Genomic DNA, 56,643 nt, shown 5'->3' with positions numbered 1-56,643 from the left:
TCCGCTCGTGGCTTGCGATCGCTTGTCGAGACCGTGCAGCGGCTCAACGGTCGGCTCCTGGCGGGCCGTCGAGCACCGTGGGGACGTACTCGAGGAGCTGGAGCCGACCGTCGAACGTCCGGCTCTCGACCAGGTCGAGAGCGACGTCGGGGTACCCGTCGAAGATGCGCTCCCTCCCGGTGGCGCCCGTGATGACGGGAAAGACGACGACCCGGAAGCGGTCCACCAGTCCTGCGCGCAGCAGCGACCGGCACAGCGTGAGACTGCCGATGGTGCGCAAGGGGCGCGGAGAGCTCTGCTTGAGGTCGCGTACCGCCTCGACGGCGTCCCCGTCGACGAGCTCGGTGTTGGCCCAGGAGAGCGGCGCCTCCAGCGTCGAGGAGAACACCACCTTGGGCAGCGCGTTCAGCTCGGCGAAGCCAGGATCGTCAGGGCTCCGGGCCGCGAACCCGGACATCAGCCGGTACGTCGTGGCGCCCATGAGGGCGGTGTGCTCGTACTCGGGTCCGGAGCTGACCCAGCCCAGGTACTCGGGGCCCTCCATGCCCCAGAAGCCAGGCCAGCCCTCCGCGGCCGCATAGCCGTCGAGCGAGATGATGAAGTCCACCATGAGGTCCGGCACAGGCCTCTCCTTTGCTGTCGCAGGTGCGTCGTCCCAGGAGTGACCGGTCGCGCGGCGAGAACTCATCGGAACCCGGACGATGCGGGTCCGCCCGGAGGGCTCGCGTGCCCCCGGGAGCTGGGCCCGCTGAACTACTGGGTCGTGTAGTGCTCGATGCTCATCACCAGGATGACGCGGTCTGGGCTGTCTGCCGGCGGCTGCTGGTCCGGGAGGCCGTACCGCTTGCCCAGGTGGACGTAGTACGCCCCGGTCGGGTCGGGGATCGCCTCCACCAGCCTGCCGCGCACCTCGAGGTAGTTGAACGGGTTCTCGTCGTTGAGGATCGCGAGGCTCATCGAGGGGTTGTGCTGCAGGTTGCGGAACTTGGCGCGCTTCGAGGAGTGGGTGAAGCGCAGCGTCTCGCCGTCGAAGTCGAACCACATCGGATTGACCTGGACGGTGTCGTCCGGCCGGATCGTGCCGAGGAACGCGTAGTTCGGCGCCTCGAGGAGCGGGATGAGGTGGGCGGGGATGACATCGGTCGCACTCATGCCGTTGAACATAACGCTGGTGCGGCCCCGAGGACGCGTCGCAGGTGGCGCGGCCATTTCGATTGGACCGGCACACCGTTTGTGAACTACTCTTCCGGAGTTCCACCATGGGAGCCCGAAAGGGTTCGAGCTGGTGGCAACGCGGATGTAGCTCAGTGGTAGAGCATCACCTTGCCAAGGTGAGGGTCGCGGGTTCAAGTCCCGTCATCCGCTCGAACCCGCTTTTTTGGTGGGGAGCACGGTGGGTTGGCCGAGAGGCGAGGCAGCGGCCTGCAAAGCCGTACACACGGGTTCGAATCCCGTACCCACCTCGGGCGATTGGCGCAGCGGTAGCGCGCTTCCCTGACACGGAAGAGGTCACTGGTTCGATCCCAGTATCGCCCACCAGCATGGCAAGACCCCCGGACCAGCGAACAGGCTGGTCCGGGGGTCTTTTCGCGTCTCCTCCGTCTGCGGGGAAGGGAGCGTTCTACCCCAAAATGGGCGTCTGTACCCCCGTGGCCCCCGTGGTCCCACCGCCACCGCCACCGCCACCGCCACCGACGGCCGGCGGAGGCGCATTCGGAGACACGGCGAACAACGAGAAGACGGGGATGCCCCGTCGTGCCTTCGGCGAGATCGAGGTCCGCGCGTCGGGCCGATCGCGAGCCCGATACGTCGGGCTGACACCGCGCCGGTGGGCCACCATGATGGACTGAGATGACGCTCTGAACGAGTGGTCGACGTCTGGAAGGGGAGTGACGGCCGTGGCCGAGCCCCGAGGTGCCGTCGCGGCCGATCCGGCCGCCCGCCCGTACGTGGTCGTGCACGTTGCGGTGTCGGTCGACGGCGCCACCACCGGATTCGCCCCGGACATCGTGCGGTTCTACGAGTTGGCCCGGACCTGGGACGAGGACGTCACCCTGACCGGGGCGGACACGATCCTCGCGCAGGAGGAGGCGCTGGCGGCAGAGCCGGGTCCCGGCCCGGCAGAGGACGGGCCCGTGCTCGCCGTCGTCGACGGCCGCCGCCGCGTGCGGGCCTGGCAGGCGCTGCGGGATGCCGGGTACTGGTCCGCGGTGGTGGCCCTCCGGTCGAGGACGGGTAGCGCCGACGGCGGAGCCCCGCGCGACGCTGCAGCACCCGACGGGCTCGCCCCTGACGATCCTGAGGCCGTCGAAGAGCTGGTCGTCGGCGACGGCCGCGTCGACCTCGCAGCCATCCTCGACGTTCTGGGGGAGCGCGGCGCGGCGATGGTCCGCGTCGACAGCGGCGGGGCCCTGACCGGGGCCATGCTGCGGGCAGGGCTCGTCGACGAGATCAGCCTGCTCGTCCATCCGTGCCTCGCCGGGGCGGGTGCGGACCGTGCGGGGGGTCCGGACGGCGGGGCGGGTACGGACCGGGCAGACGGCACCGTGCACGCCTGGTTCGGCACGAACCCGCCGCCGGCGTCGGCCCTGCGCCTGGTGAGTGCCAAGACCTTCGACGACGCGGTGGTCTGGCTGCGCTACCACCGCTGACGGGCCCTGGCGCATCCGGCAGGCGTCGACCGGTAGTGGTGTGCATGAGCTCCCAGGTGGCATTCCTGGCGCGGTAGAGACGTCAGGCCGTCGGCTCGTCGGCCCGTGTGAGCCGGTACCGCCAGCCGTCCTGGACCGTCTCGTGTCCGTCGACGAGCACGATCGGGCGGAGGAGGCCCATGCCGAACGGGCTGTGTGCAGTCCGGAACGGAAAAGCGATCAATAGCGAACAACATCTTGGCGCTTTGGGTCGCTGCCGATACCGTAACGCTCAGTAGTTGATCTGAAACGATCAGAAACAAACATCGACGTCGATGGTTACCGAGTGCAGCTCAAGGGAGACCTGCACCACACCCGCCGAGAGTCCTCGAACGGCTCGAAGAGTGGCACTCGACTGACTGTGTGGCGTCGACGAGTACTTCAACGAGGAAGGGAAGCATCATGAGACGCAGACGCGTGTCATCAGCGGCCATCGCGGGAATGCTTGTGTGTGGCGTCATCGGGTCGTCGCTCGTCGCAGGAGGGGTGACGGCGTCCGCAGCGGGGACGCCCCGTGCCACCACCGCGATCGTCGACGCAGCGGCCGTGACGGACATCACCGTCGACGGTGACGACGTCGCGGCGGACAACGTCAACGGCCTGACGTTCAAGGGCTTCGGCGTGCTCAGCGCCAACAGCACCAGCGCCGTCCTGATGGACTACAAGTCGGAGCAGCCCGAGAAGTACGCGGAGCTGCTGCAGGTCCTGTTCGGCGGCGAGCACCCGATCATGCACCACGTCAAGATCGAGATGGGCGACGACCGCAACAACTCGACCGGCTCCGACGTGGCGACGATGCGCACGCAGGACGAGCCCGCGAACGTGCGCAGGCACCCGGGCTTCCAGCTCGCCGCGGACGCCAAGAAGGTCAACCCCGACCTCAAGGTGTCGATCCTGCGCTGGAACGCCGCGCCCTGGGCGAACACGAACGACAAGATCTACGACTGGTACAAGAACACGATCCTCGCCGCGTACCGCGACTACGGGTACATGGTCGACTACGTCAACCCCGGCGTGAACGAGCACACCGCCGATCTGGCGTGGACCAGGGAGTACGCCGAGCGCGTCCGCACCGACGACACGGGGTACGTGAGCGACGACCCCCGGCTCGCGGGCTTCCGCAGGGGCGAGGCCGAGCTGTTCCACCAGATCCAGGTGGTCATCTCCGACGAGGTGGGCACCGGCACCTTCGGTGACGAGATGGTCGCCGACGCTTCCCTGCGCGACGTCGTCGGCGCCTCCGGGTTCCACTACAACACCAACGACGACGCGGCCGGGAACTTCAAGCGCCTGGCCGACGAGCTCGACGAGCAGATCTGGAACAGCGAGGCGCAGGCCACGTTCAGCAACTCGTCGTTCCGGCCGAACAACAACACCGCCGACCCGAGCGTCGAGGGCACCGGCCTCGGCGGGACCGGAAGCTCCCTGGAGATGGCGAACACCATCGTCAAGGGCTTCGCGAACTCCCGCCGCACGCACTTCATCTACCAGCCGGCGATCGGCTCGTTCTACGAGGGCGGGCAGTACTCGTACAAGGAGCTCGTGGGCGCACGCGACCCATGGTCGGGCTGGATCCACTACGACGCAGGGCTCGTCGCGCTGCAGCACTTCTCGAACTTCGCGGTGACCGGCTGGGAGGACTCCCGCAACCGGGCAGGCATCTGGCGCGCTGTGCCAGAGGCCTCCGGCACCACAGCTACCGGCACCAACCCGGTGAACGGGCGCAACGGCGGCCCGAACTACCTGACCCTCGCGGCACCGGACCGCTCGGACTTCTCGACGGTCCTCGTCAACGACTCCGAGACCCCACGGACCTACCGGATCACCCCGGAGAACCTGGACCTCGGCAACAAGCCCTCCCTGGCGGTGTGGGAGACCCGCGCCGCGGAGGACGGCGAGGCGTTCGACGCGCGGTACAAGCAGCACGTCGGTGACCTGTCCGCCGATGCGGAGGGCGCCTACAGCGTCACCGTGCAGCCCTACTCCATCACCACCGTGACCTCGCTCGACGTCAGCCGGGACAAGGCATGGACGACGCCGCTGCCCGTCGAGGGCGATCGCACCGTGCTCGACGCCGGTGCCTCGGGCGACGCCGCGAAGAACGTGCTCTGGTCGGACGACTTCGACTACTCGGACAAGACGGTGCCGGTCGTCCGCAAGGGCGGTGGGCTGCTCGGCCGGACCGAGGACTTCGTCGACTCCCGCGGCGGGGACACCGGCGCGATCCCGCTGTACACGTGGGACCGCAACGGCTCGTTCGAGGCCTACCGGGCCGACGACGGCGAGCGGGTCCTGCGCCAGCAGGTCGACCGCGAGGGCACCGGCGTCGGCGGCGCGTGGAACAACGGCGAGCCGATCACGGCCGTCGGCGACCGGCGCTGGAGCAACTACCGCGCCACCGTCGACGTCCGCTTCGAGCGCGGCCAAGAAGCCGACAACTACGCCGCCCTCGGGGCCCGCTCCAGCGGCGGGGGCAACTCCCACGACCTGCGGGGGACGCCGTACGCGCTCAAGCTGGTCTCCGACGGGCGCTGGCAGCTCAACCGCCTCGGCACTGTCGTCGAGAGCGGCTCCGTCGCCACCGACGGCTGGGACGCCGGCGCGTGGCACGAGCTGTCCGTACAGGTGGCGGGCCACCGGATCACCGGGTGGGTCGACGGCGAGCAGGTGTTCGCCTGGACCGACGACGCACCGATCCTGTCCGGCTGGGTCGACCTCGCCAGCGGCTTCCACTGGACGCAGTTCGACAACCTCACGGTCGAGCGCGTCGGCTCAGAGGTGCCGTACTACGGCGAGTACCTCGACGGCCACGAGATGACCGACCTCGCCGACCCGGCAGCGACCAAGCTCGTCTACGACGGCGAGTGGGAGCACGCCAACGGCAAGGGCATGTTCGAGTACGGCCGCACGTCGTCCATCAGCCAGGGGGACGACGCCTCGGTGAGCTACACGTTCACCGGCTCGGGGCTGGACGTCCTCGGGCCGAACGACGGGTCCGCACGGCTGGACGTGACGGTCGACGGCGAGCCGATCGCGCTCAACGACCGTACCCGTGCGTCCGGCCAGTACCAGCAGGCCTTCGAGCTGCGCGGCCTCGCGTGGGGCGAGCACACGGTGACCCTCACGGTCGCGTCCGGCACGCTCAACATCGACGCCGTGGGTGTCGTCTCGGCCCCGGCGTCCCTGGCGGCCGACGACAGGTTGCTCCGGGACGCCCTGGAAGCGGCAGAGGACGTCGAGCGGACCGACGACTTCACCGACCTGGACTGGGCGGTCCTGCAGAACGGGATCGCCGCCGCCCGAACGGCTCTCGCGGACCCGACGGCCTACCGGCTCGACGGCCAGGGCGCAGGCCAGCTGGTGTCCCGGCTCGAGACGGCGTCCGCGCCGGTCGTGAACCGGATCGTCAGCCTCGAGGAGCCGCGGGTGGCGACCTACGTCGGTGAGGAGCCGGCCCTGCCGGACACGCTCACGGCCGAGCTCACCGACGGCAGCACGCGCGAGGTGCCGGTCGAGTGGGCCGTCGGCGAGGCCGCGTTCGACGAGGCCTGGGCGACGGCCGGGGTCCGGGGCTCGTACGGCCCGGTCTCCGCGACGGCGCGCGTCGAGGTGGTGCCGCGGGGCACCGTCGCCTTCGGTGACGTCAACGCGACCAGCGGCAGCGCGCTGGGTTACGACTCGCCTGCCCATGGCGCGATCAGCGACCTGGTCGCCGGCGGGCTCGTGAACGACGCTCCCGACCGGGTGCGCACGGACGGCTCTGCCTGGGGGCACTGGGCACAGGGCGCCTCGGGCGACCGGGCCATCAGCTACAAGGGTGCCGAGGCCGGCGAGTACGACAAGATGACGACCACCGGCATGTACACCGCGAACCAGGTGGGCGCCGAGGTGTCGTACACCTTCACGCTCCCGGCGGGCTCGTACACGCTCGTGGCCGGATCCCACTCCTGGTGGCCGGGCAACGGCAGGAACGCGGACGTCCTGGTCGACCATGACGGCGAGAGCCACGCGGCCGGCTCGGTCACGCTGAACTCCGCCAACCCGAGCGAGGTGCTGAGCCACGACGTCGACCTCGCGGAGCCCGGACCAGTGACGATCCGGCTCAGGGCGACGAACAACCAGTCGCCCATGCTGTCGTGGGCGGCGGCCGTCGCCCGGTAACCCCTTCCGTCGAGTGCTGGGTATCTGTGCCGCGAGACTGATTCAGGAGCACAGATAGCCAGCACTCGACGGAGAAGACGTGGGTCAGCCGACCAGCCGGGCGCGCAGCGCGCGCACGTGCCCAGGGGTCAGACCGCTGCGGGCGAGGTAGGCCTCGACCGATCCGTGCTGCGTGCGCAGGTGCTCCAGCGCGTCGATGATGACCTGCCGGGTCGGCGGGATCTCGCGTCCGGCGGGGATCTCGCGGTCCTCCGCGAGCTCTGCGTACCGCGGCGCGAGCCGTTCGTTGGTGAGCTCGTAGTCGTCGGCGAGGGCGTCGACGTCGGCCCCGACGAGGCTCAGCGCGAGCGCCACCACGAGGCCGGTGCGGTCCTTGCCCGCGACGCAGTGCACGAGCACCGGACCCTCCGGCGCGTCGGCGAGAGCCGCAACGGCGCGGGCGAACAGGTCGGGTCGCCGGTCGAGCAGCCCCGTGTACAGGTGGACCCATGGACCCTCCTCCGGGTCGTCGGGCTCCTGGACGGGCAGGCTCAGATAGCCGGGGTGGTCCGCCAGCAGGCTCGGCCACTCCTCGTTCTCCTGCAGACGGCGCAGATCGATGATCCGCGCCAGCCGGTAGGCCGTGGCGGCGGCGACACCGTCGTCGGTCAGGAAGCTGGGGGAGTCCGAGCGGACCAGGGCACGTTCGCGGACCGTGCCGCCGCCCGTGAGGGGGAGCCCGCCCAGGTCACGCACGTTGAGACAGCCGGGCCAGTCGAGGTGGAGCGGTGTGTAATCCGTCACGCCGGGAGGTTAGCGCTCCGGTGCGTCGTCGTGCAGGGGAATCTTGCCCTTGCGCATCTCGACGGCTATCTGCTCGGCGTCCAGCAGGTCCAGCGCGATCCCGAGCTGGGCGGAGTCGTAGGTGCCGGTCGAGCGCGCGGCGAGCAGCTCCTCACGCTGCGCCGCGATGGCCGCCAGGCGCAGCTCGCGGTACTGGATGAAGCGCTCCTTGGTGAGGACGGCGTCCTCGTCCTGCGACTCCTGCTCCCGGTACATGTCCTTGCGCACCCGGATCACGACGCTCTCGTCGTAGGGCGTGCCGTCGGGGCGGCGGGGGTCGGCGAGGAAGGCGCGGGCGGCCTGGTCGATCTCGCGGCGCACGGCAGGCAGGTCGTCGGCGGTGTCCTGCCCCACCAGGCCGAGCCGCCGGGTCACCCACGGCAGGGTGCTGCCCTGGAGCAGGAGGGTGCCGAACGCGACCCCGAACGCCACCAGGATCAGGAAGGACCGGTCGGGCGTGCTCGCCGGCAGGGTCTGGGCGGCGGCGAGCGTCACCACGCCGCGCATGCCCGCCCACACCAGCAGGGTGCCCTCCCGCCAGCCGAGAGGCCGGGAGAGGTCGTAGTCGATGTCGGCGGTGCGCCGCCGCAGCAGGCCTCGGATCCGCTCCTGGCGGGCGGCGGGCGAGCGTCGCCCGGTGTCCTCGGCGGACTCGCCGGCCCGGGCAGGCGCGGCGGCGGCCCGCTGGTCCAGGCGGTCCTGGATGCCGGTGAGGGTCTCGCGCACGGCCTCGCCGCGTCGCGCCCTGCGGGCCTGGATCCCGATGAGCGGGGTGACGAACGCCGCGCGCACCACCAGCACGGCGGCGCCTGCGACGGCGGCCACCGCGGCGGCCCGCCAGAGCGAGATGCTGCCGCGCTCCGCTTCTTCGATCAGGTCGAACAGCTGGATCCCCATCGCGAGGAAGACCGCACCCTCGAGCAGCAGCTCGACGGTGTGCCAGTTCGACCGTTCGGCGATGCGGTCCTGTGGCCGCAGGTGCCTGGCCGATCCGTTGCCGGTCACCAGGCCCGCCGCCACGACGGCGACCAGGCCTGACGCGCCCAGCTCCTCGGCGGGCAGGTAGGCGGCGAACGGGACGACGAACGACATGGCGGTGCTCAGGGCGGCGTGCTGCAGGCGCCTGCGGATCCGCAGGCCCACCCAGCCGACGGGCACGCCGATCGCGACGGCGAGGCCCGCCGCGAACGCGAAGTTGCCGACCACCTCCCACAGGCTGACCGACGCCGCCGTGGCCGCGATCGCCGCGCGGAGCAGCACCAGCGCGGACGCGTCGTTGAGCAGGGACTCGCCCTCGAGCATCGTGACGCTCCGCGGGGACGCCCCGAGCCGCTTCACGATCGTGGTCGCCACGGCGTCGGTCGGGCTCACGATCGCGCCGAGGGCGATGGCCGTGGCGAGGTCGATCCCTGGGATCAGCAGGCGGAACAGCAGCCCCAGCAGCACGGAGCTGATCACGACGAGCGTGACGGACAGGCCGCCGATGGCCGTGAAGTCGCGCCGGAAGTCCATGGACGGCAGACCGACCGCCGCCGAGTACAGGAGTGGTGGCAGCACGCCGCCGAGGATCAGCTCCGGTGGTACCTCGATCGCCGGTACCCACGGCAGCAGGCTCACGCCTGCGCCGAGCACCACGAGCACCAGGGGAGAGGCGACCCCTGCCCGCGGCGCGAGCGCTGTGACCGCGATGATGAGAGCCGATGCTGCGACGGCGATGGTCAGGTACTCGACGGACTCCACGGCCTGACGGTACGAGACGTCGGGGGCGTTCGCCGAGCATCGTGCTCTGGATCACGCGGCCGATCCGGTGCGCTCGTCGTGCGGACCGCGGAGGCCTCTTCCACATGCGGTACCCGCCGCCCGTGGGTAGTTTCGGCCCCGCGCAGCCAGTCGGCGCCACCGTGCGCTGCACTTCGGGTGCGCGTAGGTTCGAATCGGCGGCGGGACCCCGCCGTCCGCAGGGGGTGCACCATTTGTGTGCCTGTGTCGAGAGGATTTCAACATGGGGCTTTTTGACAAGGCCAAGGAGTTCGCGTCCGACCCGGACAACGTCGCGAAGGCGAAGGAGCAGATGACCGACGAGAACGTCGGCGCAGCTACCGACAAGCTCAAGGAGTTCGCGCCCGACCAGGCAGACGGCGCCATCGACTCGATGGGCGACCGTGCCCGCGAGTGGGGCGGCGGCGCGGAGTCGGCACAGGAGCCGGCGCAGCAGCGCGAGGCCCAGCCGCAGGCAGCGGAGCGCCAGGCCAGCCCGCAGCAGGAGCGCGAGGGCGGCCGCGGCGAGGGCCGCGAGGGCCGCGAAGGCCGCGAGGGTGGCCGCGGCGAGGGCCGCGAGGGCCGCGAAGGCCGCGAGGGTGGCGGCGGCGAGGGCCGCCACGCCGGTCGTGACAACGACGGTCCGGGCCGCCACGGTGGCGGCGGCCGCGACTGACGGTCGGTACGATCGAGGGGCACTGTCGGCGACGACGGTGCCCCTCGATCAGTTTCCATGACCTTCCCATAGGAGCACCGTCGTGTCCGACGTCGCATCGCCGCCCAGCCCCACCGCACTCCCTTCGGCTGACACCACCACGGAGGCGACGAAGACAACGGCCACGACCACCGGCGTCGAGCTGTACGCCGAGCGCCGCGACGTCGTCGTGGTGCGGGTGGACGGAGAGCTGTGGGACCTCGACCGGGAGATCCCGGCCGGCCACGTGGTCGAGCCCGTGACGATCAGCGAGCCGGACGGCCTCGCGGTGCTGCGGCACAGCGCGGCGCACGTGCTGGCGCAGGCGGTGCAGCAGGTCAACCCGGACGCCAAGCTGGGCATCGGCCCGCCCGTGACCGACGGTTTCTACTACGACTTCGACGTCGAGACGCCGTTCACGCCGGAGGACCTCAAGGCGCTCGACAAGATCATGGGCCGCATCATCAAGGAGGGCCAGACGTTCCGCCGCCGGGTCGTCACGGAGGATGAGGCCCGCGCGGAGCTGGCCGGCGAGCCGTACAAGCTCGAGCTGATCGGCCTCAAGGGCTCGTCCGCCGATGCCGCCGAGGGCGCCTCCGTCGAGGTGGGCGCCGGCGAGCTCACGATCTACGAGAACGTCCGGGGCGCCGGCCGCGAGACCGAGACGGTGGTCTGGAAGGACCTGTGCCGCGGCCCGCACCTGCCGAGCACCCGCCTCATCGGCAACGGGGTACAGCTCCAGCGCTCGGCCGCCGCCTACTGGCGCGGCAGCGAGAAGAACCCGATGCTGCAGCGCGTGTACGGCACGGCGTGGCCCTCCAAGGACGAGCTCAAGGCCTACCTGGAGCGCCTCGCCGAGGCAGAGCGCCGTGACCACCGCCGGCTGGGTTCCGAGATGGACCTCTTCAGCTTCCCGGACGAGATCGGCTCGGGCCTCGCGGTGTTCCACCCCAAGGGTGGCGTGATCCGCAACGCCATGGAGGAGTACTCCCGGCAGAAGCACATCGAGGGCGGCTACGAGTTCGTCTACAGCCCGCACATCACCAAGGAAAAGCTGTACCAGGTCTCGGGGCACCTCGACTGGTACGCGGACGGCATGTACCCGCCGATGCACCTGGACGAGGAGCTCGACGACGACGGCACCGTCCGCAAGCCGGGGCAGAACTACTACCTCAAGCCGATGAACTGCCCGATGCACAACCTGATCTTCGACTCGCGGGGCCGCTCCTACCGTGAGCTGCCGCTGCGCCTGTTCGAGTTCGGCACCGTGTACCGGTACGAGAAGTCCGGTGTCGTGCACGGCATGACGCGTGCCCGCGGCTTCACCCAGGACGACGCGCACATCTACTGCACGCGCGAGCAGATGAAGGACGAGCTCACCGCCACCCTGACCTTCGTCCTGAACCTGCTCAAGGACTACGGCCTGGAGGACTTCTACCTCGAGCTGTCCACCCGCGACCCGGAGAAGTCCGTCGGCTCCGAGGAGGCCTGGGAGGAGGCGACGCGGACGCTCGAGGAGGTGGCGACGGCGTCGGGCCTCGACCTGGTGCCGGACCCGGAGGGCGCTGCCTTCTACGGTCCCAAGATCTCGGTGCAGGCGAAGGACGCGATCGGCCGCACCTGGCAGATGTCCACGATCCAGCTGGACTTCAACCTGCCCGAGAAGTTCGACCTGCAGTACACGGCGGCCGACGGTTCGCGGCAGCGCCCCGTCATGATCCACCGTGCGCTGTTCGGCTCGATCGAGCGGTTCTTCGCCGTGCTGCTGGAGCACTACGCGGGCGCGTTCCCGGCCTGGCTGGCCCCGGTCCAGGTCAAGGCGGTCCCGGTCGCCGACGCCTTCGACGACTACCTGGCCGACGTCGTCACGCAGCTCAAGGCCCGAGGCATCCGGGCAGAGGTGGACTACAGCGACGACCGGTTCGGCAAGAAGATCCGCAACGCCGCCAAGGAGAAGGTGCCGTTCACCCTCATCGCAGGTGGCGAGGACGTCGAGGCCGGCGCCGTGTCGTTCCGGTTCCGCGACGGGAGCCAGGAGAACGGCGTCCCGGTGGCCGACGCCGTCGAGCGCATCGTGAGTGCGGTCCGCGACCGCGTTCAGGTCTGACGGGTGACTGATGGTCGTCGTCGGATGAACACGGAGCCCGCACCGGAGTCGTCGGCGACGTTCGGCCCGCCGGGGGACGGGCTGCAGCGTCTCTGGACGCCGCACCGGCTGGTCTACATCGGCGGGCAGGACCGGCCCACCGACTCGACCGTCGAGACCTGCCCGTTCTGCCGCATCCCGGAGGGCGACGACGAACTGGGCCTCGTCGTCGCCCGCGGGCAGCGGTGCTATGTGGTGCTGAACCTCTACCCGTACAACTCGGGGCACCTCATGGTGCTCCCGTACCGGCACGTCTCGGACTACACGGACCTGGACGCGGCCGAGACGGTCGAGCTGGCACAGATGACTCAGCAGGCCATGCGCGTGTCGCGCACCGTGTACGCGCCGGCAGGCTTCAATCTTGGTATCAACCAGGGGGAGGTGGCGGGCGCGGGCATCGCGGCGCACCTGCACCAGCACGTGGTGCCCCGCTGGCTGGGAGACGCGAACTTCTTGCCCGTGGTGGGCCAGACCAAGGCGTTGCCCGAGCTGTTGGGGGACACCCGCCGCCGGCTCGCGGAGGCGTGGGTGACAGCGGGGGGCGGAGAGGAGAACTGATGTTCCGGGGCCTGCGCTCCTTCATGACCACGGTGTTCACGCCCCTGGCCCGGCTGCTGCTCGCGCTGCGGATCTCGCCCGACGCCGTGACCGTCGCCGGCACGGTGGTCGTCACCGCCGTGGCCCTCGCGCTCTTCCCCACGGGGCAGACCCTCGTGGGCGGGCTCCTCGTCGGCTTCTTCGTCCTCTTCGACTCGCTCGACGGGGTGATGGCGCGCATGTCCGGGCGCTCCGGGCCCTGGGGTGCGTTCCTCGACTCGACGCTCGACCGGGTGTCCGACGGCGCGGTGTTCGGAGGGATCCTCCTCTGGTTCGTGCTGCACCCCGACGAGCACAACGGCCTGTGGGGCATCTCCGTCGCGCTGGCCTGCCTGGTGCTCGGCAGCGTGGTCCCGTACGCCCGCGCCCGCGGCGAGAGCGTCGGAGCGACCGTGCAGGTCGGCATCGCCGAGCGCGCCGACCGGCTCGTGCTCGCACTGGTCCCGTTCACGTTCCTGCAGGTGGGGCTCCCGGTCGTCGTGCTGGAAGTGGTGCTGACGCTGCTGGCGCTCGCGAGCCTCGTGACGGTGGTCCAGCGCATGGCCACCGTGCGGGCCCAGCTCACGCGGCAGGACGTCCAACCACCGGCCGAGCCGCGCGACGACCCGCGCGACGGCCCGCTGGCCGGGCAGGGAGCCTGATGGACGTCGCGGCGGTGCACACGTTCGCGTGGCGGAACGCCACGAAGATCCCCGAGCCACTGCTCCGAGGCCTGTTCACGGCGGTTGCCGACGTCACGTGGCTGCGGCACGGCAAGAGCGTGCGCCGCATGGAGGACAACTACGCGCGCGTCCGCCCGGACCTCGACGCCGCCGCCGTCCGACGGCTGTCCCGGGCCGGCATGCGCAGCTACATGCGGTACTTCCGCGAGGCGTTCACCCTGCAGGGCGTCACCCCGGAAGGACTGCGGGCGCGCGTCCGGGTCGAGGGCTACGACGAGCACGTGCGGCCCGTCGTCGACGGCGGGGGTGCTGCCTCGCTCGCGCTGGGCCACCTCGGCAACTGGGACCTGGCCGGCGCCTACGGCTCCCAGTACCTCGCGAGCGTGCTCACCGTCGCCGAACGGCTCAAGCCCGACGCGCTGTTCGAGGAGTTCGTGCGGTTCCGCGGCTCGCTCGGCATCGAGGTGCTGGCCCTGGGCAACGGCGACGTGCTCGGCTCCCTGATCCGCAGCGCCAAGGAGGGCAGCAGGCTCATCCCGCTGCTCTGCGACCGTGACCTCACCTCGACCGGCATCGAGGTGGACCTCGTGGGGCACCGGGCACGAGTAGCCGCCGGACCAGCGCTGCTCGGCCTGGAGGCCGACATCCCCGTGCACGCGGTCGGCATCAACTACGAACGGCTGCACGGCGCCCGCCGACGGGCCGCCGGGACGCCGTGGGGGATCGTGATCACGTTCTACCCACCCCTGCCCGTGCCCGACGCCGGACTGCCGCGCGACGAACGGGTCCGTCTCCTCACCCAGGGCTGGGTGGACCAGCTCAGCCGGACCATCGTCGAGCACACCCACGACTGGCACATGCTGCAGCGCGTGTTCGTCGCCGATCTCGGACCCGCCCGGCCGCGCACCACCCGGGGGCGGGAGACCGGATGAGGGTCGTGCGGCGTCGGAGCCACCGCGCGCTGCGCGTCGGCCTCGTCTGCCCCTACTCCTTCGACGCCCCCGGCGGCGTCCAGTTCCACGTGCGCGACCTCGCCGAGGCGCTCCAGGCCGCCGGGCACGAGGTGTCCGTGCTCGCCCCCTCCAGCGACGACACCGAGCTCCCCGGCGTCGTCACCGCCGCAGGCCGAGCCGTGCCCGTGCCGTACAACGGGTCGGTGGCGCGCCTCACCTTCGGCCCGCTCACCGCCACCCGCGTCCGGCGCTGGCTGGAGGTCGGCATCGACGGTCACCCGTTCGACATCGTCCACCTGCACGAACCGATGGTGCCTTCGCTGTCGATGCTCGCGCTGTGGCAGGCCACCGAACCGGTGGTCGCCACCTTCCACACCTCGCAGGTGCGCTCGCGGGCCCTCCAGGTCGCCTACCCGCTGGTCCGGCAGTCCCTGGAGAAGATCGCCGCCCGCATCGCCGTGTCCGAGGACGCGCGCCGCACCCTGGTGGACCACCTCGGCGGCGACGCCGTGGTGATCCCGAACGGCGTGTACTCCCAGGTCTTCGCGAGCAGCCCGCGGCGTCCCGAGTGGACCGGCACCCCCGACGCCCCCACCATCGCGTTCCTCGGCCGGCTCGACGAGCCGCGCAAGGGCCTCACCGTCCTGCTGCGGGCCGTCCCCACGATCCTCCGCGGCATGCCCGGTGCGCGGTTCCTCGTGGCCGGGCGCGGAGGCGGCGTCGCCGCCGAGACCCGCGAGCTCCTCGGGGAGCACGCCTCGTCCGTCGAGTTCCTCGGCGGTGTCACCGACGCAGAGAAGGCCGAGCTCCTGGCCTCCACCGACCTGTACGTAGCACCCCAGACCGGCGGGGAGAGCTTCGGCATCGTGCTCGTCGAGGCCATGAGCGCAGGATCCGTGGTGGTGGCCAGCGACCTGGGTGCGTTCCAGCGCGTCCTGGACGACGGCGCAGCAGGCGCCCTGTTCCGCAACGGCGACCCCGACCACCTCGCCACCACGGTGCTGGCCCTGCTGGCCGACCCCGCACGCCGGGACGCCTACCGCGCCCACGCCGCCGAGTGGGTCATGCGGTTCGACTGGTCCGGCGTCACGGAACAGGTGCTCGCCGTGTACGACATGACGCTCGCGGCCGACCACGCGATCGGCGGCGACGTCGTCGGGCGCGTCATGGGGCTGTTCCCACGCCGGGTCGGAGGCGACGGATGACCTGGTCGGAGATGGCACTCGTCGTGCTGGGGGCGCTCGCGGTCGGCCTGCTGCTCGCCTGGCGGGGGGCATACCGCCTGGACCGGCTGCACCGCAAGGTCGCCGCATCCCGGATAGCGCTCGACGCGCAGCTCGTGCGGCGCGCGTCGACGGCGGTCGAGCTCGCGGCGTCGGGCGTTCTCGACCCGGCGAGCGCCGTCCTGGTGGCCGACGCGGCGTACGCGGCGTCGGACGTCGGGCCGGTGACCTCGCCTGCCGCCGCACTGAAGATGGACGGGCTGGGGCCGGCGCGGGAGCGGGCCGAGTCGGGGCTCACGGCGACGCTGCGGGAGGCGATGGGCGCCCCGGAGGCGATCAGGGTCCTGCGGGCCGGGCCCGCCGGTGAGGTCGTGGCGGCGCTCGCCGCCGCCTGGTACCGGGCGACGCTGGCCCGCCGCTTCCACAACGAGGCGGTCGCGCAGGCCCGGCGGGTGCGCAGGCTCTGGTACGTGCGGCTGTTCCGGCTGGCCGGTCGGGCCCCCATGCCGCGGACGGTGGAGCTGGACGACGCTCTGCCGCACGCCCTGGAGCCCAACGGCGGGTGACCGGTCCGCGAGCAGCGGGCGGGGCCTGCCGGAGCCGGACGATAGGATCGAGGTAGGGCGCCGACCGCGCCCGGAACGACCGGCGTCGATCCCACCGGCGAGAACTATGCGAGGTAACCGTGACTGAATCCGTGACCGGCGAGAACACCGTGGGCACGGTTGGCACCGCGCGCGTGAAGCGCGGTATGGCCGAGATGCTCAAGGGCGGCGTCATCATGGACGTCGTCACGCCCGACCAGGCGAAGATCGCCGAGGACGCGGGTGCGGTGGCCGTCATGGCGCTGGAGCGAGTGCCTGCCGACATCCGTGCGCAGGGCGGGGTGTCGCGCATGAGCGACCCCGACATGGTCGACGGCATCATCGAGGCCGTCTCCATCCCGGTGATGGCGAAGGCGCGCATCGGGCACTTCGTCGAGGCGCAGGTGCTGCAGTCGCTCGGCGTCGACTACATCGACGAGTCCGAGGTGCTGACCCCCGCGGACTACACGAACCACATCGAGAAGTGGAACTTCACCGTCCCGTTCGTGTGCGGCGCGACGAACCTGGGTGAGGCGCTGCGACGCATCACAGAGGGCGCGGCCATGATCCGCTCGAAGGGTGAGGCCGGCACGGGCGACGTGTCGAACGCGACCACGCACATGCGTCAGATCCGCCAGCAGATCCGCCGCCTCACGTCGCTGCCGGAGGACGAGCTGTTCGTCGCCGCCAAGGAGCTGCAGGCGCCGTACGAGCTGGTCAAGGAGATCGCGACCACCGGAAAGCTGCCGGTCGTGCTGTTCACCGCCGGCGGTATCGCCACTCCGGCGGACGCCGCGATGATGATGCAGCTCGGCGCCGAGGGCGTCTTCGTCGGCTCTGGCATCTTCAAGTCGGGCAACCCCGCACAGCGTGCGAAGGCGATCGTGCAGGCCACGACGTTCTTCGACGACGCGGACGTGATCGCCAAGGTCTCGCGCGGGCTCGGCGAGGCGATGGTCGGTATCAACGTGCCGGTGTCCAAGATTGGTGCCGAGGACGACCTCCTGACAGGCACGGAGTTCCAGCGGTTCCAGGACCGCTGACCTGCCCTGCAGCAGACGGGCGAGGCTCCGCAGACGTCGTGTCTGCGGAGCCTCTCCGCCGTGCAGGTGTGGTGTCCGCACAGTTAGTTGGGTGCAGGTGAGTCGGCAGCGGCCGCGGTTCCGGTTCTGGTCTCGTATGTAGTCGCGCAGCTCTGGCGCGGATACGTTGGAGCGCATGCTGCACCTGCTTGTTGACACATCGACATGGCTTGACCTGTCCAAACGGCGCGACGGGCAGCGGTGGATCGTCGCTCTCCGTGTCCTAATCCATCAGGGCAAGGTCGAGTTGCTCGTGCCTTCCGTCGTGGTCGACGAGTTCGAGCGGAACCGGGAACGGATCGAGAAGTCCATGACCTCGAGCGTCGCTCAGCGGTTCAAGCTCATCAGGCAAGACCTCGACGACTATGGCGGGACGGATAACGAGCACGCACTGAAGGTGGTCGAAGATCTTGCCCGTCACGTGCCGCTGATCGGGGCGATGACGACGCGCAACTTCGAAGAGACCCTCGATCTGCTGCGATCTGCACGAGTCGTCGAACCGACCGGCGCGAACCACCAGGCAGTGGTCGAACGAGGTCTTGCGAAGCGAGCGCCGTTCCATCGGTCTCGCAATAGCGTCGCGGACGCACTGCTGATCGAGTTGTATGCAACCGTCATCAATGATGGCGACCTCGCGCGCGAGCCGCACGCGTTCATCACGTCGAACAGCGAGGACTTCTCTGCGCAGGGAGCAGACAAGCGGCAGCCTCATCCAGACATTGCGCCTGCCTTCGCGCCCGACCAGTCCTCGTACGCCCTCGGCGTCGATGGACTCAACGATCTCCTCCTGCTGTACTTCGGGCAGGAGATCGAGGAGCTGTTCGCCGATACAGACTTCGTCGAAGAGCCACGACGCTTGGACGAGATCCTGAATGCGGAGAAGGTGTTCTTCGACCGCGTCTGGTACCACCGTTCCCTTCAGCACGAGTACCGGTTGCAGGACGCTGGCGACCAGGCCGCGCTCGAACGCCTATTGGCGATTGCGGGCTCCCCTCGGAGAGATGTCGAGGAGACGTATACCCAACCGGGCGACCTTGGACCCTACACCGACTTCGAGCTCGGGATGCTCAATGGCAAGCTCTCTGCGCTGCGCTGGGTGCTCGGCAGCGAATGGGACTTCCTCGACACCTAGCCAACTGACTGGCAACTCGAGGCTCTTCTGCCACACAGTCCACGGCTGAGCGGAACACAACGGTTTACCTGGGATGAGACTTGTGCGTGTGCGATATCGCTGATCGCGGCGCATCGTGCAGCGGGCTCCGTAGACGCCATGTCCACTGGGCCCGTCGCGTCTGGTCTCAGTCGAAACTATGACGCAGCAGCTTCTCGCCTTCGCTCTGCAGCTCGATCGATGCACCTCTGCTGCGCCTCAGGCGGCATCGATACCCAGATTGCCGCGAGCTTCTCCCAGAAGTTCTTCCAGCACTCGGCCTCCGTCGGTCGTTCAGGCTCGACCGAGTCGCCCGCGCGAGCCTCGAGCTCGCCTTGGTGCTGTCTGGACATGGAACCCACCTGATGGCGTATCGACTGATGGTTGCTGCGATTCCAGTAGTCTATCGCATAGATCTATCAATGGCAGCAACGATAGGCGGTGGATGATCTATTGATCCCTCTATCGGTTGGCCGATCTGTCCAGGAGGGGCTCTAGGGTCTGGTTCTTCAGGTGCTACGACGTGTGGCTTCGGGCGCCAGGGAGGCTTGAGGAGCCGACTTTCGCGCCGACTGTGCTCGGTGTCGATCGTCAAACGGATCGGCCATGCGCCGCACGTTCGGAGCGAGTTGGAAAGAACAAGGGCTTCGGGGCTGTCGGCGCCGCTCGACTCGAGAGCACGGCCGCCATCGCGCGCTGCGTGGTGTGAACTGGCGATAGTCCTCGAGGCGGACGTTGATCTCCTAGGCCATCCGGGCCCTCGAAGCGTCCAAAGCCCACGTCTCGACGAGCGAACAGGTACCCGCCGGCGTCCTGTCATCGCTGTGCTGAATCCGCAACTGGACACGCTTCCAGTGCGGTATCCGCAACTCCTTCGAGGGAGATCTTCGTGCTCCTCTACGATCCCCTCATGCTGCCGTTCGCCCCCACCTCTCTCGCCGTCTCCGACGCCATCACCCACTACCGCCAACTGCGCGAGCTCACCCGCGACGAGCTGGCCTACGTGCTTGAGATGTCCGGCCACGCAATCTCTGCTGGCCGCATCGCCGAGATGGAGGACCGAGAACGTCCCGTCGCCGTCGACGACCTCGTAGCGATCTCGTACGCACTTGGGACGACACCGGCGGTCCTGCTGACGCACATCCCCATCGACATGCCCGATCCAGAGGGACCGCTGGCTACGGGACTGCCTGGTGACGTCCGGCAAGCGGAGGCCCGCGCGTGGATCGAGGGAAGGACCATGCTCGATCGCGAGTCACGGATGCGGTGGTGGCGGAACCAAGTCGGACGCCTCCGGGTGCTGTCAGCGCACCACGAGGAGCAACTGCAAGGCGCATACGCCGAGATCCGCGACCTCGGGGAACTGGCGATCCAGGAAGAGGACGCCCCGCAGGTCCAGGTGCTCCACGTGCTCATTCGTGACGGTGAGCACGCACTCAACCAGTCAGAGATCGCGCTGGCCTTGGCGGAGATGCAGCTCGACACGCTGTGGGTATACTCGGTCTGAACTCTCGTGGGTAGAGGTATGCCGCTAGGGCTGGGCCACCTTGCCGAATTTCCCGCCGTGATCGGATCGATGTGGGTGTCGACGGCGGCCTTCTGTGTCACTTGAGTGTCTCCGGAGAGCCATTGACGGGCTCTGCAGGAGTTTCGTGCGGCACGCCTCACGGGCCCAAACCTATGGCGAGTCACCGATGTGGCCTGCTCGGTCCTCTCTGGGACACCTGCGGGCCACGAAGAAGCGCCCTTTCGCGATTGCTATCACGATGCCAGATCCCCGCTGCCGCTCTACTGGCGACCGCAGGCCTGACCGAGAGTGGCGCCGCTGCTGGCCGGTGCCGCCGATTCGTCCGTGGGTGTGGCTCCTGCCGGAGGATGCTCCTGGTCTGCCGGACTGGCCGCGTTCTGTCGGGTGTTGTGTTCGCGCTGGGCGGTTCGGTCTCGTCGAGTTTTTGTGCGTGTGTGGCGAGTCGCCTTGTTGAGGGCCGTGGTGGCGTCCTCGATGCGGGCGGTGAAGTAGGCGAGCCCCTTGAACGGGCCCGTACTGATCAGTCCGAGGGCGATCAGTAGATACAGCAGGATGAACGACCCGCTGCCCAGTAGTACGCCCCAGGGGTTGACCAGGTGGAAGTTCTTGTCGTAGGCGATATCGAAGACAGTCGACGCCCACCACATCCCGAAGAAGATGCCGACGCCGACGACGAGCGCTCCGGTAGGCCGGTCTCCGTTGTGCAAGTAAAGGGATGCCAGGGCTGCCAGGATCGCAGTGCAGACCGCGCACACCAACGTCAGCGCGAGTCCCGTGCCGACGGCTGCAAGCCCGGCTGGGAACGTCGCCGCCAGGAAGCACATGACGTGAAAGCTCAGGATGATCGCCAGCACGATGACACCTCGTGTCCAATCGAGGCTCCTGGCGTACTTGCGACGGCCGCTCACGCCAAGGGCGAAGTCGGCCGTGACTTTCAGGTGGCTCTTGCTGGCGAAGTTCGAGAAGGCGCCGAGCTTGACGATCTCGACAGTCAGCATGGCGGAAAGGATCAGGCAGAACAGGACCTGTTGTGCCCCGCCCGGTTCACCGTCGATCATCGCATCGATCGCAAGGATGAGCGTCAGGACCGTGGTGAGCATCGCAATACCCCTGATCATCGCCAGCGCGTTGTCCAAGTACAGGAGCCGCACGTGGTCGTCCAGGTTGGGCACGGACGCCTGCTCGACCCGGTTGGCGACCGTCTCGCCCTGGGAGGCGATCAGGACCAGCGAGACCGGCAGCGCGATCGCGACCGCGGTGGCGATCCCGAGGGAAACCCAGTGATCGGTCGCCATGGTGAGGATGCCCCACCCGTACGCGACAGCTTCTGGCAGTGTCCTTGAGGGCAGCACGACGTCGGATCTCACCGCCGCGATCGTGTCGTAGGCGATGCCGGCATAGAGGGCAAGGAAGGGGACCGCGACCAGGAACACGCTCGCCAGGCTGAGGTACTGCCGCCACGGAAGGCGACGGCGCAGCTGGGCGCTTTGGTGGGTCGCGCACAGGTACACGTTCTCCCGCAGGTCTGTCCGGACGAGATCACCTGGATCAGTGCAGAGCTCGCAGATCCCTTGGCGGGCCGCCGGCGCGTCGTCGAGTGCATGCGGATCGGTCGGCGTGGGCACGGGTGACTCCTGGATCAATGGGTGTCATGGGACGAGGTGGCTTGGATGATTCCACCCTCACCGGTCGAGTGATTTCGCGACGGACCGTTGCCCGCGTCGCCCGACTGAGCTATGGGCTGGGCAGCGTATGTGCATCCCTGAATTCCCCTGGTCGGGCAATGAGGGATGGGTTCCCGGGCCCGACCACGTGGGAAGCCTCAGCGTCTCCGGCGCAAGAGCCGATCCAGGAGTGTGCCCAGACCCTGTCGCTCGGTACGGATGCCCTGCGCTGTCCTGGCCGCCGTCGCGGGTTCCGTACCCCGTCCGTCGTCCGGGGCGGGCGCTGGAGTTGCCTCCTGGGGCTGTACCGGCTCCTCGACCTGCCGAGACTCCGCCAACGCGGGCGGCTCTTCCTGCGCGGGTGGCGGTGGAGGCGGGGGTGGCGGTGGGGGAGCGGTCTCCTGGACGGGCGTGGAAGCCGGGGCCTGTACGGCGGTCGTCCGGGTGCGGCCATCAGGCGCGCGATGGGGGCGGCGCTTGCCCTTGCCATCCATGCTCACCGGCGCGGTAGTCGGGGTGTGGTCGTCTCCGATCACGAGGATCAGCCCGGCCTCGCCCAAGACGCGCAGGTACTTCTCGAACGCGGTCCAGTGGGACTTGCTCAGACGGCGGGATGTGCCGTCGTCGCCGGTGGCTTCTAAGGCTCCCAGTGCCTTCCCCCAGGAGACCCATTCGCCCTGCCTGGCCGTCGCGATGCGCTGGTAGACGCGAGTCTTCCAGTGCACGCACGACTGGCCCAGCGCGTCAGCGATCGCTTCCTCCTGCGGGCTGGTCGCCGTCAGCACGGTCAGGGCCTTGTTGCGGTGTTCGCCGATGAGCCACGCGTCGAGCCACACCTTCTCGGCGGATGCATCCCAGGTGCTGGTGCGTTCGCGGTGCTGCCTCTCGGCTGCTGCGCGCTGGGCGGCTTCGCGACGTGCTGCGATCTCGGCGCGCCGGCGTTCCTCCTCACGGCGGGCTTGTTGGGCCAGTTCCAGCTGTCGACGCGCGGCCAGGCGGCGGTCCTCGGCGATCTGTATGCGCTCGCCTGCTGGTGTGAGGATGCCGGTGCGGTCGTCGATGTGGCACAGGTCCAGCGGCGCGATCGACCACAGGCCGGTCTCCTTGTCCTGGCCGCGAAGCGGGTGAGGGTCCTTTTCTGATCCGGACCAGGCAGTGAGGATCGTGCCGTCCTGCGGGTTGATCCACAGCAAGGTGTTCCCATCGGCGGCGATCTTCCGGGCGAGCTCGTTCAGCTTGATGCGGCCCTTATCGACGGTGAATTGCTCTCCAGAGTGACCCAGGAGCCACACGCGTACCGCGTACTGTCGGGCGTGGTCTTGGTCGCGGGCGAGGTAGTGGGCGATTGTCATGCTGGCGTACTGCACCTCGACGGCGATCTTCTTGCCGGTGGGGGTGTTGATCGTGACGTCGGGCCGCCGGGTCCGGTCGCGTGAGGTCGCCTCGACCTGCACCGTCGCACCTGCCTGCTCACCAGCCCAGCGGGCCACCAGCCGCTTGCCCATCTGATGCAGGTGTGACTCGTTGCCGTGCGGGTTGGCGGTACCAGAATCATGCTGAAATCCAGGGCGCCGGGTCGTCCGAAAGTGAGCCTGCAGCGGGGCGTGACAATCCTCGATCACACACACCAAGTGATCCTGGGTGTACTGCCGGAATGCCTTCTTGGCTACCTCGTCCGTCAGCCCGACGGGAAACTTCACCGGCCTGAAGCCGTGATGCTTGTCGGCTGCGAGCACCATCTGCTCGGTGCTCTGCTGGAACCGTCTGAGTACCGCCGCGTCCGCCTCGTCCATGACGGCGAGTATCGCGGCAGCCACTGACATCCACCGGCGCTGATATCCATTGCCCGACCAGCCGGGCACGGCACGCCCGCACCCAGTACAAGCACGCCGTACCACCACGACCTCTCACCTCGCGCCATGACGAGCGCCGCCGATGGTTCTCGGCCAGGCTAGGCGCCGTGAACACGACCAGCCAGACGACTCCCACCTCCATCCCGGCCGAGATCCCGGACCATCTCGCCCTCGAAGCAGGCCGCGCCGTTCTCGCCTATGTGAGCGACGCCGTCGATCACTACCGCCAGCAGGACCGGCTCCACATGGAGCGGATAGCGGCGGTGGAAGCCGAGGGGTACACCGTCGTCGACCACGACGGTGGCGGGCACGGCGACTGCCCCGGGAAGGACGCTTGTCCGGTGATGAACACCATCACGGACCACCGCACAGGCGAGGTCCTGGCGCGGCACCACGACGACTTCGAAGGCTTCGCCGAGCTGCTCGCGGCCAACAACTGGGTCTCTTACGACAACGCCATCGACTCCGATGAGGACAGCCCGATTCCCGATGATCTGCCCAGTGCCGAGGCGCTCCGCGCCCTGCCCTTCATCCAGGACATCGGCGAGTTCGTCATCATGACCGACACCGACGAGCAGATGTCCGCCACCGAGGAGTGGTTCCGCCGGGCTTGACGGCACGGGGCGGCCATAGAACTGCTGGGCCCCGCCAACCGTCGCCAAGCACCCGCCGGTCGCTTTCGCTCGGTCTGCGCAACGCTGGCGGCAGACCCGACGGGAGTCTGGCGGTGGCAACCCGTAATCGAGGTTGGGAGTGATGGCGCCGCAGTTATGAGATTCTCGTCAGCCCCACCTGTGTCATGCAATACTGCATGACAGTGATGGGCGAGGTGCCCACTGAAGGAGGGAAGTGATGGCCGAGGCGTCGAGGGCGACCGTGATCGCTCGCAGGGTCGCGAGGTCGGCGGGCGCGGACTGCTACCGGAACGACAACGACGGTGTGCTGGTCATCACCCGTGCCGACGGAGAGCAGATGGGCGTCATCGACGAGGATGACGGGGAGGGCTGGACTGCGACGGAGCGCAAAGACAGGTCCTGGGAGGCGCTCGACGGCGACGACCGGACTGCGGCGGACCTGGTGGAGCGGTGCGTGCGCGAGTGGGTGGCACGGGCAGACGTGGCCGGTCGTGCCCTGACCGCAACTGTGTCCGGCCGCGACGCGTGGGGCAAGGAGCGCCAGGTCACCGTGGCGTGGATCCCCGAGGACGTCACCGCCGGGGTCAACGACGTGACTGGATGGCCCCGGGTCGTGGTAGGCACCGACCCCGAGCAGCCGCCGATCGGTATCGGACGCTCGCGCGCCACCGGGGAGACGAACATCGTGTCCCACCCCCAGCAGCTCGCCGGGCAGCGTGCCTACGTGCACGAGTGGTCGCACGCCCAGGACGAGGCCGACCGGGGCCCGGGAACGTACTGGATCATCGCCGACAGCGACGCCCTCGATCCCGACGGCGATGCGGAGCACCACGCCGATGTCTGAGCGGGCGGCTGGTCGGCGATGACTGAGAGCGCGCCCGCGCACGGTGAGGAGCCGGCCGGCCGGCCGGCAGGGCCTGGTGTGGCCGGGCAGATCGTGCAGGACCTGGACGCGTATGTCCTGTGGCCGCTGGTACCCCTGCTCGGGATCGACGCGCACGACCTGATGCTGGACCGGGCCGAGGCCCGCTCCAGGCTCCTGGCCGCCGAGCTCACCGGTGCCGACACCCGCGTGCGAGCCCAGGCCGTCATCGACCTCATGAACGCACTGTGGGGACGGGGTGACCCGCCTGACCCATGGTGGACCACATCCCTGGGCCGAGCGTGCGCTGCAGCCCTGGCCCCGCAGGTCGACGGAGCCGTCACCCACCAGCAAGCTGCCGACATGCTGGGCATCACGCGGGGCTCCATCGCTCAGATGGTCGCCCGCGGAACGTTGCTCCGCCACCAGGATGGTGGTGTGGACAAGGCGGCCGTCTTACGGCGCCTGGCCCGCCCCACAGAACCGGTTGCCACCGCCAGCACTCGCCGGCCCGGCTGATCGACAACGAGCAGGCGGCGACGGTGCGCCTGGCCGAGATCACCCGCACGGTCACCGCTGACCACCTGCTCGTCGGGAACCACGGTCGCCGACCGGATCGGCGAGCTCGCTCGTGGGCTGTCTGTGTACAGCGGGAGCGAGGCTGTCGACGGCTTCCTGCACGCGGCTCGTGAGCATCTGCCCGCGCCTGCGCAGCCGATAGAGTCGTGAGGATGACGTGGGTCGAACCGCACCAGTGGTACGCGCAACTCGCCGCGTTCCATGCCGCGGCCGCGCTGTTCATCACCGACGACGCGGGCCGGGTACTGCTGGTCAAGCCGAACTACCGCGACCACTGGTCCCTGCCCGGCGGGTATGTCGATCTGCACGAAGCTCCTCACCAGGCAGCCGAGCGCGAGCTGCGCGAAGAGCTCCACCTGGACGTGACCGCGGGCGTCCTGCTGGTCGTCGACTGGGCTTCACCGGCCGGGCCGCGGCCTCGGTCGTTGGTCAACTTCCTCTTCGACGGCGGCGACCTTGCCTCGCCATACCGGCTGCAGGCCGACCCGGAGGAGCTCGACGCGGCCGAGTTCCACACTCCGGCCCAGTGCGCGCGCCTGCTCCCGCCACGGGTCGCGCCGCGGGTGGAGGCCGCGCTCGACGCCCGCGCCCGCAAGACCACGAACTACCTGTTCGACGGTGTACGGCCCGGGACGGGTCACCCAGTCCCCGGCGCCGGGACCACGGCCCTCGGCCCTCGCTGATGCACCCCCGCGCGCTCGTCGAGTAGAGCGTGGGCGAGGTCCGTACCAGGGAGCTCGTAGGACGAGAGTCGTCGTGATCGGGGCCGATTACGACGGGCCTTCTCGCGGTCCGGCTTTGCGGGCGGTCGGTGGTCAGCCTCGCGGTGGCTGGTCTGCCGCCCGGCGTTTCCAGGACAGCTCACGGATGTGGATGAACGCGCGGATGCATTCCACGCAACCGTCCATGTGGGCTTCGAACCGACGCTGCCGGCGGGGTTGGAGGCGGCGATTGAGGTAGTCGTGCATCGCGGCGCGGGTGGAGCGGCATTCGGAGGCGTCGACGTCGTGAGCGCCGGTGGCGCCCGACGCAACGGTGGCCGGTGTCAGGGCGGACCGGGAGTCGAGTGCCTTGCCGGCGCTGGTGGAGCTCTCGGTGCTCACTCGGCGGCAACGTCGTCGGACCGCAGCTCACTCGTGGTCGACACGCGAAACCTGCCTCCTGTGGCTGGTGGTGGTGCGTTCCCGGTTGGCCCGATGTGTGTACTGCGCCCGCGGCGCTGCGATAGGTGGCGCAGTTGCGCGGAGCGGCGCGCGAGGTCGGGTGTCGCGTACCGGGTATTCCCGGTGATCGCGATGATCACCGTCAGCTCCTCAGATCGGGCGCGATGACGAACACCGGGCACTAGTCGGCGATGCCCGCAGGCCTGTGGCGGCCCGCGTGACCGGGGCGGTAAGCACGCGTAGGCGCGCGTGGATCTGTTCCCCCAGGTGGCCACCGCTCTCGGGGAACGGCGTCTGCCCGGATGCCTCGGCCGAGATGAGGCCAACGGCCTCCCACACCAGCCGGTGGATCTCCCCGGGCCGTGCGGGCAAGGTGGCGCGCAGCGGCTCGAGCACGTCGACCAGCACGCCGGGCACTGTGCGGCGCCCGGGGCGGGCCGCGTGGCATACCGCCGCGCTGAGCAGGAGCCCCGCGGCGAGCGTCCAGGGCCGGTCGTGCGACTCGGAGGTCCGCAGGAGCTCCACGCTCACCACCGTTAGGACGACCACGCCAGCGGTCAGCAGACGTTCACGGGTGAGGTTGCGCCGACGGGCTCGTTCGTCAGGTCCGGGATCGAGGACGATCGTGGTGCCTGTGGTCACAGCCAGGCGGATCCCCGCTGCTGGTGCGTGCAGCGTGTGCCGGCGCGTCATTGCGCCTCCTGGTCCGTGGGTGCGGTGACCGAGACCAGCACGGGCTGCTGTGCGGACAGGTCCGAGACCCACCCGGCCCAGGTCCGCCAGGCCACGGCCGGATCGGACGGTGCCGCAGGGAGGTCGAGCAGGACGGCCAGCGCCCAGGCATCCTGGGTTGAGCCCACGGTGAGCATGATCTCGGTGACCGTGACGACGTCGGGCACGAAGATGCGTGCCGTGTTCTTGGCGTTGACGTCGAGAACGTTGACGCCACACCAGTGGGCGATCACAGCCTTCTCCCACCCGTAGCCCTGCCCGGCCGTACCTGATGAGGTCCTGGACGTGGTGCGGGTCGCTGTGGTGGTCGTGGGGTTCATCGGGGGCCGCGGACGGGGTGGATGGGTCCGGTCGGGTGGGCCGGGGCAGCGGCGACGAGGTGCTGGTAGGCGATCTGCCACGCCCGGCACGGCCACGCCCGGTGCCACCACGCCCACCGAGGTGCCCACCTGGTGGTGCAGCGGTGACCGTGATCGCTGGTGTCGGGGGTGTCGGCCAGGATCGCGCGCAGTGCGTGGATCGTCCGTTCCAGCTCGGTGGGTGCCATGACGGCCACTGAAGCGGTGTCGGCTTGCTGGAGCAGGTGCTCCACGTCGTTGAGGTAGTCGCGCACGATCTGGTCTGTCGCGATCTGTTCGGTCGTGCTGTGCATCGCGGGCCTCCGGCTGGGGTGGGTCGGGGTGTGGTGGGTCGGTGTGCGGGCTCTGTTCGCGTCCTGTCGGTCGGGGTGCGTGAGCACCGGGTGGTGGTGGTCAGTGGCGCCAGGCGACGAGGGCGGATACCAGGAGGGCTGCGACGGCCAGCAGGTAGCCGACCAGCAGCAGGAGCTCGGTCATCGAAGATCCTCACTGTCTGTGTTGTCCGGAGGGTTTGCGGTCGTGGTCAGTCGTCGACGTCAGTCGTTGAGGCGGACGTGGTAGGAGTCGCCGTCGCGCCAGATGACGGCGTCGAGCTCGTGGGTGGTGCGCGATGCTTCTGCTCGCCATTCGTCCATCAGGTCCAGGAACCGGGCCCAGGTCGGCGACTCCTGCGGGTGGGTCACGAGGTGGGTGGGGGTGATCATCACGGCCTCCGGCGGGCCGTCAGACCTGGCTGCCAGACCGAAGTTGCTGGGGGCACGGTCGCCTATCCCGACGCCCTCCCCGCGCTCGGTGACTGCGGTGAACAATCCCCGAGGCTGACGTGCCAGCAGCCAGTGCTTGAAGTCGAGGAACTCGCCGGGCGGGCCGGGCCAGGGCCCTGCGGTACCGGCGCGCAGGAGTGTGAGGAAGGCGGTCGTGGTCTGGTGGTCGTCGCTGGCTGAGGCCAGGTAGTACCCGGGCTGGTCTGTCGCGGTCACGACCGTGACGTGGGACGGGACGACGGGCGACTGCATGAACGGGTACCGGCCGGCGTGCACGGTGACGTGCAGGTCATCGGCCGGGGTCTTGACGATGTGTGCGACGGCATACGCACCGGGCAGGTCGGAGACGCTGCACCCGGTGACCAGGACCCCGCCGGGGGCGAGCTGGTCGATCCACGCGGCAGGTATCGCCGCCGGGGTGCCGGCGACCACGATCCGGTCATACGGTGCGCGACCGGGGTGTCCGGCGAGCCCGTTGCCCGTCGCGGCGATCGCACGGTGCCCGTGAGCGGCGAACAGGTCACCGGCGCGGCTGGTCAGCGCCTCGTCGGGGTCGATGGTCAGGACGTGACCGCCGGGGCCGACGATGTGAGCCATCAGCGCGGCCGGGTAGCCGGACCCGGTCCCGACCTGCAGGACCCGCATGCGGGGCCGCAGGTCCAAGGATCTGAGGTCTTGCCAGGTGCTGCTGCGGGAGATGACGGGCTTGACGGCCTCTCCGTCGGGTCCGAGGTAGATCTCGTGGGGGACGGCCCGGGCGGCGTCCGCGACGGCGTCGGTGCCGACGATGGTGCTCCGCGTGCTGATCATCGTGCAGTGCTCCAGAACTGGTACCAGTGGGGTGGGGGTTTAGGCGTGGACGGTGGCGGGCCGGGAAGCGTCGGTGTCCAGGAGCGCGCGCAGGGCGTCCGCGGCGCCGTGGCGCCCGACCGGGCCCGTGACGTGCTTCGCGAGGGCCTTGACGGCGGTCGGGGCGTTGCCCATGGCGATGGGGTAGGCGGCCCACTGCAGCATCGCGACGTCGGTCCAGCTGTCACCGATCGCCACGGTGCGCTCGGGCGGGACGTCGAGGTGCTCCCGGAGTGTTTCCAGGGCGGACGCCGTGGACGGTCCGCGCGGCGTGAGGTCGACCCAGCCCAGGCCCGCGGCGCTCGGCGTGAGGCCGAGCTGGCGCAGCGGCTCGACCAGGGCGCCGATGCCCGGCGCGCACAGGACCATGCGGGTCGCTGGTGTTGCCCACAGCTCGCCCAGGTCGGCCACGACGTGCTGTTGTCCGTCAAGGTGGCCGGGGTCGAACGGCTGGTTGACGCGCCACCCCCACCCTGCCAGCTCGACGGCGATCTTCACGCGGGGTATGCGGGTGCGGGCCAGGTGGACGACGGGGTCGACGTCGAAGGTGCGCGCCGCGTGCACGCGAAACCCGCCAGGCACCGACGGTGACGCGTACGCGGTGATGGCTCCGTTCGACCCGACGATCCAGACCCCGCTGATGGCAAGGCTGTGCGCGACGGGCAGCACCCCGATGAGCGGGTGTGAGGTCGTCAGGGCGACGTGGTGCCCGGCCTTGCGGACGGCGGCCACGGCCCGGGCGGTGACCTCGGGGACGGTGGTGCCGGTCTCCAGGAGGGTGCCGTCGACGTCCAGCGTGATCAGGCGCGCAGCCGGGCGGCTCACGGCCGGACTCCAAGGGGCTGACGGAGCGCGCCGCGGACCTGGAACTCGAAGCCGTCGCGAGTCCCGCACCAGAGGGTGTAGCCGGGGGGCACCATGCGGTGGTCCAGCGGCGAGTCCAGGTCGAGCGCCTGGGCGATGCTCTCGCCGTCGGCCAGGCGGGTCGGCTGGATCGTGACCTGCCCGCTGCCGGTGGCCGTCAGCAGTTCGATGCGGCCCGCGCCGATCTCCACGAGGGCTGCTCTCGCTGTATCGAGGGCGAGCAAGATCGAGGAGGTGTCCCCGGGCATGGGATCGGGTGCTGCGGCGTGGTCGGAAGGTGAGTAGGACGTGCCCATCGCAGGTCTCCTGGGGTCTGGTCGAGGTTTGGGGACCCGACCGGTGACGGTTTCTCCGGCGCGTCACCGGTCGGACGATTGCGGAGCGAGGTATCGAACGAGGTACGGCTGCGCGGCGGCATCGGCGCGAGACGACAGCCCTGTCCAGAGCGGGTGCCACCGACGAAGCGGGCATGGCGGCTACTGGACGGTGCAGTCGCGCTACAACGGCAGTGGGCTGGCAGCGCGTCGTGGGTGGTCACCATTGCTCCCCTCAGTCGCTCATTTGCGCCTGGAGCAAGTTGAGCACCTGGAGCAAGTTTCCGAGAGGGGTTCGCTGTCCACATCGGGAGGCGTGATAACTACCCAGGGCTCTCTGTGGCGCCATTCTTGGTGTCCTGGTTGGGGTGGTGGGCCGAAACTGGGCTCTGGTTCCCGGGGTCCGGTGGCGGTTATCCTGGTGGAGGATGTCCGGCATGCTCTACATGCCGCGATGGGACCATCTAGAGCAAGATGCGACGGGGTAGTACTCCCTATGGAGAGATGAGGGGTCGGCGGCATGACGCACGCTGTGGGATACGCGGAGATCGCCGAGCACTTCCGCGGGCAGATCCGGGAGGGAACGATGCGCCCCGGCGACCGCCTGCCGACGATCCGGAAGGTCATGCAGGACTGGGGGGTGTCCAACGGAACCGTTGTGCAGGCGTACGCCACTCTCAAGCAGGAGGGCCTGACCAGCGCCAACAGCGGTGCCGGGACGGTCGTGACGGACTACGGGAGCGACAACATTGCCGCGCGGGTGCGCACGCATGCCGTCACGGGTACCGCTCTGGCCACGGGGGAGACCTCCCGAATCGTGGAGGTCGGTACGGTCGGCGCCGAGGAAGTGATCGCCTCCCGACTCGACGTCGAGCCGGGTTCGCCCGTCCAGGTGCGGCGCCGCCTCGTCACGCGCGGTGGATCACCTGTTCACCTGTCCTCGTCCTACTACCCGGCCTACGTCCTCGAGGCCGCCCCGGAGCTGGCCGAGCCGGTGTCCACGGGCGGCTCACGTGAGCTGGCCAGCCAGCGGCTCGGCGTCGCGCAGGGCCGCGTGCTGGAGGAGGTGACCTCTCGGCTCGCCACCGAGCCCGAGAGCACAGCCCTCGGGCTCACCGGCTCGGTCATCGTGACCCAGGTGCTCCGGACGGTGTACCTGACCGACGGCCGCGTCGTCGAGGTGGCGCTCAAGGTCTGCAACGGGTCGACCGTCCTGAAGTGGTCAACACCGCTGACCGACACGCACTGAGCACACCACCCTCGCCCAGGCACCGGGACTGAGCGTGTCGTGCTCGGGGCTGGGTCAGGCCCGCGCTTGCGCGGTCTCCAGCGCGCTGCGGTACTGCGCCGTCCAGGGAGTATCGCGCTGCTGGTCCGGCAGGTCTGCCAGCCCGGCGCGAAGGTTGTCCGCCGCGTCCTGGGCCCGGCCCAGCTCGAGGTGGGCCAGGCCGAGCGGGAACCGCAGCCACGAGTTGGTCAGCCAGTATGCGAACGGGTCGGGTGCCGCGCCGTCAGCCGCCGTGGTCAGGTCACTGGCGACGTGGAGCGCGCGTAGGGCACCCGCAGGGTCACCGAGCAGTGCCAGAGCGTGCGCGTGTCGCAGCCCGGCATCGATCCGGTGCAGGATCCCGGCTCCCGGGGTCTGCGCGGCGTGCGCGTAGTGCGCCACCATCTGCGCCAGGCGGACCTGCTCCCACGCGAGAGAACCCCGGAACCGGCGCGACTGCGACGCGAGCCCGCCCGCGCCCAGCTCCTCGGCCCGGTCCGCTGACTGCGCGTACATCCGGTCCGCCATCTCGTACTGCCCACGCTGCGCGCTCAACCACCCCACGAACTGCAGCGACTCGGCCACCACCAGATGCAGCGCCGGCACATGCGGGCCCCGGGCCTCCCCGGCCACCCGCACCAGCATCTGGTGATGAGTGCTCGCGATCGGCCACAGCACCTCGGCAGGAACCGTGTCGTCCAGGCGGCGGTGCGCGGCAAGAACGCCACCCAGCGACTCCACGGCCCCACCATCCAGCGCACGAGGCACCCGCTCGGCGTGAGCGACCCGCTCGGCCTGCTCCAAGTCGCTCGGAGTCAGGCCGCCCGGAGTCATGCCGTTCGGTGTCGCTTCGTTGCCCAGCATCGGGTCGGGCGTCAGGGACGCTAGCCTCCCGCCGACGCCTAGCATCTTGTCGAGGTGCGCGGCGTTCTCGGGCGACGGGAGTCGGGACCCGTTCTCGTACAGCGACAGCAACGACTTGGACAGGTGCGCGACGGCGGACAGCTCACGCAGCGACATCGCGCGGGCTTCACGGAGCCTGCGCAGCTCGGCACCGAACCGCGGATCGACGGGCCGCTTCATGCGGCGTCCTCGGCCCGGGCCAGGGCGTCACGGTACTCGGCGGCCCACTCCGCTCGCTGCCAGCCGCCAGGCAACGCCCCCAGGCCCGCACGCAAGTTCTCGACGGCGTCGCTGGCCCGGTCTAGACCGAGATACGCCATACCCATCGGGATCCGCAGCCACGTCGGCGTCAACCAGTAGGACGCCGGGTCGACCTCGTCTCCGCCTGCGCTCGTGGTCAGATCGTCGGCCTGCCCGAGTAGTTCCAACGCCTGGCGCTTCTCACCCATGAGACCTAGCCCGTGGACCGTGTTGAGCATCGCATCGACGCGGTGCAGACGTGAGATCCCGGGAATCTCCGCAGCGGTGCGGAACGCTCGGGTGATCCGGGCCGGTACACCACGTTGCCGCTCGAGGTACCCACGAAAACCCCATGCCTGGCAGGCCAGGTTCGACACGCCGAGGCGGACGGCCTGATCGGCGGACTCGGTCAGCAACCGCACAGCCTCGGCGTCATGCCGGGCCTGGGCATGCAACCACCCGGTGAACTGGGTCCACTCAGCGGACACCACCTGCAGCGCGTGCGCGTGCGGTCCACGTGCCTGCTCCGCCAGGCGTTGCACCTGAACCTGACCGGCGCTGACCGCGGGCAGCAGCAGCACCGGGTCGGCGTCATCGTCGGCCCTCCTGTGCGCGGCGAGCGCCGCTGCGAGGGCGTCGACCGCCCGGGCGTCGATCATCCGCGGGGCGCTGACCGCGTGCGTGACCCGGTCGGACGCTTCGTCGGCTTCGTCGGCGGTTGTCGTGCGGGGTGTCTCGACCACCATGGCGGCGAGCTGCCCGCCGGCGTCCAGCGCCAGGTCAAGGTTCCGGGCCATCTCCGCGGACGGGCGCCGACGCCCGGTCTCGTACTCCGATAGCGACGACACCGACACGTGCGCGATCCGGTACAGGCCCTTCAGCGACAGCCCGCGGGCGTGCCGCAGCATGCGCATCCGCTCAGCGAACCGCGGGTCCACATACCGTGCCACGAACCTCACCCCCGTCGATGACCACCGTGACCATGATCGCTCGATCGTCGAACGACGTCACCCCTACGCGCCGCTGTCAACCTCCCCGAACGGAGTACCAGCGGTGCGGGTCTCGGCAGCGATCCACGCCAGATACCGGTCAGACCCGGCCAGCACCGGGACCGCCAGCACCTCCGGCAAGTCATACGGGTGGTGCTCCTTGGAATTGATCAACGCCTCGATCTCGTCGTAGCGGTCCATCGTGGTCTTGCAGGTCACCCGCCACTCTTGGACGGTCTGAACAGCGCCGTCCCACCAGAACCGAGCGGTAACTGGGCCCTCTACGTGCACGCTCGCCGCCAGCCGCCGAGCAACCAGCAATTCGGCCAACGCGTCGGCCAGGTCGCGCTCCTGGTACATCGTCACGACCTGGCAGAACTCCACATCAGCAATCATGTACCCGACCCTACGCGGCCAGTGAGAGTGAGAACGGTGAGGGCATCTGGAGCCCTGTTTGGGGAGCGCTCGGGGCTCGGGGCCGAGTCTGTGGAGCCGAGTTCGGGATTCCGCGGTGGTGGGCAGAGGATGGTTCCATCCCGGCCGGCGTCAGGACCCGTCGGCCCCGGAGGTGGCCTGCGGCCAGCCCGAACTCCGTCGGCGCCGCCACCGGTGAGCAGACAGCGGTGAAATCCCTCGGTGCGCGATCCTGGTCGAGTGCCAGCAGGGCAGGGTGTCGAGGTTCTCGGAATGGTCGGTGTCGGGGCGACCGCCGCTGGCCAGCCAGAAGGTACATCGCGCCGCCGGGCCCGATCTTGGCGAGCATGCTGAACTTTGGGAACAAGCTCCGCTGGTGGATTGCACACCACCCGAGACCTGGCGGTGTCTCAGGCGGCGATGAGCCGGCTGGTGAATCCTTGTCGGGCGAGGTAGCCGTAGGCGGCATGCGCGTCCTCCGGTATCTCTTGCTCGATGGCGAACCCAAGCTTGGGGTACTCGATCACACGCTGGAGATCACCGACGAGCATGTCGACGACGAGCTTCTCGTCGCCGATAGTGGCCGCGGCGCTCTCCCTGCGTTGGATTGTGCGGCAGCACGCCACACGGCGTCCTGCGTGAGCTCCTCACGTGAGGCACTGCGCGGCCTGCCTGTCGACCGAACGCTTCATCCGCAACCTTCAGGAGGCGGCGTCCGCTGAGACGGTTCTTACCAATCGATCTCGTCGTTGTTGTGGTACAGCCGCCCGGTGGGGCCGTCATTGGGAAGGGTGGCCAGACGGACGAAGTCTCCTGCTGCGTCGGCAGGGGGCCGGTCGGTCTTGCCGTAGGTAAGTCGGGTGTCCACCATGCCCGGCGTGATGGCGTTGACGAGGATGCCTGTATCGCGCAGTTCGTCGGCCAGGATCTGGGTCAGGGCGTTGAGGCCGGCCTTGGACACGCGGTAGGCAGGGCTTCCCTGGGCCAGCCGGCCTGTGGTGGCCATATGGCTGGTGACGTTGATGATTCGCCCGTAGTTGTGGCGCTGCATCTCCGGTATCGCCGCCGAGCAGCAGCGCCATGCCCCAGTGATGTTCGCATTCAGGGTGGCGGTGACGCGCTCCATATCAGCGAGAGCGGCAGACCGGTGGCGATCGATCGCGATTGCCGCGTTGTTCACCAAGACGTCCAGGCGGTCATGCTGATGTCCGATAGTGGCGAATGCTCTCGCGACGCTGGCGGGATCGGTTACGTCTAGTTGGTGAGCAGACACCGGCAGCCCGGTTGCCTTGAGCTCCTCTGCCGTGGCGTCCGCCGAGCGGGCGTCCCTGGCCGTGACCACGACGTGCATCCCGTGTTCGGCCAGAGCCCTGGCGACCTCTCGCCCCAGCCCGCGGTTGGCGCCGGTGACGACTGCGATGCGGGTGTCCTGACTCATGCGGCCGCCTGGAGCAGGTCCGCGAGCTGAGCGTCGAGGTCGCGGACGACGCCGAGTTGGGCGTGTGGACGGAGATGCCCGTGCAGGTTGGCGAGCCTCTTCCGGTTCCTGGGGGAGACCGCGCCCTTCAGGTCGGGGATCGCACTACTGACGTGGGCACAGGCCCCCTCGACATCGCCCATGTGTAGCGCGCCCTCAGCCCGCCAGATGGTGTAGGTGGCGCGGTCGCGGCTGCGTTCGTCTGGCTGCAAGGCCAGGGCGCGCTCGAGCATCGCGTCACTCGTGCGGTACTTGCCGAGCAGGAGGTAGCACGATGCCGTCTGGGCGTGGAACTCCGCGTCGTCGAAGTAGGCCGCCCATGACGGCGTGCCGTCCTCGTGGACACGTCCCATGTGGGTGTCGGCTCTGGCGAGGAGCCGCTCAGCCTCGGAGATATCTCCGCGCGACGCGTGGGTTCGTGCCTGCCGGGCGGTGAGCATCGCCAAGACGCGCTCATCGGTTCCCCGGACACCTTCCCGGGCAGCTTCGGCGAGCGCAATCGCCTGGGCGTGCTGGCCTGCCTCGGCACGCTGAAGGCTCAGCGATTTCAGGATGTTTGCACCAATGCCGCGATCGCCGGCTAGGTGTGCGGCTCGGATCCCAGCGGTCCAGTACCGTTCGGCGGTCCCGTGTTGCCCTGCGTCGCACGAGGCCCAGCCTGCGATCCGGCACAGCTCGGCTGCTACGGCGAACAATCGTCGTCCGACGGCGTTGCTGTAGGTGCTGTTGGTGAGGATGTCGTTGACGAGACGGAGCTCGGCGTCGACCAAGGGGCGGGCGCGCAGCCCACCGAGTGTGTGGTCGATCCGGCGTAGGGCTGGCAGCCGCTGTTCGAGGCTTGCCGCGAGCCCGCCGTCGATGCGCCCTCCGCCTGCTGCGGATGCGACCTGCGGCGCCTCGATGGTGAGCCAGTCGTGGGCAACGCCTACCGCGGCGCCAGCGCTGAGTGTGAGGAACTCGCGCCCGTCCACCTGTTCGCCTCCGGGCGCGGAGCTCAGCAGCGATAGTCCCCCCGCCGTGGTCCACGGGACAGTCAGTACCGAGATGGCGCGGCCGGCGCTCTTGCCTGGACGGGCGGTGGTATCCGCTCCTGCTTGGATGGTTGGGATGCCTTGCGCCGCGGCCAGGTGCTCCCGTTCGGCCGGCGTGAACTTGGCCAGGTCGGCGTTGTCGACCAAGTCGGCCACGGTGCAGCCGAAGGTGTGTGCGAGGTCGATGAGGTACTTCAGCGACGGGGGGCGTGTTCCGTTATAGGGCCACTGCTCGTACTCAGAGACCCGGGACACGGAGAGGCGGGACCCGGGGTTGCGAGCCTTGTACTGCTCGACCAGCTCCGATTGCGACCAACCCATAGCGCGACGCCAGGCGAGGCGCGGACGCTCGTTGAGCCGCTGGCCTATCTCGTTCGCAACCTCTCGGACGCTGTGTCCTTTCGCGAGTAGTTCGGCACGAAACCGCCGCGCTGCGTTCGCCCTGTTCACCATCACTTCCCCTTGTGCGTGTCGGGTGTTCCCTGGCTCTCGTCGGTGGTGCGATCCAGCTCGCTGGCTCGGCGCTGGAAGAGGGTGCCGCTGCCGCGGTGTGCCAATGGCACGGTGCGCAGGTGCTCGAAGCCGTGCTGCAGGTAGTAGTCATGTAGTGCCGGGTTCGTCCGCCAGGCGTCCAAGCGCAGCCAGGTGCGTCCGAGGGCCCTGGTGCGGTCCAGAGCCCAGGCGATCATCTGACCGCCCACGTCCTGGCCGCTGGAGCTCCGGGCGACGACCATCCGGTGGATGTACAGCGCGTCGGCGGGGTCGTCCTCCGGCGTCCAAAATTCCGGGTCGGCGTAGTCGTCGACGGTGACGGTGCCGATGATGCGGGCGCCATCACGCACAAGGTAGACCTCGCCGCGGCTGATCGCCTCGGCGAGGCTGCGACCTGTGCCGTGGCGGGCCGGGCGCAGGTTCTGCCACTGGTCGGTCCCGCGGGAGCGTAGCCAGGCGATGGCCTCCTCCTGCAGGGCGCGGACCGCCGCCTCGTCGACGGGCCGCGCCGTGGCGACAGTGGTCATCGGACCGTCCCTGAGTCCGGGATACCGGGTCGTTCGAGGACGATGACATGCCGGTCGCCCGGCAGCACGGTGACCGCGACACGCAGCGCACGACCGTTCCTGTCGTACCCGGTGGTGACCTGGTGAGCGACAGGGACACCGGGCATCAGCGCGAGCCGCTGCTGCTCCTCACGGGTCGGCATCCGCACGGTGATCTCGTCCCGCGCATAGTCCTGGACGTACCCCTTCTCGGCGAGCACCACGTTCGCGCCACGGGCGATGTCGTCGGGCGACATGATCTCCGTCCCCTCGGCGATGGAGAACGGAAAATAGCTGTCGTTGGTCAGGTACGGCTCATCCTCGAGGTACCGCACGCGCCGGCGCACCACGGCCAGCTCGCCGTCGGCCAGCGGGAGGCGGTCGGCGACCTCGGGCGGCGGCTGCACGATCGCGATGTCGATCGTCTGCGTCGGGCGCCGCCCATCCGACTCCTGCTCGGAGAGAAAGAGATCCTTGGCGACGTCGTCTGGACGCAGGGTCAGATCGGACTGCGGGCGGTACGTCATCCGCTGCAGATCACGAACGATCGTTCCGTGCCGACCACGCGAGATCACCAAGCCCTCGTTCTTGAGGATCCCGAGCGCCTCCCTGACGGTCATGGGCGCGACCTTGTACGCCTCCGTCAAGGTGACGAGCGTAGGAAGCCGGTCACCCGGCGCCAGCTCGCCGTCAACGATCTTGCGCCGTAGATCATCAGCGATCCGTGCCTTGATCGAAGGAGCCTGCGTGCCAGATACGGCCACGGCCGATCACTCCCTTCCGCGAATGTGCTAGCAAGTCTAGCGCAATCAGTTGACCGCCGACATGCCCCATGCTCTACTTCATGTGCTAGATGTGCTAGCACAAACGAACTGGACGGGGCAACAACATGGCCACGGTCATCCAGACAGAACACGCCCGACACGGCTTCGAAACCCTCGCAAACCTCTACGGCCTCTCCTGCGCCGTCATCGAGGCCCGAGCCGAAATCACCAACCACCACGACCGACACGGACACCCCCTCGGCGTTGTAGTCATCGAGGCGCTCGCGGACGCCTACTCGGACGCCGAGCAACTGGCGACCAAGCTCAAGCTGGACCGGGCGGACACCGCACTGACCTCGCAGGCAGGGCTGGTGTGCTGGATCGGCTGGCTGCGGCACGTGTCGCAGTACGACCCCGTGACGCTCCGCCTGTACGCGCCGACCACAGGAGAAGGCGCTGCTGCGACACCGGAGGTCGTCTCGTGACCGCCGCACTTGCACGGGCCACGACAGGTAGAACTTCCATCTGGTGGAAACTCTTGTCCTTCCGGCCGCATCGTCGCAGGTCACAGGGCATACCCGGGCAGAATGCAAAGTTTCCAGCGAGCGCTGTTTCGCTCGCGATAACGCCCCCCGAGACTGACGAGGCACATCCAGTCGACGGAGAGGGCCCCACCATGGAAGCCGCGCTGTCCCACCAGCAGACCTTGGTCGGGCTCTCAACGGCGCTGGACGTCGTGGTGGAGCTCGTGGATCTGGTCGGCGCCGAAAAGGTGGCTGGGTGCGTGGTTCGCCCCGACAACATCCACATCCAGCCGTCGGAACTTCAGGACGGCGACGAGATCGCACAGAGGCTGGGCTTGCATTCGACTCTCGACAGCTACTCGTCAACGCCCGGGTTCACGGATTGGTGTGGCCAGGTCAAGGGTGTAGAGGTCCACGTTCGCAGTGCACTGCGCAGGACGACAGCGTGATGGTCGCCATGGGCGAAGTCGTCAGTGCGTTCACCCTCATCGCCCTCGGGTGCGCCAGTGTCGACGTAGAAGATGTCCGGCTCACTGTCGAACGACGACGCGGGGACGACGGCGAATTCTATCCATCACTCATGGTCAATGTCGTTGCCTCCGACCAGTCCAGCGCCCGGGCACTGGCGAGCCTCCTGGACCTTGAGCTCACGGTGCCCGACACCTGGTCGGGGATGACAACTCGCGACGATGCGATCCTGCCCGCCCGATGCACCGTCACACCGTGGTGCGCCGGTGCGCCTCTTGCGGGCGGACGCCCGAACCCGAAGCAGATCGCGTCATGACCGGCGTTCGGCCGACAGCTCTCGCGTACGTGAGCGGCCCTACCGAGCAGGCCCTCCACGACCAGCGTGCTGTGGTCACCGAGCACGCCGCGGCCGAAGGGCTCGCGCTTGAGCGGATCGTGACCGACCAGTTCGACATGCTCACCATCACGCAGCTGGTCGCCACCGCACGCGTCTGCGATGCACGCGTCGTGCTGATCCCCGCCGGTGCGCGCATGGCCGAAGCCTCGGCCCGCGTGACCCGCGATCTCGAACCACACGGCGCGGTATGCGTCGTGATCGGCCAGAGCCACCCGGCTGCTCCCCAGCGCGCCGGGCGCCTCGCCACAGACCCCCCTCGCCAGCGCCAGGCGGTGCCGGCGTGAGCACCCTCAACTCCCGGACGTGGACATGACAACGACGTATGACATCAGCCGGCAGGCCGCCCTGATCGCACTGGACATCGACGGCACCATCGCTATCCCCGGCACCACTGACGTCACCGACGTCGTCCAGGCCGCCGTCGCCGAGGTACGCACGGCAGGACACTATGTGGTTCTGGCCACGGGACGCTCCCTGGTCGGAGTGTTCCCGGTCGCGCGCCTGCTCGGCCTGACCGAGTGCTGGGTCGTCGCGTCCAACGGCGCAGTGACCGCCCGTCTGAGTCCCCAGGCCCCCGACGGATACCTGCTCCACGACGTGCAGACCTTTGACCCCGCGCCGGTGATCCACCGCGCCCGGTCCGCTCATCCCGGCGTACAGATCGCGGCCGAAGAGATTGGCCGCGGCTACCGCGTCACGCACGTGTTCGCCCCGACCGAGGTCAATGGTGCCCAGCGGCACGTTGACCCAGACCAGATCGCCGACCAGCGCACCACCAGACTGATCCTGCGCGCGCCAGGCATCGCGGACATGCGGCACAAGCTCCAGGCCACCGGAGTGACGGTGAACCCCTACGGCTCCAGCTGGCTCGACGTCACACCACCTCGCCTCTCTAAGGCCACCGCGCTCGAGACGATCCGAATCCTGCTCGGTGTGCACCCGCAGCGCACGACCGCCGTCGGCGACGGGATCAACGATCTCGAACTACTGGCCTGGGCACACCGCGGCGTCGCGATGGGGCACGCACCCACCGAGCTCCTCGATGCAGCCGACGACATCACCGGCACCCTCGAAGAGGACGGCGCAGCCACCGTCCTGCGCTCACTGCTGCCCGAGACGATCCCCGCGGTGCGGTGACTTCCTTCCTCGCACCGCTCCAATGTTCCCCTCCGACCCCTGGGAGTGCCGCGACATGACGACAGAGACGAACCCCTACGTCCTCACCGACGACATCTATGCCGACATTGAGAGCGTGGGCCCGGTCGGCTGGGTAGAGATGCCGGACGGCCTGCGGGCGGTCATGGTCACGGACTATGCCGCCATCAAGGAGATCGGAACCCATCCGGACGTGTCTCGCGACGCCGCGGCGCACTGGCCGGACCTGCGCGCAGGAAACGTGCCGGCCGACTCTCTGGTGGTGCCCTGGGTGACCAACGCAGGGCCGTTCAGTGCCTATGGCGCAGAACACCGGCGTCTGAAGAAGCTGATGACGCCGGCATTCACCCAGCGCCAGATCGACAAGCTCGAACCGATGATCGACGAGATCGTGGCCGGGGCTCTGGCAAAGATCGCACCGTCAGGCCCGCACGACAGGAGCCAGGTTGAACCCCTGGACCTGCGCGCTGAATTCTGCTTCCCCGTGCCGATCAGGACGATCGGTGCAGTGCTCGGCGTCGACGTCGATGACGAACAGGACCTGTTCCCTGTCATCCGGGCGGGGGCGGACGCTCTGTTCGACACCAGCATCAGCCGGGAGGAGCTCGGGGCCGCGTTCATCGGGCTGCTCGGCGCGATCGACGAGCTCATCGCCCGCAAGCGCGCCCGCCCCGATGACAGCCTGACCAGCGCCCTGATCCAGGCCAACCAAGACGGCGACACGTACACGGCTGCGGAGATCGCTGAGGTGGTCCGGATCCTGATCGTCGCCGGGTACGAGACCACGGTCAATTTGCTGGACCAGTGCATCTTCCTCCTGCTCACCCACCCGCAGCATCTCGCCGCAGTTCTCGCAGAGGACCCCAGCACCGACGCCGCGGAGAAGGCCTGGGAAGCGATCATCGACGAGGCCCTGCGCCACTCCTCTCCCGCGAACGTCGTTCCGATGCGGTTCGCCATCAAGGACATCGTGATCGCCGGGTTCGACATCCCCGCGGGCACGCCGCTCCTGGTGTCTTTCGCGGGCGCCGGCCGGGACCCGAAGGTTCACGAGGCTCCCGACGTGTTCGACCCGACCCGCATCAAGAAGGACCACCTCGGATTTGGGTACGGGCCTCACCGCTGCCCCGGTGCCGCGATGGCGATCGCAGAGGCGAAGTTCGCGCTGCCTGCCCTGTTCAGCCGGTACCGCCTCACGTTGGTCGAGGACCCTGCTGAGATCCCGGCGAACGACGGAATCATCACCAACGGCCACGCCCGTCTGCTGGTGACCCTCGAACCGAACGACTAACCCACGTCACAGCCGTCCCCCGCGTCGTGCGGGGGGCGGCTCTTCACTCACCGAGCAGAAAGAGATCACGACGTGCTGACCACAGTGAGGCGGCCTCGAGACGTCCGCCTCGACAGCCTGACGGGCCTGATGCCTCTGTACGCGGCCACCCTCGACCCGCAGAACGTGTACACCGCGCTGCGAGCCGAATGGGGCTCCGTAGCCGCGGTCGAGCTGTCCGACGGCGTCCCAGCATGGCTCGCTCTGGACTGGACCGATGCCCTCCGCGTCGTGCGCGAGCCGAAAAACTTCACCCGCGAAGTCAAGCGCTGGCGTGCGTTCCAGAACGGACAGGTGAAGCCCGGCACGGGCCTGCACGCGTTCTTCTCCGACCGTGACAACGCGTACTACAGCGACGGGGCCGACCACACGCGACGGCGCGCGGTGGTTGACGACGCGTTCGCGCAAGTCGACGAGTCTGCGCTGCGACGCGACGTGAAGCGGGTGTGTGACCTCATGCTCACCCACATCGTCAAGGACGGCGCCACAACTGCGGACCTGGTCCCCACCTACACCCAGTTCGTGCCGTCCCTGGCGGTGGCGGCGATGTACGGCCTGGGTGCTGAGGACGCCGGCGTCATGGGGCAGTACGCGAGGGACATCTTCTCCAATACCGCGGCGGCCGGCCCTGCGTTCGTTGGGCTGAACACCATGCTGGAGGACTTAATCAGGAAGCGCACGAGCCACCCGGGTCATGACGTCTTGTCGACGTTGGTGCGCTGGCGCGACCCGCGAACGGGCACGGGTCTGACGGACAAGGAGTTGCTGGACACGGCCCAGATGATTCAGTCCGCGGGCCACGAGATGTCCGTCGCCTGGGTCACCATGGCACTGGTCTACCTGCTGAGCGACAACGACTTCGACGGGCGGGTGCGCGGCGGCCGTCTCGGTATCGATGAGGCTCTCGACGCGGTCCTCGTGCACAGCTCGCCGGTATGGAACACCCCGGCGAGGTTCGCCACGGCCGACATCGAGATCGGCAGCGTCTTCAACGACAACAACGTAGATGTCGGTGGACGCTTCGTACACGAAGGCGAAGCGATCGTCGCGGCCGCCGCCGAAGCGACGGCGTCCGTCCACCGCGGCGCCGACCCGGTCTGGACAGGCACCTCCCGCGCGTCCCTCGCGTTCGGAGCCAGTGGCCCCCACCACTGCCCTGCCCAGCGCATCTCTCGCATCATCGTCAAGGCCTCTGTCGAAGCGGTTCTGCACCGGTTGCCCGGACTCAGGCTCACCGTCCCGGCCGACCAACTTGGCACCGGTCTCTCGCTATGGGCCAGGAGTGCGTCGAGTCTGCCGGTGAGCTTCGACCCTGTGACCGGGTACGACGAGAACTGGACCAGCACGGAAGCCTCGCGGCGATGAGCACTACGACAGAACTGCGTGAGCTCGGTGCGCAGATCAGTGCCGCGCTCACGCATCTGCCGTCCGAGGCGACTGCAGTGGTCCGTGTCCGGCACGGAACGGGACCGTTGCTGGCGGCGGGCGAGCTCTGGGTCACGTCTGCACCGGGACAGGCCCCGACTCGGTCATGCGAGTTGCTGGCGGCAGTGGGCCTGCGCATGAACCTGGTCGAGCGTGCGCTCGACCAGGAAGGACTGTCCTACCCGAAAGCGGACCTCGGTCTCCGCGCCCGGTGGCGGCGGGTGATGTCTTCGACCGACCTCATGGCCGGGTACGAACTGGCCATTCAGGCCACAGGCGACGGTGCCCCGGTTTCCCCGACATCGCGACATCACGAAGCGAACGAGACCTGAGCCGATGCACGGGCCACTGCGGTGCATCCACTGACTAGACGAGCTATAGGAACGACGTACGTGAGAAAGAAGATCAACCCGGTGATCGGCGAGCGCACCCGACGGAAGGCCAGGCGACCTCAGATGAGCAGGCCCGAGCCTGAGCCGCGCACGCCCGCCTCGGCGGACACGCGAAGGGAACTGTCGGACAGTGATGTCGGGCCCGCACTCCTGGCCGTCGAGCTTGCCCTGACCGGTGATGGCGGGTGGGAACAGGCCGAGACTGCGATCGACGAGCTGACCAGCGACGCGAACACAACAGGCTCCGCGACTCTGTTCCGAGGGGTGCCCGCTAGTGCGCTGGTCATGGACGCGGCCGGCACCGACGGGTACCTCGACCTCCGCGACACCCAACTGATCGCGGAGGCCCGCCGGCAGCAGATCAGCGAGCCGCGCCTGTTCCGCGAGAGGCAGCTGGCGATCGACGAAGACCTGCGACAGATCGTCGGGCAGCGACTGGCCGCGGCCACAGCTCGCCACGAGTCAGGGCGACCGCCGACTGTAGCCGAGTTCGGACTGCTCGAGGGGATCCTCGGACTCGGTGTGATCCTCCTGCGCTGCGCTCCAGGCACCCTTCTCATGCAGCGGGTGATCGACTACGTCGTCGGCTTGACGCGGCCGGTTCTGGTCAACGGGACGCAAGTGCCAGGCTGGTACGTCGCGCATCACCCGGGACCGGACTCCGTGACGCCCGGCGGGCACGTGAACATGACCATGGCTGGTGGCGCCGGCGGCTTGCTGGCGTTCTTGGTGACCTGCGTACGCGCCGGCTACACCCTCGACAGCCTGCGCATGCCAATCAAGACCCTGGTCGACTGGTTCGTCCGCTGGAAGCAGCCCGTGAGCGCCGAGATCTGGCCGGACAGTGCGTGGTGGCCCCGCTGGGTCACGCCGGACGAGATCAGTGCCGGGGACCCGTCCGGCGTGGACCGCGGCGACCAGGAGGCGCTGCCGTCCTGGTCGCGGATGGCGGGGATGGCCAGGGCGCTGCAGATGGGTGCGATCACGATCGGCGACGAGACCGCGCGAGGCCTTGCGGAGGCGGCGCTCCTGGCCTGTCTGACCGACCGGCAGATTCGTCGGCTGGACGATCCGAGCTTGTGGGGTGGTCTGGCTGGCCTGTACCAGACGGGCTATCGTGCCGCGGCTGACGCGTCGGGCCCGATGGAGATCAGGCTGAAGCACCGCATGTCCGCCGTTGGGGACGCCCTGCGGCGGCATGCATCAGCTCAGGCCCTGGACGCGCCGGACGAGTTCTGGACTGGGCGGTCGGGTTTTGGGCTGGCTGCCCAGACGCTTCGCCGCGGGACTGCGCCCACCTCGCACTGGGACGCCTGTCTGCTGATCACGGGCCGCCCACGTGTGACTGCCCCTGGGTACGTGCTGTGGTAACGGCGACAGCGCCGGTGTCGCTGTTCGGCTCAGCGGGTGTGGCGGGCTTGGCGCGACAGTTTCCGTTGATCGCCCGCCCGGCGCCGGTCTGCGTCTCCCTGGAGGATCGCATCAGTCAGGTGGCCGGAATCCTCGACCTTGCGCCGCTCGGCCCTGAGGTCGATGTGCTCCTGGCAGCGATCGCGCTGGATCGCGCCGCCGGTCTCGCGTCGGATTGCCAGCGGCCCAAGGAGACGACTGCGATCCTGCGCCGCCACTTGGGTGCCTATGCCGAGCTGACGACACTGAGCGTTCCCGTGGCGATCGCCATGCTCGAGCCAGCTACCGACCTCGCGCGCCTGCATGCCATAGCCGGTCGCACGGACCAGGCACTGTCGTGGCTGACCCACCTGATGCACGCGGTCCGCACCGGCAGTCGCACACCCGTGGACAGGTACATGCTGTCCCTGGACCGCGTCGATGGTGCGCCCGAGGAGCTGCGGCTGCTGCGGGCCTGGGCCTGGGCCTGGTCCCGGCTCCTGGCCGACGCCGTCAAGGTCCTGGCTGTGGCAGGTCGATGGAGCGAAGCATCCGACCTCGTCACACGACACAGCGGACCCGCCACCCGGTTAACCGAGACACGCCAGGTACTGGTCGTGGCCCACCTGGTCGACGGTGAACTGGAGGCCGCCCGTCACCACCTGGCTGAGACAACACCTACCGAGCTCTGGGAGGTAGAGGTCGCGTCCTGCCTCAGAGCGTTGGCCGCCGAGCCCGCCGACCGCGCGGACGAAGTTGCAGCGATGCTCACCACGTTCCGGCAGAGCCGACCGGAACCCCTGCACGCCGCCTACCGCGCGCGGTACGGCGTGACCGTCGCACGCCTGGCGCACGCCACGGGACACCCGTACGCCGACATCGCGCGCCAGCTCGCCGCCGAGGCGATCACTCTGCGTGACGGACATGCCGCCCGCGAGGTCCTGCGGAACGTGGGCGGATGCCTGTCGCGCAAGGACGTCGCCGCCCTGACGCGCAACGTGACCAGAGCAGGGCTGACCGGCGACCACCTCACCGGCTACAACCTCACTCGACTGCGCGCGACTGTTCACCGTGCCGCGACCAACCTGCACATCGCCTTGCACCATCCACCGCGCTGAACCCCGAGGAGCGCAGATGCGCCGAACCGACGACATGCAACGCCCTGTAGTGATCCAGACAGGAGACCGATGAACAACGACGCTCATCCGCAGTCACTCCCGCATGTCGCTGTCACCGGCGCCGCAGGGTTCATCGGGTCGACTCTGGTCGACGCGCTCCTTCGAGCTGGCCACGAAGTCACCGCGATCGACGTGAGAGGGACCACCGACAGGCTCGCGGTGAGAAACCTGAAGGCTGCCTCGGCGTGCGATCGCTTCAGGCTCCACAACGTCGACCTCGGGCACGCTGATCTCGCGGCGATCTTCAACGGCGCCGACACGGTCTACCACCTAGCCGGGCTGGGCGGGGTCCGGGGCTCGTGGGGTGCACATTTCGTCGACTACGTGACGACGAACCTTACGGCCACGCACCGCGTGATAGACGCCTGCGAACAGACGGGTGTACGCCGCCTGATCTACGCCTCGTCCTCGAGTGTGTATGGGTCGATCACTCGCTCCAGCCGCGAGGACGATGCAACCAGGCCTATCTCGCCGTACGGGGTCACGAAGCTTGCCGCGGAGCAGCTGTGCCTCGCCCACGCCACGCGCAGCGGCACGAGCCTGTCGGCCGTCGCACTGCGCTACTTCACCGTGTACGGCCCTCGCCAGAGACCCGGTATGGCAATCGACCAGATGCTGCTGGCGGCACTGACCCGCACGCCCGCACCTCTCTTCGGGGACGGCGAACAGCGGCGCGAGTTCACCTACGTTGACGACGTCGTACGCGCGACGATCGCGGCCGCCGACCCTGCTGTACCCAGCACAGTCATCAACGTCGGCGGCGGCAAAAGCGTGACCATGCTCGACGTCCTGCACCTAATCGCCACGGTAACCGGATCCGAGGTCCCCATCCGGCACGAGCCGGACCAAGCCGGCGACGTCCTATCGACGAGCGCAGACCTGACCCTGGCGGAGCAACTGCTCGGCTACCGGCCCCGTGTTGGCCTCCTCGAGGGCCTGTCCCGTCACGCCCAGTGGCTCACCGCCACCTTGAACAACCCGACCACAGAGACGCCCGCCGAGACCTTGGAGACCACCCGATGATTTCTCTGACCGCGCCCACCGCCAACGAGCTCTACGCCCAGGCGTGCCACGCCGTCCTCACCCAGGGCCGTGACGTGCGGCCTCGGGGGATGCCCACCACCGAGATCCTCGGGGCACACCTGTGCCTGACCAGCCCGCGACACAGGTTCGTCGACCTGCCCCCGGCACGGGTGATCAACCCCGCCTTCGCCGTCGCCGAAACCCTGTGGATCCTGTCCGGATCCGACGACCCGTGGATCTTCGACTACAACCGCAACCTCGCCCAGTACGCCGACGACGGGCGCCTGCAGGGCGCCTACGGCCCCCGGATGCGCCGCTGGCGCGACGGGCCCGACCAGCTCGACAACGTCCGCCAGCTCCTGACACGCGACCCGGACTCCCGCCAAGCCGTCATCCAGCTCTTCGACCCCGAGCGTGACACCCGCGGTCACCGGGACGTGCCGTGCACCCTCGGGTACCGGTTCTTCATCCGCGACGGCCGACTCCACATGCACACCACCATGCGCAGCCAGGACCTGTGGCTCGGGTTCCCCTACGACGTCTTCGCCGCCACCGTCCTGCAGGAGCTCCTGGCCACGTGGCTCGACGTCGAGCTCGGCGAGTACCACCACTTCGTCGACTCCCTGCACCTGTACGAGCAGCACACGACCGCCGCCGCCACTATCGACCCCAGCTCCACGCCGCCGTCAAAACCGCTGGAGCCCCTCGCCGTCCCCTGGACGGACTTCACCACACTGCTCGACGACGTCATCAGCGGCCAGGACCCCACCACCGCACCCACCCGCACATGGTCCGCCTTCGCCACGGTGATGACCTGAGGGGCCCTAAGAATTTCGGACAGTTGATTCCGATGATTCTTACGCCGCGATATTCGCCGTGTGCCAGGCTTCTTCGACTTCGTTCGGTGTGCGATAACCGAGCGTGGAGTGGAGCCTTCTGGTGTTGTAGCGTAGTTCGATGTAGCGGGTAATGTCAAAACGCGCGTGCTCGCGAGTTGGATACTCGGTGCGGTGAACGCGCTCGTTCTTCAAGGTTCCGTTGAAGGATTCGGCCCACGCATTGTCGTAACAGATTCCGGTGCGCCCCACGGACCGGGTTACGCCGAGCTTCTCAGTATGTCTGGCGTACTCGTCAGACGTGTATTGCGTGCCTCGATCCGTATGCATCAGGGTAATTCCGGGCCGGACGCGACCATTCTTGGCGGCCATGTCCAACGCGTCGGTCACCAGAGAGGTGCGCATGTGCTCGGCCATCGCGTATCCGACGACCTTCTTGCTGAAGCAGTCCAGCACCGTGGCCAGGTACAACCAGCCCTCCCACGTGGGGATATACGTGATGTCCCCGACCAGCTTGACGCCTGGCTCGGTCGCGCTGAAGTCACGTCTGACCAGGTCAGGAGTGTCTCCCGCCTGACCTGGGATCGTCGTGACCGGGCGCCACGGGCGCGGCTGGCACGGCACCAGGTCCAGCTCGCGCATGATCGAGCGCACCGTCTCATCATCGACCTGGAACCCCCATCGAGCCAGGTCAGCATGCACGCGCCGATACCCGTAGGTCTCATCGGACTCGTCGAAGCTGAACCGGATGATCGCGGCCAGATCGGCCCGCCGGCGCGCCCGCGTGGACGGCTTGCGGGTCCTGAACGCGTGATAGCCCGACCGTGACACGCGCGCCCACCGGCACATCGACGCCACCGGATAATTGCCTTCTTCGCTTCGGATGAACGCGTACCGCACGCTCACCGGTGTTTCTTCGCGAAGAAGGCCGTCGCTTTTCCCAGGAACTCGTTCTCAGCGCGCAGCTCACGCACCTCGGCCTCGAGCTGCTTCAACCGGGCACGTTCCGAAACGCTCAGCTCGGGCTCCGCGGCCGGGTGCTGCTTCTTGTACGCGTTCACCCAGTTCCGCAACGTCTGCTGCACCACACCGTTCTCACGCGCTACCTGCGCGATAGTGCGTGAACTCCGGATCACTTCCTGGACGCACGCGTCCCTGAACTCCGGGGAATACTTCTGTTCCGCCAACGAGCCTTTCCTTCCAGTCGATCCCAAGAATTATATCTTGGGGCCAACTGTCCGAGAACCGTAGGGCGCCTCAACCGGTTACCGCTCCTGGACGGCCGGTGACCGGCCCCTCGCGCTGGCCACCGCGGCCACCACACCCGGCCCCTTGGGCGCCGCGCTCGAGCGCTGGTACGAGCGCCTGGCCCTCCAGGACCCTGCCGCGGTGACCACCGTGACCAGCGAGGCGACCCGATGACCGCGCCCCGCCACTTAGCCCTGGGTCTGTCTTCCTACACCCACGACTCGTCCGCCGCGCTTCTCGTTGACGGACAGCTCGCCGGGTTCTGCGAGGAGGAACGCCTCACCGGCGACAAGCACACCAAAGCCTTCCCCGCGCGCTCCCTGGACTGGCTCCTGACCCAGAACGACCTCACACCCGCCGACATCACCACCGTCGGGTACAACTTCCAGCCCCACCGCTACCTTGCCGCCATCGCCCAACTGCCCAACCACCTCACCCGCCCCAGCACCAGGGCCCGCGCGACAGCCCGAGCACGCAGCTTCACCAAGGTCGCCGCACGAACCCGATCCCGCCTCCAGCTCATCAGCCAGCAGTTCCCCAACGCCACGGTCACCGCCGTCCAGCACCACCACGCCCACGGCCTCTACGCCTTCGCGTCCTCCCCATACACCGACGCCGCCGTCCTGATCGCCGACAGCCTCGGCGAGATCCAGACCACCACCATCGCCCACGCCACCCGCACACCCGACGGCACCTACGACCACCGCATCCTGGACGCCATCGACGACCCCGCCTCACTCGGCTACGCCTACGGAGCCATCACCGAACACCTCGGCTGGCGCCGCGGCGACGAAGAAGGCACCGTCATGGCGCTCGCGGCCCTGGGCGACCCCGGCCGGTTCCGGAAGGTCATGGCGCAAGCGGTCCGGATCACCGAGACCGGGTTCACGCTCGACCCGTCGCTACTACCGCTGCGAGTCCTGTCGAGCAGGTATCCGAGGGTGAGCGACCGTCTCGCTGCGGCAACCTGCCGGCCGCGGCACCCTGACGAGCCGGTCGAGCAGGTTCATCAGGACCTGGCCGCCGCCCTGCAGGAGCGCACTGAGCAGGTGATGCTCCACCTCGCCGCCCGTGCGCGCCGGCTGACCGGTGCCGCGCGGCTGTGCCTGGGCGGGGGAGTGGCGGCCAACTGCGTCGCGGTCGGGAAGATCGTCGAGGCCGGGCTCTTCGACGAGGTCCACGTCCCGCCGGCGCCCGGCGACTCGGGCACCGCAATCGGCGCGGCCGCCGCCGTACACCTCGCCGCGGCCGGCACTCTGCCGGGCGACGTCGGCGGGTGCTACCTCGGTCCGTCCTACAAGCGGCTCGCCCTGCCGGCAGAGCCGCGGCACGGCACGCGTGCGCACCGTCCCGAGGCCCCGGCACGGTTCCTGGCAGGGCAGCTCGCCGACGGGAAGATCGTCGGGCTCTTCCACGGTCGCCTCGAGGCGGGCCCTCGGGCACTGGGCAACCGGTCGATCCTGGCCTCGCCCCTGCTGCCGGACGTCGTGGACCGCCTGAACGCGACGGTGAAGTTCCGCGAGCCGTTCCGCCCGTTCGCGCCGATCGTGCTCACCGAGAAGGCCGGCGACTACTTCACGCTGCCCCAGCCAGCACCGTTCATGTCGATCGCCTCCGGAGTCACCGACCTGACGAGGACTGTCATCCCCGCGATCGTCCACGCGAACGGCACCGCGCGGGTCCAGACACTCGACCACGACAGCAACCCGTTCCTCGCCGAGGTTCTGGCGGAGTTCGCCGCCCTGACGGGGGTGCCGGTGCTGATCAACACCTCCCTGAACATCAAGGGCAAGCCGATCTGCGGCACCCCGGACATGGCGCTGGACTGCCTGGTCGGCAGCGGCCTGGACGCACTCCTGCTCGAGGGCTGGTGGGTCACCAAGTGAGGATCGGCTACAGCTTCTGGGGCTTCCTAGGCCCTGGCATCACCGACACCCCAGACGGAGGGCGCAGCCACCGCCGGGTCCTCGTCGACGGCCTCCTCAGCCGCGGACACGACATCGTGTTCCTGCAGGCTGACCGGGACCGACTCGAGGCCGGGCACGACCTGACGGGCACCTACCGGTGGGACGAACACCTGCCAGAGATCGACGCGCTGTTCCTCGAGTGGCGCTGGCCCATCGCTGGACGCAACACCGTGCCGTGCGGGTCGCCAGGTCACACCTGCGACCTGCACAGGCAGACCGAACTCGTCGATCACTACACCCGCCGCCGCTCGGTTCCGACGATCTTGTGGGACAAGGACCGGCAGCTGCCCAGCGACCACCCCCTGCGCCAGCTGGCGAACGTCACGATCTGCGAGGCAGCCCTCCACCCTGCCTCGGGCGCACGCTCGCTGCTGTTCCCCGTCGACGACGTCGTCCTGGACCAGGCTGACGCCCAGGCTCTCGCCGCGCGCCGTCGTGACCTGCCGCTGGTGTACATCGGAAACCAGTACGACAGGGACCACCTCTTCGACGAGTTCTTCGCGGTCCCCGCCAAGCATCATCAGCACTTGGTCGCCGGCAAGTGGACCAGCACACAGGCCTGGCCCCACGTCACGTTCGCGGGCCGTGTGCCATTCAGCCAGGTCGAACAGCTGCATGGCGGCGCACTGGCTACCGTCCTCCTCCTGCCGGACCGGTACGCGAAGGTCGGCCAGATGACCCAGCGGCTCCCGGAGGCCGTCCTCGCCGGCTGCCTGCCGCTGACCCCCACCGCGATCCGGTCGGCCGAGCTGTTCACGCCCGCGGCGCTGCACGTACGGACCGGGAACCAGGCCGCTCAACGCCTGCAGCACCTGGCATCCATCGCCGGCACTCCGGAGCACGCTGAGCTCATCGCACAGTGCCTGCGCAAGCTCGACCGGTTCCGCGTCTCACGCCAGCTCGACACGCTGGAACGGATCCTCAACCCAGCCTGAGCCCACCTCACGACCTGCCATCACCCCATCGACACCTCGCACATGAAACCGGAGGCCCCGTTGCCCACCAACCCCTTCACCGACCCGGCGCAGATGACGCCGCTGTACGGCACCGCGGTCCGGATCAAACACCGCACGACGGCCCTTCTCGCCGCGAAGATCTCCGGAGCAAACGCCACCACCGCCCTCACCCAGCTCGTCGCATCGGTAGCGCCCCCCAGCCCTGTCGTCGCGGACATCGGGTGCGGGCGCGGCAGCCTCGCGCTGAGCATCGCCGCCCACCTGAGGCCGGCCCGGATGATCGCGATCGACCAGTCCAACGCTCTGCTCGACGCCGTCCGGGCCCGCGCCGCCAGCGCCGGCGCAACAATCCAGACTCTCCAGGCCGACTTCCACGCGCTGCCCCTGCCCGATGGAGAGCTCGACGTCGCAACCGCGGCGTTCTGCCTCTACCACTCCGACCACCCCCAGATGGTGGCCGCCGAGATCGCCCGTTGCCTCGCCGACGGTGGACATGCCGTCCTGGCCACGAAGTCGGCAGACAGCTACCACGAGCTCGACGAGCTCCTCGCCCGGACCGGCCTCGACCCGGCCGCCAGCGAGCGCCAAAGCCTCTACAGCTCCTTCAACAGCACCAACGCTGCCGCCGTGACTGCCGCAGCAGGTCTGCAGGTCGTGGACATCGCGAACGAGCAGCACGTGTTCCGATTCGACGACTCCGCCCACCTGGCGGCATACCTCACCACGACACCCAAGTACGTCCTGCCCGAGCAACTTGTCGACAACCCGCGGAGCCTGGCCGAAGAGCTGGCCCGGCGCGGGATAGATGGACCGGTGACCACGACCTCCACCGTGACCTACGTGACCGCCCGGCGTACGGCATGACGACCTTCATCAAGACCTACCAAGACCCGCAGGTGCTTGAGGCCGCGCACCGCCACCACATCTGGTTGAGCCAGCTCGACAGCGGGGTACGCATCCCGGCCCTGCTGGACGTGACACCAGACACCCTCGTGTTCGAGCACCTCACCGGCCCCCACCCGACGCCAGGCGACATGCCACAGGTCGCACAAGCACTTGGACAACTGCACACCGCCGCATCCCTGCGCCTACGCCAAGCGCGCCTCGACCAGCCGGCCGCCGTCACGGCCGACCTGACCATCACCGACTTCCACGGCCCTCGACAGGGCGCGCTCGCCCTTTTCCCCGTGAGTCCTGATGAGAACGTCGCCTTGTACAAGGACACGAACATCCGCAACGTCATTCTCACCGACGAGGGCCCCGCGGTCGTCGACTTCGACGACCTGACGCTTGCGCCCTACGGCTACGACCTGGCCAAGCTCGTCGTCAGCACCGCAATGACCCACGGCCGCCTTCTGGCCACGCTCGTCGAGGAGACACTCGCGGCCTACAACGAGACCACGAGCGCGGCAAACCCAGGAGAGTGCACGGAAGGAGCCTTTCGCCAGTACACGGCCATCCATAACCACCTCACAGCCCGTTATCTCCACCGGAACGGATACCGCCACGCCTGGCCAGAAGCCCAGCCCTGGCTGTAGCTAGCCACCAGAACCCGCAACTGTCGGCTGCGCCGGCAGGGCAGAGGAAGGAAGACCATGACAGGATCTCTGCGCCGGTATCGACCGGCCACTACTCCGAACCTGTGCGTCCGAACGGAGCAGAACTCGTGACTGGCAACGACTCAACGCGCCTCGTCATCGTGCGCGGCCCGTCCGGATCAGGAAAGTCCACCGTCGCGCGCGATCTGCGCGAGAGGATGGGTCGCGGCACAGCGCTCATTGAGCAGGATTACGTGCGCCGAAAGCTGCTGTGGGAGAAGGACACTCCTGGTGCCGTCAACATCTCGATGATCGACACCCTTACCCGCCACGCCCTCGACTCTGGGTACAGCGCCGTCGTTGAAGGCATCATGCATGAGGTTCGATACGGGGACATGCTGCGGGCCCTCGTCGCTGACCACAGGGGAACCAGTGCGGTCGCGTATCTCGATGTGCCGTTCGACGAGACGCTCCGCAGGCATGCCGGCCGCCCCCAAGCCGCGGACTTCACGCCAGAGCTCATGGCCCAGTGGTGGGCTCAGGACGACTACCTCGACCTCAACGGAGAGATCGTCGTCGGTCCGCAGATCGCCGCCCAAGAGACTGTCGACTGGCTTCTCACGAGCCTGGTGAGCACGCTCGACACAGCACCCTCCAAGGGGTGAGCACCGGTGGGCCTCAGGTCGTAGCTGAGCTGCGCGGGCGGATGAACCTGCGCCGTCGGGTGGGGTGGCGGACCACGTTGAACGGGCAGCACGGGCTTTTCATGACGGAGTACTTGATCGCGAACCCGGACTCGAAGTTTGCCGAGTCGCGCGTGCCAGCCTTCGGGTCGTGGGATGTGCGCGCCGACCAACGGAGTCGCCCACTGCGCGCGACTCCGCGGACCGAGAACGCCCCGCGAACCGTGTCGTTGCTACTGGCGGTTCAGGGGGCGAGTGGGGCAGATCCCTGTCTGGAGTTCTCACCGCGAGACCCCGCCGACAGATGCCGATCGCCGAACCCGTTGGAGGACCCAGCGTGACCCTGGGTGAGCCCTGGACCGCAGCCGACTACGTGGTGATCGACATCGAAGGCAACGGCGCACAGCCACCGGAGCTGGTCGAGCTCGCCGTCGTGCCCCTCCGAGGCGGCGTCATCGGCGACGTGCAGGCGTGGCTGGTGCGACCGCCGACACCGATCACGTGGCACGCCCGTCAGATCCACGGCATCAGCGACGACGACGTGACGAGTGCACCGAGCTTCGACGACATCGTGCCCGACGTGCTGGGCGCACTGGGTGATGCGATCCCGGTCGGGCACGCGGTGCACAACGACCTGGCTGTCCTGCGTCGCATCCTGCCTGGTTGGGCCCCGCCGTTCGCGGTGGACACCCTCCGGCTCGCCCGTCACGTCCTCGACTTGCCCTCGTACGGTCTCGGCGCCTTAGTCGAGCATTACGACCTGGGTGTCGGGCTGCCGGCCGGGATGCGAGCCCACCGGGCCGACTACGACGCCCTGGTCGCCGCGAAGCTCCTGATCGAGCTCGCGGCCACCCTCAACCCCCGGGGCACGACTCTGGCTGAGCTGCGGCAGGCCGCCGGCACGACGAGCGCCGCTGCCGCCGTCGACCGGACCCTGTTTGACCTGCTGTAGCCGGCGAGAGACCTGCCGCCGCGGGCTCCCGCCGCCGTCCTGACCGAGAAGGTGATCGTCGTCCGAACGACACCGGAACGGCGACAGACAAGCCATCTGCAACTCACCGACAAGGGGAACTGAGTGACCACCAGGACCAACAACACCGCGCCCGACGACGTTGACGCCCGTGACCACGTACGCGCCATGGTCGCCGGCCTCAAGGAGGCATACCCGCGTCAGGTGACGCCGCTGATCGAGCAAGTGATGCACTGGGTGCCCCGACACCGGTTCTGCCCGCCGGGCACGACCCTCGAGGCGGCGTACGCCAACGCTGTCGTGCCTACTCGGACGAACGATTCCGGACGGACCACGTCCTCCGTGAGTGCCCCG

58 protein-coding genes and 3 tRNA genes are annotated in these 56,643 nt (G+C 68.8%); 39 read left to right on the top strand and 22 right to left on the bottom strand.

Going from position 1 to position 56,643, the window contains the following annotated elements; translation table 11 throughout:
* Positions 1-43: 43 nt before the first annotated feature.
* Complete coding sequence (locus tag ACFS27_RS00305; RefSeq protein ID WP_377179180.1) at positions 44-622, bottom strand: dihydrofolate reductase family protein; 579 nt, start codon at positions 620-622, stop codon at positions 44-46.
* Between the two features lie 131 nt (positions 623-753).
* Positions 754-1,152, bottom strand: coding sequence for a PPOX class F420-dependent oxidoreductase (locus ACFS27_RS00300; RefSeq protein ID WP_377179178.1), 399 nt, complete (start codon positions 1,150-1,152; stop codon positions 754-756).
* Between the two features lie 141 nt (positions 1,153-1,293).
* Between ACFS27_RS00300 and ACFS27_RS00295 the strand changes: the two genes are divergently transcribed.
* The 5 genes from ACFS27_RS00295 to ACFS27_RS00275 all read left to right on the top strand — a co-directional run bounded on the left by ACFS27_RS00295 (position 1,294) and on the right by ACFS27_RS00275 (position 6,851).
* Positions 1,294-1,365: transfer RNA gene (locus ACFS27_RS00295), tRNA-Gly, on the top strand.
* A gap of 27 nt (positions 1,366-1,392) precedes the next feature.
* Positions 1,393-1,463 (top strand) — tRNA-Cys (locus ACFS27_RS00290).
* A gap of 1 nt (position 1,464) precedes the next feature.
* Positions 1,465-1,539 (top strand) — tRNA-Val (locus ACFS27_RS00285).
* Between the two features lie 359 nt (positions 1,540-1,898).
* Positions 1,899-2,651 (top strand): dihydrofolate reductase family protein, encoded by a 753-nt coding sequence (locus ACFS27_RS00280; RefSeq protein ID WP_377179176.1) that lies wholly within the window; start codon positions 1,899-1,901, stop codon positions 2,649-2,651.
* A gap of 441 nt (positions 2,652-3,092) precedes the next feature.
* On the top strand, positions 3,093-6,851 hold the full coding sequence (locus ACFS27_RS00275; RefSeq protein ID WP_377179174.1) for an Ig-like domain-containing protein: 3,759 nt from the start codon (positions 3,093-3,095) through the stop codon (positions 6,849-6,851).
* A gap of 84 nt (positions 6,852-6,935) precedes the next feature.
* Here ACFS27_RS00275 and ACFS27_RS00270 read toward each other — a convergent pair whose 3' ends face one another.
* On the bottom strand, positions 6,936-7,634 hold the full coding sequence (locus ACFS27_RS00270; protein ID WP_377179172.1) for a tyrosine-protein phosphatase: 699 nt from the start codon (positions 7,632-7,634) through the stop codon (positions 6,936-6,938).
* Between the two features lie 9 nt (positions 7,635-7,643).
* Complete coding sequence (locus tag ACFS27_RS00265) at positions 7,644-9,413, bottom strand: cation:proton antiporter (protein WP_377179170.1); 1,770 nt, start codon at positions 9,411-9,413, stop codon at positions 7,644-7,646.
* Positions 9,414-9,675: 262 nt separating this feature from the next.
* On the opposite strand from ACFS27_RS00265, the gene ACFS27_RS00260 reads away from it, so the two are divergent.
* The 10 genes from ACFS27_RS00260 to ACFS27_RS00215 all read left to right on the top strand — a co-directional run bounded on the left by ACFS27_RS00260 (position 9,676) and on the right by ACFS27_RS00215 (position 20,029).
* On the top strand, positions 9,676-10,107 hold the full coding sequence (locus ACFS27_RS00260; protein ID WP_377179168.1) for a hypothetical protein: 432 nt from the start codon (positions 9,676-9,678) through the stop codon (positions 10,105-10,107).
* Positions 10,108-10,189: 82 nt separating this feature from the next.
* A complete protein-coding gene (thrS, locus tag ACFS27_RS00255; protein WP_377179166.1) occupies positions 10,190-12,232 on the top strand; it encodes a threonine--tRNA ligase in 2,043 nt (680 codons plus the stop codon).
* A 24-nt stretch (positions 12,233-12,256) separates the two neighbouring features.
* Positions 12,257-12,829: an HIT family protein gene (locus tag ACFS27_RS00250; RefSeq protein WP_377179164.1), complete on the top strand. Its 573-nt coding sequence runs from the start codon at positions 12,257-12,259 to the stop codon at positions 12,827-12,829.
* Positions 12,829-13,509, top strand: a complete 681-nt coding sequence (gene pgsA / locus ACFS27_RS00245; protein WP_377179162.1) for a phosphatidylinositol phosphate synthase — start codon at positions 12,829-12,831, stop codon at positions 13,507-13,509. Before ACFS27_RS00250 ends, pgsA begins: the two co-directional genes overlap by 1 nt.
* Positions 13,509-14,462 (top strand): phosphatidylinositol mannoside acyltransferase, encoded by a 954-nt coding sequence (locus ACFS27_RS00240; RefSeq protein WP_377179160.1) that lies wholly within the window; start codon positions 13,509-13,511, stop codon positions 14,460-14,462. The genes pgsA and ACFS27_RS00240 overlap by 1 nt, the downstream gene beginning before the upstream one ends.
* Before the next feature lie 29 nt (positions 14,463-14,491).
* Complete coding sequence (locus ACFS27_RS00235; RefSeq protein ID WP_377183552.1) at positions 14,492-15,688, top strand: glycosyltransferase family 4 protein; 1,197 nt, start codon at positions 14,492-14,494, stop codon at positions 15,686-15,688.
* A complete protein-coding gene (locus ACFS27_RS00230; protein WP_377179158.1) occupies positions 15,685-16,272 on the top strand; it encodes a hypothetical protein in 588 nt (195 codons plus the stop codon). The genes ACFS27_RS00235 and ACFS27_RS00230 overlap by 4 nt, the downstream gene beginning before the upstream one ends.
* A 119-nt stretch (positions 16,273-16,391) precedes the next feature.
* Positions 16,392-17,333, top strand: coding sequence for a pyridoxal 5'-phosphate synthase lyase subunit PdxS (gene pdxS, locus ACFS27_RS00225; protein WP_377179156.1), 942 nt, complete (start codon positions 16,392-16,394; stop codon positions 17,331-17,333).
* Between the two features lie 175 nt (positions 17,334-17,508).
* On the top strand, positions 17,509-18,504 hold the full coding sequence (locus ACFS27_RS00220) for a PIN domain-containing protein (protein WP_377179154.1): 996 nt from the start codon (positions 17,509-17,511) through the stop codon (positions 18,502-18,504).
* A gap of 907 nt (positions 18,505-19,411) precedes the next feature.
* Entirely contained in the window at positions 19,412-20,029 is a 618-nt protein-coding gene (locus ACFS27_RS00215; RefSeq protein WP_377179152.1) for a hypothetical protein, read from the top strand.
* A 281-nt stretch (positions 20,030-20,310) separates the two neighbouring features.
* Here ACFS27_RS00215 and ACFS27_RS00210 read toward each other — a convergent pair whose 3' ends face one another.
* The gene (locus ACFS27_RS00210) at positions 20,311-21,675 is read right to left on the bottom strand and encodes a hypothetical protein (RefSeq protein WP_377179150.1); all 1,365 of its coding nucleotides are present in this window, start codon (positions 21,673-21,675) and stop codon (positions 20,311-20,313) included.
* Positions 21,676-21,872: 197 nt separating this feature from the next.
* A complete protein-coding gene (locus tag ACFS27_RS00205) occupies positions 21,873-23,507 on the bottom strand; it encodes a competence protein CoiA family protein (protein ID WP_377179148.1) in 1,635 nt (544 codons plus the stop codon).
* Between the two features lie 167 nt (positions 23,508-23,674).
* Between ACFS27_RS00205 and ACFS27_RS00200 the strand changes: the two genes are divergently transcribed.
* The 4 genes from ACFS27_RS00200 to ACFS27_RS00185 all read left to right on the top strand — a co-directional run bounded on the left by ACFS27_RS00200 (position 23,675) and on the right by ACFS27_RS00185 (position 26,326).
* Complete coding sequence (locus ACFS27_RS00200) at positions 23,675-24,181, top strand: hypothetical protein (RefSeq protein WP_377179146.1); 507 nt, start codon at positions 23,675-23,677, stop codon at positions 24,179-24,181.
* 238 nt (positions 24,182-24,419) lie between these two features.
* Positions 24,420-25,046: a hypothetical protein gene (locus ACFS27_RS00195; RefSeq protein WP_377179144.1), complete on the top strand. Its 627-nt coding sequence runs from the start codon at positions 24,420-24,422 to the stop codon at positions 25,044-25,046.
* Positions 25,047-25,064: 18 nt separating this feature from the next.
* The gene (locus ACFS27_RS00190; RefSeq protein ID WP_377179142.1) at positions 25,065-25,583 is read left to right on the top strand and encodes a hypothetical protein; all 519 of its coding nucleotides are present in this window, start codon (positions 25,065-25,067) and stop codon (positions 25,581-25,583) included.
* 212 nt (positions 25,584-25,795) lie between these two features.
* On the top strand, positions 25,796-26,326 hold the full coding sequence (locus ACFS27_RS00185) for an NUDIX domain-containing protein (protein WP_377179140.1): 531 nt from the start codon (positions 25,796-25,798) through the stop codon (positions 26,324-26,326).
* 132 nt (positions 26,327-26,458) lie between these two features.
* Here ACFS27_RS00185 and ACFS27_RS00180 read toward each other — a convergent pair whose 3' ends face one another.
* From ACFS27_RS00180 to ACFS27_RS00150, 7 genes are all read right to left on the bottom strand, one after another.
* Positions 26,459-26,746: a zf-HC2 domain-containing protein gene (locus tag ACFS27_RS00180; RefSeq protein ID WP_377179138.1), complete on the bottom strand. Its 288-nt coding sequence runs from the start codon at positions 26,744-26,746 to the stop codon at positions 26,459-26,461.
* 210 nt (positions 26,747-26,956) lie between these two features.
* Positions 26,957-27,499, bottom strand: coding sequence for a hypothetical protein (locus ACFS27_RS00175; protein WP_377179136.1), 543 nt, complete (start codon positions 27,497-27,499; stop codon positions 26,957-26,959).
* Positions 27,496-27,858 (bottom strand): hypothetical protein, encoded by a 363-nt coding sequence (locus ACFS27_RS00170; RefSeq protein ID WP_377179134.1) that lies wholly within the window; start codon positions 27,856-27,858, stop codon positions 27,496-27,498. Before ACFS27_RS00170 ends, ACFS27_RS00175 begins: the two co-directional genes overlap by 4 nt.
* On the bottom strand, positions 27,855-28,190 hold the full coding sequence (locus ACFS27_RS00165; RefSeq protein WP_377179132.1) for a hypothetical protein: 336 nt from the start codon (positions 28,188-28,190) through the stop codon (positions 27,855-27,857). Before ACFS27_RS00165 ends, ACFS27_RS00170 begins: the two co-directional genes overlap by 4 nt.
* Positions 28,191-28,433: 243 nt before the next feature.
* A complete protein-coding gene (locus tag ACFS27_RS00160) occupies positions 28,434-29,471 on the bottom strand; it encodes a protein-L-isoaspartate O-methyltransferase family protein (RefSeq protein WP_377179130.1) in 1,038 nt (345 codons plus the stop codon).
* Positions 29,472-29,510: 39 nt separating this feature from the next.
* Entirely contained in the window at positions 29,511-30,335 is an 825-nt protein-coding gene (locus ACFS27_RS00155) for an HAD family hydrolase (RefSeq protein WP_377179128.1), read from the bottom strand.
* Positions 30,332-30,670, bottom strand: coding sequence for a hypothetical protein (locus ACFS27_RS00150; protein ID WP_377179126.1), 339 nt, complete (start codon positions 30,668-30,670; stop codon positions 30,332-30,334). The genes ACFS27_RS00155 and ACFS27_RS00150 overlap by 4 nt, the downstream gene beginning before the upstream one ends.
* Before the next feature lie 538 nt (positions 30,671-31,208).
* Between ACFS27_RS00150 and ACFS27_RS00145 the strand changes: the two genes are divergently transcribed.
* A complete protein-coding gene (locus ACFS27_RS00145; protein ID WP_377179124.1) occupies positions 31,209-31,937 on the top strand; it encodes a GntR family transcriptional regulator in 729 nt (242 codons plus the stop codon).
* Between the two features lie 54 nt (positions 31,938-31,991).
* Here the strand turns inward: ACFS27_RS00145 and ACFS27_RS00140 are convergent, their stop codons facing one another.
* From ACFS27_RS00140 to ACFS27_RS00105, 8 genes are all read right to left on the bottom strand, one after another.
* On the bottom strand, positions 31,992-33,038 hold the full coding sequence (locus tag ACFS27_RS00140) for a helix-turn-helix domain-containing protein (protein WP_377179122.1): 1,047 nt from the start codon (positions 33,036-33,038) through the stop codon (positions 31,992-31,994).
* Positions 33,035-34,048 carry a helix-turn-helix domain-containing protein gene (locus ACFS27_RS00135; protein WP_377179120.1) on the bottom strand — a complete coding sequence of 338 codons (1,014 nt, stop codon included), beginning with the start codon at positions 34,046-34,048 and terminating at the stop codon, positions 33,035-33,037. The genes ACFS27_RS00140 and ACFS27_RS00135 overlap by 4 nt, the downstream gene beginning before the upstream one ends.
* A gap of 63 nt (positions 34,049-34,111) precedes the next feature.
* The gene (gene cutA / locus ACFS27_RS00130) at positions 34,112-34,483 is read right to left on the bottom strand and encodes a divalent-cation tolerance protein CutA (RefSeq protein WP_377179118.1); all 372 of its coding nucleotides are present in this window, start codon (positions 34,481-34,483) and stop codon (positions 34,112-34,114) included.
* A gap of 428 nt (positions 34,484-34,911) precedes the next feature.
* Entirely contained in the window at positions 34,912-35,127 is a 216-nt protein-coding gene (locus ACFS27_RS00125; RefSeq protein ID WP_377179116.1) for a hypothetical protein, read from the bottom strand.
* Between the two features lie 104 nt (positions 35,128-35,231).
* Complete coding sequence (locus ACFS27_RS00120) at positions 35,232-35,939, bottom strand: SDR family NAD(P)-dependent oxidoreductase (RefSeq protein WP_377179114.1); 708 nt, start codon at positions 35,937-35,939, stop codon at positions 35,232-35,234.
* Positions 35,936-37,462, bottom strand: a complete 1,527-nt coding sequence (locus ACFS27_RS00115) for a helix-turn-helix domain-containing protein (protein WP_377179112.1) — start codon at positions 37,460-37,462, stop codon at positions 35,936-35,938. The genes ACFS27_RS00120 and ACFS27_RS00115 overlap by 4 nt, the downstream gene beginning before the upstream one ends.
* On the bottom strand, positions 37,462-38,028 hold the full coding sequence (locus ACFS27_RS00110) for a GNAT family N-acetyltransferase (RefSeq protein ID WP_377179110.1): 567 nt from the start codon (positions 38,026-38,028) through the stop codon (positions 37,462-37,464). Before ACFS27_RS00110 ends, ACFS27_RS00115 begins: the two co-directional genes overlap by 1 nt.
* Positions 38,025-38,810, bottom strand: a complete 786-nt coding sequence (locus tag ACFS27_RS00105; protein WP_377179108.1) for a GntR family transcriptional regulator — start codon at positions 38,808-38,810, stop codon at positions 38,025-38,027. Before ACFS27_RS00105 ends, ACFS27_RS00110 begins: the two co-directional genes overlap by 4 nt.
* A 125-nt stretch (positions 38,811-38,935) precedes the next feature.
* On the opposite strand from ACFS27_RS00105, the gene ACFS27_RS00100 reads away from it, so the two are divergent.
* The 12 genes from ACFS27_RS00100 to ACFS27_RS00045 all read left to right on the top strand — a co-directional run bounded on the left by ACFS27_RS00100 (position 38,936) and on the right by ACFS27_RS00045 (position 48,909).
* On the top strand, positions 38,936-39,295 hold the full coding sequence (locus ACFS27_RS00100) for a hypothetical protein (RefSeq protein ID WP_377179106.1): 360 nt from the start codon (positions 38,936-38,938) through the stop codon (positions 39,293-39,295).
* A 191-nt stretch (positions 39,296-39,486) separates the two neighbouring features.
* Positions 39,487-39,783: a hypothetical protein gene (locus tag ACFS27_RS00095; RefSeq protein ID WP_377179104.1), complete on the top strand. Its 297-nt coding sequence runs from the start codon at positions 39,487-39,489 to the stop codon at positions 39,781-39,783.
* Positions 39,780-40,118 carry a hypothetical protein gene (locus ACFS27_RS00090; RefSeq protein WP_377179102.1) on the top strand — a complete coding sequence of 113 codons (339 nt, stop codon included), beginning with the start codon at positions 39,780-39,782 and terminating at the stop codon, positions 40,116-40,118. Before ACFS27_RS00095 ends, ACFS27_RS00090 begins: the two co-directional genes overlap by 4 nt.
* The gene (locus ACFS27_RS00085; RefSeq protein ID WP_377179100.1) at positions 40,115-40,483 is read left to right on the top strand and encodes a hypothetical protein; all 369 of its coding nucleotides are present in this window, start codon (positions 40,115-40,117) and stop codon (positions 40,481-40,483) included. The genes ACFS27_RS00090 and ACFS27_RS00085 overlap by 4 nt, the downstream gene beginning before the upstream one ends.
* Positions 40,484-40,508: 25 nt before the next feature.
* Positions 40,509-41,336, top strand: a complete 828-nt coding sequence (locus tag ACFS27_RS00080; protein WP_377179098.1) for an HAD family hydrolase — start codon at positions 40,509-40,511, stop codon at positions 41,334-41,336.
* Positions 41,337-41,391: 55 nt separating this feature from the next.
* Positions 41,392-42,645 (top strand): cytochrome P450, encoded by a 1,254-nt coding sequence (locus tag ACFS27_RS00075; RefSeq protein ID WP_377179096.1) that lies wholly within the window; start codon positions 41,392-41,394, stop codon positions 42,643-42,645.
* 129 nt (positions 42,646-42,774) lie between these two features.
* Positions 42,775-44,049: a hypothetical protein gene (locus tag ACFS27_RS00070; RefSeq protein WP_377179094.1), complete on the top strand. Its 1,275-nt coding sequence runs from the start codon at positions 42,775-42,777 to the stop codon at positions 44,047-44,049.
* Positions 44,046-44,441: a hypothetical protein gene (locus ACFS27_RS00065; protein WP_377179092.1), complete on the top strand. Its 396-nt coding sequence runs from the start codon at positions 44,046-44,048 to the stop codon at positions 44,439-44,441. Before ACFS27_RS00070 ends, ACFS27_RS00065 begins: the two co-directional genes overlap by 4 nt.
* Before the next feature lie 60 nt (positions 44,442-44,501).
* Positions 44,502-45,872 carry a hypothetical protein gene (locus tag ACFS27_RS00060; RefSeq protein WP_377179090.1) on the top strand — a complete coding sequence of 457 codons (1,371 nt, stop codon included), beginning with the start codon at positions 44,502-44,504 and terminating at the stop codon, positions 45,870-45,872.
* Between the two features lie 119 nt (positions 45,873-45,991).
* Positions 45,992-47,008 (top strand): hypothetical protein, encoded by a 1,017-nt coding sequence (locus ACFS27_RS00055; protein ID WP_377179088.1) that lies wholly within the window; start codon positions 45,992-45,994, stop codon positions 47,006-47,008.
* Positions 47,009-47,077: 69 nt separating this feature from the next.
* Positions 47,078-48,091, top strand: coding sequence for an NAD-dependent epimerase/dehydratase family protein (locus tag ACFS27_RS00050; protein ID WP_377179086.1), 1,014 nt, complete (start codon positions 47,078-47,080; stop codon positions 48,089-48,091).
* The gene (locus tag ACFS27_RS00045; protein WP_377179084.1) at positions 48,088-48,909 is read left to right on the top strand and encodes a thymidylate synthase; all 822 of its coding nucleotides are present in this window, start codon (positions 48,088-48,090) and stop codon (positions 48,907-48,909) included. The genes ACFS27_RS00050 and ACFS27_RS00045 overlap by 4 nt, the downstream gene beginning before the upstream one ends.
* 39 nt (positions 48,910-48,948) lie before the next feature.
* Here the strand turns inward: ACFS27_RS00045 and ACFS27_RS00040 are convergent.
* Positions 48,949-50,141, bottom strand: a protein-coding gene (locus ACFS27_RS00040; protein WP_377179082.1) for an IS3 family transposase whose coding sequence is annotated in 2 segments (ribosomal slippage) — positions 48,949-49,868 and positions 49,868-50,141 — 1,194 coding nt in all. Because the reading frame shifts where the segments join, the coding sequence is not laid out codon by codon here.
* A gap of 204 nt (positions 50,142-50,345) precedes the next feature.
* Here ACFS27_RS00040 and ACFS27_RS00035 point away from each other — a divergent pair.
* The 7 genes from ACFS27_RS00035 to ACFS27_RS00005 form a co-directional block, all read left to right on the top strand.
* The gene (locus tag ACFS27_RS00035; protein WP_377179080.1) at positions 50,346-52,061 is read left to right on the top strand and encodes a carbamoyltransferase family protein; all 1,716 of its coding nucleotides are present in this window, start codon (positions 50,346-50,348) and stop codon (positions 52,059-52,061) included.
* Positions 52,058-53,077, top strand: a complete 1,020-nt coding sequence (locus ACFS27_RS00030; protein WP_377179078.1) for a hypothetical protein — start codon at positions 52,058-52,060, stop codon at positions 53,075-53,077. Before ACFS27_RS00035 ends, ACFS27_RS00030 begins: the two co-directional genes overlap by 4 nt.
* Before the next feature lie 60 nt (positions 53,078-53,137).
* Positions 53,138-53,962 (top strand): class I SAM-dependent methyltransferase, encoded by an 825-nt coding sequence (locus ACFS27_RS00025; RefSeq protein WP_377179076.1) that lies wholly within the window; start codon positions 53,138-53,140, stop codon positions 53,960-53,962.
* Entirely contained in the window at positions 53,959-54,636 is a 678-nt protein-coding gene (locus tag ACFS27_RS00020; protein ID WP_377179074.1) for a phosphotransferase, read from the top strand. Before ACFS27_RS00025 ends, ACFS27_RS00020 begins: the two co-directional genes overlap by 4 nt.
* Positions 54,637-54,764: 128 nt before the next feature.
* The gene (locus tag ACFS27_RS00015) at positions 54,765-55,301 is read left to right on the top strand and encodes an AAA family ATPase (RefSeq protein ID WP_377179072.1); all 537 of its coding nucleotides are present in this window, start codon (positions 54,765-54,767) and stop codon (positions 55,299-55,301) included.
* Positions 55,302-55,656: 355 nt separating this feature from the next.
* Positions 55,657-56,271 (top strand): 3'-5' exonuclease, encoded by a 615-nt coding sequence (locus tag ACFS27_RS00010; RefSeq protein ID WP_377179070.1) that lies wholly within the window; start codon positions 55,657-55,659, stop codon positions 56,269-56,271.
* Positions 56,272-56,394: 123 nt separating this feature from the next.
* A partial coding sequence (locus ACFS27_RS00005; protein ID WP_377179068.1) for a hypothetical protein occupies positions 56,395-56,643 on the top strand: 249 nt, incomplete at its 3' end.

Origin of the sequence: Promicromonospora vindobonensis (assembly GCF_042685865.1) — a bacterium.
Classification (GTDB): domain Bacteria; phylum Actinomycetota; class Actinomycetes; order Actinomycetales; family Cellulomonadaceae; genus Promicromonospora; species Promicromonospora vindobonensis.
Note: the sequence above shows the minus strand (reverse complement) of the source record. Positions and strands in the feature narration are given on the sequence as shown.

Bases quoted from the DNA above. Each gene is read 5' to 3' on its own strand.
- ACFS27_RS00205 (WP_377179148.1), bottom strand. From the start codon at position 23,507: ATGGACGAGGCGGACGCGGCGGTACTCAGACGGTTCCAGCAGAGCACC.
- ACFS27_RS00035 (WP_377179080.1), top strand. From the start codon at position 50,346: ATGACCGCGCCCCGCCACTTAGCCCTGGGTCTGTCTTCCTACACCCAC.
- ACFS27_RS00275 (WP_377179174.1), top strand. From the start codon at position 3,093: ATGAGACGCAGACGCGTGTCATCAGCGGCCATCGCGGGAATGCTTGTG.
- ACFS27_RS00045 (WP_377179084.1), top strand. From the start codon at position 48,088: ATGATTTCTCTGACCGCGCCCACCGCCAACGAGCTCTACGCCCAGGCG.
- ACFS27_RS00230 (WP_377179158.1), top strand. From the start codon at position 15,685: ATGACCTGGTCGGAGATGGCACTCGTCGTGCTGGGGGCGCTCGCGGTC.
- ACFS27_RS00300 (WP_377179178.1), bottom strand. From the start codon at position 1,152: ATGAGTGCGACCGATGTCATCCCCGCCCACCTCATCCCGCTCCTCGAG.
- ACFS27_RS00145 (WP_377179124.1), top strand. From the start codon at position 31,209: ATGACGCACGCTGTGGGATACGCGGAGATCGCCGAGCACTTCCGCGGG.
- ACFS27_RS00140 (WP_377179122.1), bottom strand. From the start codon at position 33,038: ATGAAGCGGCCCGTCGATCCGCGGTTCGGTGCCGAGCTGCGCAGGCTC.
- ACFS27_RS00160 (WP_377179130.1), bottom strand. From the start codon at position 29,471: ATGATCAGCACGCGGAGCACCATCGTCGGCACCGACGCCGTCGCGGAC.
- ACFS27_RS00195 (WP_377179144.1), top strand. From the start codon at position 24,420: ATGGCCGAGGCGTCGAGGGCGACCGTGATCGCTCGCAGGGTCGCGAGG.
- ACFS27_RS00150 (WP_377179126.1), bottom strand. From the start codon at position 30,670: ATGGGCACGTCCTACTCACCTTCCGACCACGCCGCAGCACCCGATCCC.
- ACFS27_RS00080 (WP_377179098.1), top strand. From the start codon at position 40,509: ATGACAACGACGTATGACATCAGCCGGCAGGCCGCCCTGATCGCACTG.
- ACFS27_RS00175 (WP_377179136.1), bottom strand. From the start codon at position 27,499: ATGACGCGCCGGCACACGCTGCACGCACCAGCAGCGGGGATCCGCCTG.
- ACFS27_RS00170 (WP_377179134.1), bottom strand. From the start codon at position 27,858: ATGAACCCCACGACCACCACAGCGACCCGCACCACGTCCAGGACCTCA.
- ACFS27_RS00220 (WP_377179154.1), top strand. From the start codon at position 17,509: ATGCTGCACCTGCTTGTTGACACATCGACATGGCTTGACCTGTCCAAA.
- ACFS27_RS00165 (WP_377179132.1), bottom strand. From the start codon at position 28,190: ATGCACAGCACGACCGAACAGATCGCGACAGACCAGATCGTGCGCGAC.
- ACFS27_RS00100 (WP_377179106.1), top strand. From the start codon at position 38,936: ATGGCCACGGTCATCCAGACAGAACACGCCCGACACGGCTTCGAAACC.
- ACFS27_RS00185 (WP_377179140.1), top strand. From the start codon at position 25,796: ATGACGTGGGTCGAACCGCACCAGTGGTACGCGCAACTCGCCGCGTTC.
- ACFS27_RS00115 (WP_377179112.1), bottom strand. From the start codon at position 37,462: ATGGTGAACAGGGCGAACGCAGCGCGGCGGTTTCGTGCCGAACTACTC.
- pgsA (WP_377179162.1), top strand. From the start codon at position 12,829: ATGTTCCGGGGCCTGCGCTCCTTCATGACCACGGTGTTCACGCCCCTG.
- ACFS27_RS00065 (WP_377179092.1), top strand. From the start codon at position 44,046: ATGAGCACTACGACAGAACTGCGTGAGCTCGGTGCGCAGATCAGTGCC.
- ACFS27_RS00020 (WP_377179074.1), top strand. From the start codon at position 53,959: ATGACGACCTTCATCAAGACCTACCAAGACCCGCAGGTGCTTGAGGCC.
- cutA (WP_377179118.1), bottom strand. From the start codon at position 34,483: ATGATTGCTGATGTGGAGTTCTGCCAGGTCGTGACGATGTACCAGGAG.
- ACFS27_RS00120 (WP_377179114.1), bottom strand. From the start codon at position 35,939: ATGAGTCAGGACACCCGCATCGCAGTCGTCACCGGCGCCAACCGCGGG.
- ACFS27_RS00190 (WP_377179142.1), top strand. From the start codon at position 25,065: ATGACTGAGAGCGCGCCCGCGCACGGTGAGGAGCCGGCCGGCCGGCCG.
- ACFS27_RS00075 (WP_377179096.1), top strand. From the start codon at position 41,392: ATGACGACAGAGACGAACCCCTACGTCCTCACCGACGACATCTATGCC.
- ACFS27_RS00095 (WP_377179104.1), top strand. From the start codon at position 39,487: ATGGAAGCCGCGCTGTCCCACCAGCAGACCTTGGTCGGGCTCTCAACG.
- ACFS27_RS00110 (WP_377179110.1), bottom strand. From the start codon at position 38,028: ATGACCACTGTCGCCACGGCGCGGCCCGTCGACGAGGCGGCGGTCCGC.
- ACFS27_RS00050 (WP_377179086.1), top strand. From the start codon at position 47,078: ATGAACAACGACGCTCATCCGCAGTCACTCCCGCATGTCGCTGTCACC.
- ACFS27_RS00240 (WP_377179160.1), top strand. From the start codon at position 13,509: ATGGACGTCGCGGCGGTGCACACGTTCGCGTGGCGGAACGCCACGAAG.
- ACFS27_RS00260 (WP_377179168.1), top strand. From the start codon at position 9,676: ATGGGGCTTTTTGACAAGGCCAAGGAGTTCGCGTCCGACCCGGACAAC.
- ACFS27_RS00250 (WP_377179164.1), top strand. From the start codon at position 12,257: ATGAACACGGAGCCCGCACCGGAGTCGTCGGCGACGTTCGGCCCGCCG.
- ACFS27_RS00070 (WP_377179094.1), top strand. From the start codon at position 42,775: ATGCCTCTGTACGCGGCCACCCTCGACCCGCAGAACGTGTACACCGCG.
- ACFS27_RS00085 (WP_377179100.1), top strand. From the start codon at position 40,115: ATGACCGGCGTTCGGCCGACAGCTCTCGCGTACGTGAGCGGCCCTACC.